Source organism: Streptomyces sp. NPDC104096 (genome assembly GCF_055584385.1).
In genome coordinates, this window is record NZ_JBVJMD010000026.1 from 1 (window position 1) to 57671 (window position 57671).

Sequence of the window (57671 nt, forward strand, 5' to 3'; positions counted from 1 at the left end):
CCTTCGGCCGGGAGGTGCCCCCACCGCGTCGACTCCCTCCTCCGCCTTGCAGCTGCACGCACCACACCCCGCTCGGCTCCGCCGAGCAGTCACGTCAGTCATGGCCGACCTGATCCAAACGACAGGCCCTAGTCCGTATGCCCCAAAGCGGGAGATTCAACGCGAAGGGGCCGGTTTCACCACCTTTCGATGGTGAAACCGGCCCGTCCGGCCGTGCCGGTGTTGCGCTCGGGCCGTCAGTCGCGGGCGGGCTCGACCTCGGCGGTCGGCCGGTCGAAGCGTCCGTCCAGCTTCGAGACCAGGCCGGTGACCTGGCGGGCGATGTCGGGCGCGGTGAGCCCGATCTCCGCCATGACCTCGGCGCGGGAGGCGTGGTCGAGGAAGCGCGGCGGGATGCCGAAGTCGCGCAGCGGCATGTCGACGCCCGCGTCGCGCAGGGCCTGCGCGACCGCGGAACCGACACCGCCGACGCGGGAGTTGTCCTCGACGGTGACGACCACGCTGTGCCGCTCGGCGAGCGGGGCCATGGCCTCGTCGACGGGCTTGACCCAGCGCGGGTCGACGACGGTGGTGGTGATGCCCTGCTTCTCGAGCAGCTCGGCGATCTCCAGGCACATCGGCGCCAGCGCGCCGACGGAGACCAGGAGCACGTCGGGGGTGCCGGTGCCCGGCTCGCGCAGCACGTCCATGCCCCCGATCCGGCCGACGGCCGGTACGGCGGGGCCGACGGCGCCCTTGGAGAAGCGGACCACGGTGGGCGCGTCCTCGACGGCGACGGCCTCGCGCAGCTGGGCGCGGACCTGGTCGGCGTCGCGCGGGGCGGCCAGCCTGAGGCCGGGGACGACCTGGAGGATCGACATGTCCCACATGCCGTTGTGGGAGGCGCCGTCGGTGCCGGTGACGCCGGCCCGGTCCAGGACGAAGGTGACCCCGCACTTGTGCAGTGCCACGTCCATCAGCACCTGGTCGAAGGCGCGGTTGAGGAAGGTGGCGTACACGGCGAAGACCGGGTGGACACCGCCGGCGGCCAGGCCCGCGGCCGAGACGGCGGCGTGCTGCTCGGCGATGCCGACGTCGTAGACGCGGTCGGGGAAGGTCTTGGCGAACTTGTCCAGGCCGACCGGCTGGAGCATGGCGGCCGTGATGGCGACGATGTCCTCGCGCTCCTTGCCGAGCTCGACCATCTCGTCGCCGAAGACGGAGGTCCAGTCGGCGCCGGAGGAGGCGATCGGCAGGCCCGTGTCGGGGTGGATCTTGCCGACGGCGTGGAAGCGGTCGGCCTCGTCCTGGAGGGCGGGCTGGTAGCCGCGGCCCTTCTCGGTGAGGCAGTGCACGATGACGGGGCCGCCGAAGCGCTTGGCGCGGGCCAGCGCGGACTCCAGGGCCTCGATGTCGTGGCCGTCGATCGGGCCCACGTACTTCAGGCCGAGGTCCTCGAACATGCCCTGCGGGGCGATGAAGTCCTTCAGGCCCTTCTTCGCGCCGTGCAGGGTCTCGTAGAGCGGCTTGCCCACGACGGGGGTGCGCTCCAGGAGGTCCTTGCCGCGGGCCAGGAAGCGCTCGTAGCCGTCGGTGGTGCGCAGCGTGGCGAGGTGGTTGGCGAGGCCGCCGATGGTCGGCGCGTACGAGCGCTCGTTGTCGTTGACGACGATGACCAGCGGGCGGTCCTTGGCGTCGGCGATGTTGTTGAGCGCCTCCCAGGCCATGCCGCCGGTCAGCGCGCCGTCACCGATCACGGCGACCACGTGGCTGTCGCGCTTGCGCAGTTCGTTGGCCTTGGCGAGGCCGTCGGCCCAGCCGAGCACCGTGGAGGCGTGGCTGTTCTCGATGACGTCGTGCTCGGACTCGGCCTGCGAGGGGTAGCCGGACAGGCCGCCCTTCATCTTCAGCCTCGAGAAGTCCTGGCGTCCGGTGAGCAGCTTGTGCACGTAGGACTGGTGGCCCGTGTCCCACAGGACCTTGTCCTTCGGGGACTCGAAGACGCGGTGCAGGGCGATGGTGAGCTCGACCACGCCGAGGTTGGGGCCGAGGTGGCCGCCTGTCTTGGACACGGCGTCGACGAGGAAGGTCCGGATCTCCCCTGCCAGCTGGTCCAGCTCCTCCAGGCTGAGCCGGTCCAGATCGCGCGGTCCCCTGATGCGGGTCAGCAGCGGCACCCGTGCCTCCTTGCACTTAAAAAGCTGATCGAGCTGTTGCCGGGCTCGTCGAGTCTAATGTTCCGCCCCGGCGCGTGACGCCCGGGCCCTTCGTCGTGGGTCACACGGACGGCCGTACCCACGACGGCCCGGCTTATGACATACCTGTGCCCGGCACCGCCGTTGGTGCCGGGCACAGGATCTTCCGCGGGGGCCGCCGCGGGATTGCGCGGCGGCCCCGGTACGGCGTTACGCGCGGCCCGCGGCCTTCTGGCTCTTGCGGGAGACGGAGTCGATGACGACCGCGCCCAGGAGCACCGCACCAGTGATCATGTACTGGATGGAGGTGTTCATGTTGAGCAGGTCCAGACCCGTCTGGATCGACTGGATGACCAGCATGCCCAGGAGGGCCGACCAGACGTTTCCGCGACCACCGAAGAGGCTCGTACCACCGATGACGGCCGCCGCGATGGCGAGCATCAGGGTGTTGCCGCCACCGGCGTTCAGCGTGGCGCTCGCGGTCTGGCCGGCGAAGAACATACCGCCGATGGCCGCGAAGGAACCGGAGATGGCGAAGACGGTGATGCGGACCATCGGGACGCTGATGCCGGCCCGGCGGGCCGCCTCGATGCCACCGCCGACCGCGAAGATCTTGCGGCCGTACGTGGTGCGGCGCAGCACGAAGTCGACGATCACCAGGGAGGCGAGGAAGATCACCAGGGCGTTGGAGACACCGGAGGCGTTGTTCAGCACGGCCGCGGCGGCGAAGGCGGCCACGGCGAGCGCGCCGACGCGCAGCAGGATCTCGCTGGTGGGGCGGAAGGGCACCTTGGCGGCCTTGCGGCGGCGCTGCTCCATGAACGAACCGACGAGCATCGACAGGACGGCGAGGCCGGCCAGCACGTAGGCGCCGATGATGGCCTGGTCCATGAAGAAGGAGCTCTGGCCGAGCAGGTGCACCGGGCCGTCCTCGGCCGGGATGTTGATGGTGCCGCTCGAACCGAGCAGCCACAGCATCAGACCGCTCCAGCCCAGGAAGCCGGCCAGCGTCACGACGAAGGCGGGCACGCCGATCCGGGCGAAGAACCAGCCCTGGAGCGCGCCGATGGCGGCACCGGTCGCGATGGTCAGGACCAGGGCCAGCCACGGGTTCATGCTGTGGTTGACCACGAACACGGCGAAGACCGTGGAGGCCAGGCCGCTGACCGAGCCGACGGAGAGGTCGATCTCACCGAGCAGCAGGACGAACACCAGGCCGATGGCGAGCATGCCGGTGGCCGAGAGGAAGTAGCTGATGTTCGACAGGTTGTCGGCGCTGAGGAACCGGTCGTTCTGCGTCTGGAAGATCGTCCAGATGACGATCAGACCGACGAAGACCGGCAGCGAGCCCAGCTCGCCACCCTTGATCTTGCGCTTGAACTCGGTGACGTAGCCCTTGAGGCCCTCTTCGCGGACCAGCAGACGCGGGTCGACGACGGCGACCGGGGCGGCGGTGGGGTCATCGGTGGGAGCGACCGTGCTCTGGTGCTCCACCTCGGCCTCCGCCTTGGAAACCTTGGACGTGTCGCTCACTTTGCGGCCTCCGCGCTGCGACGCCCCGCACGACGGGTCACGGCGTTGTCCGTGGCTCCGGTGATCGCGGCGATGATCTCTTCGTGGCTGGTGTCCTTCACGGAGAAGGAGCCGTTGTTCTTGCCCAGGCGCAGGACGGCGACGGTGTCCGCGACGGCCTTCACATCGGCCATGTTGTGGCTGATGAGGATGACGCCGAGGTTGCGCTCGCGCAGCCGCTCGACCAGGTCGAGGACCTGCGCGGTCTGCTCGACGCCGAGGGCGGCGGTCGGCTCGTCGAGGATGACGACCTTGGGGTCACCGATGAGGGCGCGGGCGATGGCCACGACCTGGCGCTGACCACCGGAAAGGCTCGCGATCGGGATGCGCACGCTCGGGATGCGGATGGAGAGCGTGCTCAGCAGCTCGCGCGCCTTCTGCTCCATGGTGACCTCGTCGATCGCACCACGGTGCTTCAGTTCGCGACCGAGGTAGAGGTTGCCCACCACATCGAGGTTGTCGCACAGGGCGAGGTCCTGGTAGACCGTCGCGACGCCGAGTCCCGAGGCGTCGTGCGGCTTGTTGATGCTGACCGCCTTGCCCTCCCACTCGATGACGCCCTCATCGATGGGGTGGACACCCGCGATCGTCTTGACCAGGGTGGACTTTCCGGCGCCGTTGTCGCCCACCAGGGCGACCACTTCTCCGGCGTGGACCTCCAGCTCTACGTCGGTGAGGGCCTGAACCGCACCGAACCGCTTGGAGACTCCGCGCAACGCCAGCACGGGCGTAGCGGACACGTGAACCATCTCCTTCGCCGCCTGACCGGCGGGGATGCCGCGCTCGATCAAACAGGCGCGGAGGGATGTGCGAGAAGCACAAGGTTTACAAGATGAACATGCGCGAATCCGTCGTACTTCGCAACGGTTCCATCCGACGCCCGCCCCGCAGCGGGGTGTGAAGGTGGGGCAGGCGTCGGACAGGTTCGCGGGACCGCCGGGCGGTCATGACTCGGGCGGCCACCCGGGGTGCGGGTGGTCGCCCGAGACGGACTGCTTACTGCAGGCCGGCGGTCTTGCAGGCCGCGGCGAAGTCCGCGGTGCAGATGTCGGCGACGGAGTACAGACCGTCCTTGACCACCGTGTCCTTGATGTTGGCCTTGGTGACCGAGACCGGGGTCAGCAGCTGCGAGGGCACCTTGTCGCCGGAGCCGCTGGTGAGCTCCTGGGTGGCCAGGGACTTGATGTCCTTGCCCTGGAGCAGGTTGACCGCGAGCTGGGCAGCGGCGTCCGCCTCCGGCTTGAAGGCCTTGTAGACCGTGGAGGACTGGGTGCCGGCGACGATGCGCTGGATGCCCGCGAGCTCGGCGTCCTGGCCCGTCAGCGGGATGCCGCTGATCTTCGCGCCCTTGAGGGTGTTGGCGATACCACCGGCCATGCCGTCGTTGGCGGAGTAGACGCCCGCGATGTTCTTGGCACCGAGCTGGGTGATGGCGGCGGACACCTTCTGAGCGGCGACCGTGTCCTTCCACAGACCGGACTGCTCGTACGCGATGTCGACCTTGCCGTCGAGGGCCTTGTGGGCACCCGCCTTGAACTGACCGGCGTTCGGGTCCGCGTCGTCGCCGTTGATCATGACGATCTTCGACTTCGGGGTGGCCTTGGAGCCGAGCGCGGCGAGGAGGGCCTCACCCTGGAGCTCGCCGACCTTCTGGTTGTCGAAGGACACGTAGGCCGAGACCGGGCCCTGGGCGAGACGGTCGTACGCGACGACCTTGATGCCCTTGTCCACCGCGGTCTGGATGGAGGACTTGATGGCGGCCGAGTCCTGCGCGCTGATCACGAGGACCTTGACGCCCTTGGTGATCATGCTGCTGACCTGCTGGGCCTGCTTGGCAGCGTCGCCGGCCGCGTTCGCGTACTCGACGTTGCAGTCCGAGCACAGCTCCTTGACCTTGGCCTCGAACAGCGGCTTGTCGAACTTCTCGTAGCGCGCGGTGACGCTGTCGGGGAGCAGGAGACCGATGGTCTTGCTGTCCGACGAGGAGGAGCTGCTGCTGTCGGAGTCCTTGTCGCCGGCCTTGCCGCAGGCGGCCACGGAAAGGGCCATGGAAACGGCAGCGGTACCGATGACGACTCTACGCATCGTGCTGTTCATTGGTGGTGCCTCCCTGACAGGGCCGCAACGCTGCGGCCGAGGTGGCTGGAAGTCAACTCGGCCACGCGTGCGACGTCAAGAAGTAAATACTTAACGGGTTGGCAACGGCGTGTTTCGTTCTCTAAGTGAAGGCAGGTGCGGCGGCGGCGAGGGACCCATCCAAAAGGGTTGAATCGCCCATCTCGTTGAGCGCGAGAGCCAGCGCTCCGAGCACCTCGGCGCGCCCCCCGAGCGCCCCCGGGAGCACCGAGAGCTGGCGGGCCGCACTGGGGATGGCATAGCGCCCCACGGACTCCCTGATGGGCCCCAGGACCAGCTCACCGGCCTCGGCGAGATCACCGCCCAGGACCACCCGGCTGGGGTTCAGCAGGTTGCAGAGATTCGCGACCCCGCTGCCGATGTGCCGGCCGACGTCGCCGATCACGCGGCGGCATCCCGGATCTCCGTCCCTGGCCAGCCTCACCACGCCCTCCATGGTCAGATCCATGCCGTGACTGGGCTGGAGCAGCGGCAGCACATAGCGCGCGGCCGTGAAGGTCTCCAGGCAGCCGCGGTTGCCGCAGCGGCAGACGGGACCTGATTCATCGAGTGTAATATGTCCGATTTCTCCAGCGGTTCCGCCGGGACCCCGGTAGATCTTCCCGTCGATCACCAGCCCCGCGCCGACCCCGCTGGACACCTTGATGTAAGCAAGATCACGCACGCCTCGGCCACTGCCCCAGACCAGCTCGCCGAGGGCGCCGAGGTTGGCGTCGTTGTCCACGTGGACGGGCACGCCGAGCCGCCCCCGCATCTCCTCGGCGGGTCTGCTTCCGGTCCAGCCCGGCAGGATCGCGGTCGAGCCCAGGGTGCCGGACTCCACGTCGATCGGCCCGGGCACGCCCAGGCCCACGCCCGCGATCTTCGAACGGTCCGTTCCGGTGGCCGAGATCAAGCGGTTGACCAGCTCTTCCGCCCGGTCGAAGCCCTGGGCGGAAGAGGCGTCGACGTCCAGCGGCTCGGACTCCTCGGCCAGGACCTGATGGGCCAGATTGCCCACCGCGACCCGTAGGTGCGTATGTCCGAAATCGACCCCGATGACGATGCCGGCGGCGCCGCTCAGCGAGACGCTGCGGGCCCGGCGGCCGCCCGCCGAGGTGGGCGTGACCTCGACGGTCCCACCGTCCTTGAGTTCACGGACGATATTGGAGACCGTCGCCGCCGACAGGCCCGTCGTCCTCGCGATCTCCGCCTGGGTGAGCGATCCCGCCAGCCGGACGGCACGGACGACCCGCTCCAGGTTGGCTCGGTGCAGCGACGACTGCGACCCTGGAGTCTCCACGACGACCTCCTGCGCACGGGACCGCCTCGATGAGGCCCCGTCTATGTCCAACTAGTGAACTCTAAGCTGAGCCGTTCGGGTTGCCTCCCGTCAAGAGGTTGAACAATTTCCGGGGTACTGCGCGCAGCGGCGCACACCGCTCCCGACCCCGGGAACGGTGTGCGCTCGGGCGCCTGCGGAGCGCTACTTCAGCGTGGCCGAGGTCAGTCCCGCCTGTACCTGGCGCTGGAAGGACAGATAGACCACCAGCATCGGGATCATCGCGATGGTCACGCCCGCGAAGAGGACCGGCAGGTCGGTCGCGTAGCCCATCTGCTGCTGAAGCTGGATCAGTCCCTGGGTGAGCACGTAGCGCTCGGGGTCGTCGCCGCTCTGCGGCTGCATCAGGACCGTCGGCAGGATGAACTGGTTCCACTGCCCCAGCGTGTTGAAGATCCCGACGCTGATCAGACCGGGCTTCGCCATCGGCAGCATCACCTGGAAGAACGTCCGGGTGTGCGAGGCCCCGTCGAGGATCGCCGCCTCGAAGACGGCCGTCGGCAGGGTCCGGAAGAAGGCGTGCATGAAGAACACCGTGAACGGCAGCGAGTAGGCGACGTAGACCAGGATCAGGCCCTGGTAGGTGTTCAGCATGTCCAGGCGTTTGACCATGAAGAACAGCGGCACCAGGGCCAGGAACACCGGGAACATCGCGCCGGCGACGAAGAAGTAGTAGAGGAACCGGTTGCCCGGGAACCGGTAGCGGGCCAGCACGTACGCGGCCATCGAGCCGAAGAGCATCGTCAGCGGCACCGAGAACACCAGCACGATGACGGTGTTGAGGAGGTAGTCGCCGATACCCGTCCTCCAGGCCCGGGAGAACACGTCCAGTGACCAGTGCTGCGGCCAGCCGAAGGCCGAGCCGCCGATCTGGGCGTCGGTCTTGAAGGAGCTGAGGACCAGCCACACCAGCGGCAGCACGATCAGCAGGGCCCACAGGGCGAGGAACCCGTGGGAGAAGGCGTTCAGCACGACGCCCTCGCGGGGCCGGCCGTCGGGGCGGACCGGGGTCCTGCCCGCGGACCGCTGGGCGGGGACCTGCGTGGTCTCCTTGATGGGGGTGCTCATCGTCGTCGTCTCTCCCGCTCAGAACTCGATGCGCTCACGGCGGGTGGCGCGCAGTGTGACCACGGACAGGACCAGGGTGAGCAGCAGCATGATCACGCCCATCGCGCAGGCGTAGCCGCTCTTTCCGAAGTAGAGGAAGTTGCGCATCATCACGGTCGACATGACGTCGCTCTCGTGGTTGGGCCCGCCGCCGTAGGCGCCCATGCTCGCGGTCATCGACGAGACCAGGACGAACATGTCCATGGCCACGATGCCCAGGTACACCCAGGCGGTCTGGACGGTGTCCCACAGCAGCGGCAGCGTGATGCGGAAGAAGGACTGGGCGCGGCCGGCTCCGTCGATGAGGGCGGCCTCGTAGACGTCCCTCGGGATCGACTGCATGGCGGCCGAGAACAGCACCAGGTAGAAGCCCACCCCGTGCCAGACGACGACGAGGATGAGCGCCCAGCGCACGATGCCGGGCTCGTTGAGCCATTCCACCGGGCTGTCGGGGTCGACCAGTCCCAGTTTGATGAGCAGTCCGTTGAGCATGCCGCCGCCGTCGCTGCGGTACACCGCGTTGAAGAGCACCGCGAGAATCGCGAGCGACAGCACCTGCGGGAAGAAGTAGACGATTTTGTAGAACGACGACCCGGCGACCCCGCTGACGCCGCCGGCACGACTGCGTCCGCCCACGTTCACCATGAAGGCGAAGAAGATCGACAGCAGAATGGTGATCACCGGGATGAACACCAGGAACTGGATGTTGTGCCAGATGGCCTTCAGGAAGACGTCGTCCTGGAAGAGGGTCTTGTAGTTGTCCAGGCCCACGAAGTCGAAGGTCTGCGACTGTCCCTTCCAGTTCGTCAGCGAATAGCCGAACGTCTGGATGTACGGCCAGATGACGAAGATCAGATAAAGCGCCACGGGAACGAGGAGAAATCCCGCGACGAACCTGTACTGCCCTTTGCGCATGGCGTTCCTGCCCCTGGTGTCCTTCCCCCGGGCCGGAGCGGTTTCCGGCCCGGGTTCCGCCTCGTCGAGCGCGGTCAGTCGCGGTGGTTCTTCTTGGACGCCGGGTCCTTGGCCGCCTTGTCGACCGCCGCCTGCGCCCGCTTCAGCCACTCCTTGGGCTGGATGCGCTTGGACATGAGCTCGTTGGAGGCCGCCTCGATGGACGCGCCCATCTCGCTGTACCACTCGGTGTACAGGAACCGGAAGGTGTTGTCACCGGCCGCCTTGGACGCCTCGACCGTGGACTGGGTGCCCGGCCGGAGCTGGACGGCGGAGTCGACGCCGTCCTTGAGGATGGTCAGCGAGTTGGCCTCCTTGGCGAACGAGGTCGACCACTCCTTGGACAGCATCCGCCGCATGAACTCCTTCGCGGCGGGCAGGTTCTTGGCCTTCTTGGGGATGATGAACGGCTCGCCGGAGCCGGCCCGGATCGCCTCGAACGGCATCGCGCTGCCGGGCAGCAGCGGCATCGGCATGAACTTCATGTCGAAGTCGTCCGGGGTCTGCTTCAGCTGCTCGTTCTCCAGCCAGGAACCGCAGGTGATGAAGGCGGCCTTGTACTGGTTCCAGCGGGTCTGCGACTCGGTGTGGGTCAGACCGTTCGTGCCGGGCATCAGATAGCCCTTCTCGACGATCTCGTAGATCGCCTCGACGCCGGCCTGTGCGGCGTCGGAGCCGACGAACGCCTTCGGGTCGAGGTTGTCGATCGCCTTCATGGCGTCCAGACCGCCCTTCTTGGCGATCATGTCCATGATGGCGACATTGATGTAGTACGGGTACTTGCCCTGGTGCGCGAGACCGCCGATGCCCTGGGACTTCGCGTCCTTGCAGATGGCGAGGAAGTCGTCCCAGGTCTTGGGCTCGGTCCAGCCCTTCTCCTTGAAGAGCTTGCCGGAGTACCACAGGCCCCACACCGTGTAGATGTAGTTGAGGGCGACGACCTTGCCCTCCTGCAGGCCCGGGTCGGTGGTGCCGGGGATCAGGGTGTCGCGGACCTTCTTGGAAGGGTCGTCGACCGACGGCGCGTCCAGGACCTCGGCGAGGTCGAGCAGTTGGTCGTTCTTGTACAGGACGTCGACCTTGATCTGCTGGGCGCCGGAGTCGTCGACGATGTCCGGCGGGTTGCCCGCGTTGAAGCGGGGCTGGAGCTTGCCGCTGATCTCCTGGGTGCCGGTGTGGGTCGAGGTGACGCCGGCCGTCTTCTGGAAGGTCGCCTCCCACGCCTTGGCGTAGTCGTCGCCGTAGCCGCCCTTGAAGATGACGACGTCGAGCTTGCTGCCCTTCTCCACGCCGAAGGGATTGTCCTTGCTGGTCTTCCCCTTGTTGGCGTCCTTCGTGGAGTCGTCACTCCCGCCACCGCTGGCGCAGGCGGACAGGAAGCTCATCGTCGGTACGGAGATCAGGCCGAGCGCGGCCGACCGCTGAATCAGGGCGCGACGGCCCACACCTTCGGAACCGTGGTTCTCTGCGGAAGTGGATCCCATGCTCAAGTCCTCGCCTTCTCACAGGACTCAGGCGGTGAACCGGATCCTCCCGGCACCGCGGTCAGGTCAAGCAGGGTCGTACAGGGCGTGCAGTTCCTCGAATCGCCGACAGGTATAGTCCACTTCCCGCCAACAGGGCAAGATCGAATGCAACGTTGGTCATCGGTCTTTTCCGAGTTGAGACCTCCCGGAAATATGAGCCGCCTGTGCGCGCCTTGCCGGAAAAATCCGCTACATAGGCCCCGAATGCCGCGGTCAACACCCTTGACACCAAGGGCCACTTGACCCACTACTGGTCCCTGCGCCTGATAGTTGACAACGTTGTCCAGTGCAGGGAGGACTCCCTCGGATGCGGCACAGAACTCGGCACGGATGGGGTACGGCGGTCGCCTTGACAGCCGCCTTGGTCATGACGGTGGGTGCACAGGGAGCCGCGGTCGCGCAGCCCGCGACCACGGCGGCGGACCGGGAGTTCAGCTCCTCGTTCGAAGCGGGCGACCCGGCCCCGGACTGGCTCAGCACCGTCGACACGGCCGCCGACGGCAGCGACCGGGCCTCGGGCGTCGACGGCGGCTACAGCACCGGCATCCCGGGCAACGCCACCGACCACGTCACCGACCTACGGGCGAGCGCCGAGAACACCGGCAGCGGCGAGGTGAAGGAGAACCTCGTCGACGGTGACCCGGGCACCAAGTGGCTGGCCTTCGAGCCGACCGGCTGGGTCGAGTTCGACCTCGACAAGCCGCTGGCCCTCGTGACGTACGCCCTCACCTCGGCCAACGACTACGCCGAACGCGACCCGCGGGACTGGACCCTGAAGGGGTCGGCCGACGGCACCCGGTGGACGACCCTCGACACCCGCTCCGGCGAGAGCTTCGCCGAACGGTTCCAGACCAAGTCCTACGACCTCGCCGAACCGGCCGCAGGTTACCGGCACTTCCGGCTGGAGGTCACCCGCAACAACGGCGCCTCCGGCATCGTCCAGCTCGCCGACGTGCAGTTCTCCACCGGCGGCGGCGACGGGCCCGTCCCGCCCGCGATGCTCTCGCTGGTGGACCGGGGCCCGAGCGGCTCGCCCACCGCCAAGGCGGCCGCCGGGTACACCGGCACCCGGGCCCTGCGCTACGCCGGGCGGCACACGGCGGCGGGACGCGCGTACTCGTACAACAAGCTCTTCGACGTGAACGTGGCCGTCGGCCGTGACACCGAGCTGGCCTACCGGATCTTCCCGTCCATGGCGGACGGCGACCGCGACTACGACGCCACCCACGTCGCCGTGGACCTGGCCTTCACCGACGGCACCTACCTCAGCGGGCTGGGCGCCACCGACCAGCACGGCTTCGCGCTCACCCCCCAGGGGCAGGGCGACGCCAAGGTGCTCTACGTCAACCAGTGGAACGACGTCGTCGCGCGGATCGGATCGGTCGCGGCAGGCAAGACCGTCGACCGGATCCTGGTGGCGTACGACTCCCCGGCCGGCCCGGCGAAGTTCCGCGGCTGGCTCGACGACGTGAAGATCCGCACCGCGGCACCGCAGAAGCCGAAGGCCCATCTGGCGGACTACGCGCTCACCACCCGCGGCACCAACTCCAGCGGCTCCTTCTCCCGCGGCAACACCTTCCCCGCGACGGCCGTGCCGCACGGCTTCAACTTCTGGACGCCGGTGACCAACGCGTCCTCGCTGAGCTGGCTGTACGACTACGCACGTGCGAACAACGCCGACAACCTCCCGACGATCCAGGCGTTCAGCGCGAGCCACGAGCCCAGCCCCTGGATGGGCGACCGGCAGACCTTCCAGGTGATGCCCTCGGCCGCCGCCGGCACCCCGGACACCGGCCGCACGGCCCGCCAACTGGCCTTCCGGCACGAGAACGAGACCGCGCGGCCGTACTACTACGGGGTGCGGTTCGAGAACGGGCTGAAGGCGGAGATGGCGCCGACCGACCACGCGGCGGTCCTGCGCTTCACCTACCCCGGCGACGACGCGAGCGTCCTCTTCGACAACGTCACCGAGCAGGCGGGGCTCACCCTCGACCCGGCCACCGGCACCTTCAGCGGCTACTCCGACGTGAAGTCCGGGCTGTCGACCGGCGCGACCCGGCTGTTCGTCTACGGCGTCTTCGACAAGCCGGTCGAGGACGGGTCCTCCAGCGGGGTCAAGGGCTATCTGCGGTTCGACGCGGGCGCCGACCGCACCGTCACCCTGCGCCTGGCCACCTCCCTCATCGGCCTCGACCAGGCCAAGGACAACCTGCGCCAGGAGATCCCCGACGGCACCTCCTTCGACACGGTGCGCAACCGGGCCCGCGGCCAGTGGGACAGGCTGCTCGGCAAGGTCGAGGTCGAGGGCGCCACGCCGGACCAGCTGACCACCCTCTACTCCAGCCTGTACCGGCTGTACCTGTACCCCAACTCCGGCTTCGAGAAGGTCGGTTCCACCTACCGGTACGCCTCGCCGTTCTCGCCGATGCCCTCCGCCGACACCCCCACGCATACCGGCGCGAAGATCGTCGACGGCAAGGTGTACATCAACAACGGCTTCTGGGACACCTATCGCACCACCTGGCCCGCCTACTCGCTGCTGACGCCGCGTCAGGCCGGAGAAATGGTGGACGGGTTCGTGCAGCAGTACAAGGACGGCGGCTGGACCTCGCGCTGGTCCTCGCCCGGCTACGCGGACCTGATGACCGGCACGTCCTCCGACGTCGCGTTCGCGGACGCGTACGTCAAGGGCGTCGGCTTCGACGCGAAGGCGGCGTACGAGGCCGCCGTGAAGAACGCGACGGTCGTACCGCCGGCCTCGGGCGTGGGCCGCAAGGGCATGGCCACCTCCCCCTTCCTCGGCTACACCAGCACCGACACCCACGAGGGCCTGTCCTGGGCACTGGAGGGCTACCTCAACGACTACGGCATCGCCGAGATGGGGCAGGCCCTGTACCGCAAGACCGGCGAGAAGCGCTACAAGGAGGAGTCGGCCTACTTCCTCAACCGCGCCCGGGACTACGTGAACCTCTTCGACCCGCAGGCCGGGTTCTTCCAGGGCCGGAACGCCAAGGGCGACTGGCGCGTGGCGTCGGCGCAGTACGACCCGCGGGTCTGGGGCTACGACTACACCGAGACCAACGGCTGGGGCTACGCCTTCACCGCCCCGCAGGACAGCCGGGGCCTGGCCAACCTCTACGGCGGCCGCTCCGGCCTCGCCGAGAAGCTCGACACCTACTTCGCCACCGCCGAGACCGCCTCGCCGGACATCGTGGGCTCCTACGGCGGCGTCATCCACGAGATGACCGAGGCCCGGGACGTGCGGATGGGCATGTACGGGCACTCCAACCAGGTGGCGCACCACGTCACCTACATGTACGACGCGGCGGGCCGGCCCTGGAAGACGCAGAAGAACGTCCGCGAGGTCCTGTCCCGCCTGTACACCGGCAGCTCGATCGGCCAGGGCTACCACGGCGACGAGGACAACGGCGAGCAGTCGGCCTGGTACCTGTTCTCCGCGCTCGGCTTCTACCCGCTGGTGATGGGCAGCGGCGAATACGCCGTCGGCTCACCGCTGTTCACCAAGGCGACCGTCCACCTGGAGAACGGCAAGGACCTGGTCGTCAGGGCGCCCCGGAACAGCAGCCGAAACGTCTACGTTCAAGGCTTGAAGGTGAACGGCCGCACCTGGCCGTCGACTTCGCTCCCCCACACGCTGCTCGCCAAGGGCGGGACGCTGGACTTCGCCATGGGACCGAAGCCGTCATCCTGGGGCAGCGGCAAGAACGCGGGGCCCGTGTCGATCACCCGGGACGACCGGGTGCCCACCCCGCGGGCGGACGTCCTGAAGGGCGGTGGCGCCCTGTTCGACAACACCTCGGCGACCGACGCGACGGTGACCTCGGTGGACCTGCCCGTCGACGCGGGCGCCAAGGGCGTCCAGTACACGCTCACCTCGTCCGCCGACCGCACGAAGGCCCCCACGGGCTGGACCCTTCAGGGCTCGAAGGACGGCACCACCTGGAAGACCCTGGACCGGCGCACCGGCGAGTCGTTCGCCTGGGACCGGCAGACCCGCGCCTTCTCGGTCGGGTCACCGGGCTCGTACGCGCACTACCGGCTGGTCCTGGACGGCGAGTCGACGCTGGCGGAGGTGGAACTGCTGGCGTGACGGTCTGACGCGGTACCGGTGAGGGGCGGGTCCGGTGACGGGCCCGCCCCTCTCGTGTACGCGGTCCAGGGCGCCGCTCAGGGCGCGACGGGCTGCCGGGGCAGTCTGGGCAGCAGTCTGCGCAGCGCGTCCGCGTGCTGTTGGACCCGTCGGACCACGGCTCTGCGGGTCGTCGCGAAGACCGGGACGTCCCGGGACGGGCCGCACTCGGCCGCCGCGTACAGGTCGTCCAGCCAGGCTCCGGTCCCTCTGGTGCCGTCCGGCGCCACCGGTATCAGCCTGGTCAGCACCTCGGACTCGGCGCCGCCCAGGAACCAGACGCGGACCATCAGGTCCGCGCGCCGGTAGCGCAAGCCCCCCTCGATGTCCTCCGCAGGACAGAAGCCCTCGCCGTCCACCAGGAACGCGAAGGCCGTACGCGCTTCGGCCCGGAACTCCTCGGGCAACAGCGGCCGTTTCCCCATTCGGGGATGCTTGCACGCGGCGATGTGCCCCCGCCAGCGGAACGGGCGAGGGCACATCTTTTCGGCTTTTCGGCGTCGTCAGCCGACGGCGACGGTGAAGACGTGCAGATCGGTGTCCTCCGGGAGCCGGACCGAGGCGACGGCCTTGCCGGCCGGGGCCGTGAACGGCTCGGTGGCGAAGACGTAGGTCACCACCGGATCCCGGTCCGCGCCCGCCACATTGCGGTAGGCGGTCCTGGCCACGACCGTGTTGCCGTACTGGACGGTGCCTCCGCCGCCGCCGGCCGTCCAGTCGGTGAAGGACAGGTCGACGGTGTCGGTGCCGCCGTCGGTGTACGTCACGGTCGCCCTGGTCCGCTGGTTGCCGTTGACGGCGCTGCCGATGAAGGACAACGCCCCCGCGGGCCGGTCCAGTTCGATGGTCTGTCCGGCCGCCGAGACGTTGTCCGGACGGGCGCTCGGCGAGTCGGGCCAGGTGAAGGCGAGTCCGTTCACCGTGCCCGGCGCGCCCGGGGTGAGACCGGCGGCGGCCAGGGCCTGGCGCGAGTAGCTCCAGCCGCCACCGTCGTAGTCCGCCTCGTCGTGGTCGCCGACGTCGTCCGAGACACCGGTGTTGTTGTACGCGGCGAGGAGCGTGCCGGGGGCGGCGACCGTCAGCGCCACCGGCTGGCGGTAGGAGGTGTCGCCCGAGGTCACGGTGACCCGCACGTCGTAGAAGCCCTGGTGCGCGGCGGCGTCGGCGGTGAGCGTGATGCCCTGGGAGCCGTCGGTCACCGTGCCCTCGGCAGGGGTCGCCGTGACCCCGGCGGGCGTCTCGACCCGGTAGCGCACCTGAGGACCGGTGCCGCCGTTCAGCGCCAGCGCCCGGATGCTCAACTCGGCGCTGCCGCCGGGCGTGAGCGTCGCCGTGGTGGGTCCGACCCCGATCTGGTAGGGCTGTTCGCCGGTCCGGAAGGAGGGCGGGGCGTCGGCCGGATCGCTGCCCCAGGTGCGGTCGGGGGTGGTGGAGAGCGTGTAGTCCAGACGGCCGCCGTCCCGCACCAGCGAGGCGGGCAGCCAGGGCCGTCGGGTGCTGCGGCCGTCGACCTTCAGGGATCTGATGTACGGCGCGTCCGCCGCCGCGCCCTTCGCCCGGATCGAGATGTCGCCGCCGTGCGGTCTGCTGATCTCGATGCGCTCGAACAGCGGTGAGGCGAGGACGAGTTCGGCCCGGGACGGGACCTGCGGGTACATGCCGAGGGCGGAGAAGACGTACCAGGACGACATGGCGCCGAGGTCGTCGTTGCCGGGGATGCCGCCGGGCTGGGTCGACCACAGCCGGTTCATCGCCGCGCGAACCGTCTCCTGGGCCTTGTAGGGGGCGCCCGCGTAGTCGTACAGGTAGGGCACGTTGGTCGACGGCTCGTTGTCCAGCTCGGACTTCTCGCCGCCGCTGCCGGTGAACGCCCAGCCGCCGTCGGCGTCGTGGAAGAAGGTGTCGAGCCGGGCGAGCGCCTTGTCGCGGCCGCCCATCGCGGCGAACAGCCCGGCCGGGTCGTGCTGGACCATCCAGGTGTACTGCGCCGCCGTGCCCTCGACGAAACCGTTGCCGGTGGCCGGGGTGAAGCCGGTGACCCAGCTCCCGTCGGCCTTGCGGTTGGCGATGTAGCCGCCGCCGGGGTCGGCGGCGAGGTTGAAGTTGTTCTGCCACCACTGGGCGCGGCGGGCGAAGGCGGTCCGGGTGTCCTTCTGGTGTGCGGCCGAGGCGAGTTGGGAGAGCGCGAAGTCGGCGCCGGACATCTCCAGGGTCTCGGCCGCGCCGCCCCAGGCGTTGGAGACCGACGGCATGTAGTGCAGGTCCAGGTACTTGTCGAGGGACGGGCGCTGCCCGGCCGACAGCACCGGCTTGCCGGCCGCCGACAGGTCCTGCTCGGTCGGGACCGTGGCCGCCTTCACCAGCGAGGCCAGCGCGCCGCGCAGATCGAAGTCCGTGCCGCCGAAGGCCCGGATCCCGGCCAGCGCGATGGGCGACGGGTCGCCGTTCATGACATGGGTGCCGCTCGCGCCGTGCAGCCAGCGGTCCCAGACTCCCCCGTTCTGCCGGGCCAGTTCGTACAGCGACTGCGCGACGTCCGATCCGGTGCGCGGATCGAGCAGGGTGAGGAGCTGGACCTGGGAGCGGTAGACGTCCCAGCCGGAGAAGGTGCCGTACTGCGCCCGGTGGCCGCCGCCGACCCGGTGCACCTTGTCGTCTGCGCCCCGGTAGCGGCGGTCGGCGTCACTGATCACGTTCGGGTGCAGCAGCGCGTGGTAGAGCGCGGTGTAGAAGGTGGTGCGCTCCGCGTCCGTGCCGCCGCCCACCCGGATCGCGGACAGACGGTCCCGCCAGGCCCGTTCGGCCGCCCCGCGCACCGCGTCGAAGGAGCGGCCCGGCGGGTTCTCGGCCCTGAGGTTGGCCTCGGCGCCCGCGCGGCTGACGTAGGAGATGCCGACCTTGACGTTCACCGGGCCGGTGCCGGGCGCGAACTCGACATAACCGCCGGCTCCCTTGCCGGCGACCGGCCGTCCGTTGGCGGAGAAGCCGCCGGTGCCTCCGCTCGCCGAGGTGGATCCCGGGCTGAGCCGGTCGTCCTGCCAGGTGCCGGTCGCCTTGAACGCGCGGTCGAAGTGGGCGGTGAAGTAGAGGGTGTAGTAGGCCCGTCGGCCCTCCGGGTCGAGGTAGCCGCAGAAGTTCCCCGAGGTCACCGAGCCGGAGACGGTACGGGCCGCTGGGTCGATCACGACCGTCGAATCGGTGGAGCCCACCTCGGAGTTGGCGGTGCGCACCAGCAGCGAGGCCGGCTTGTCGGCGGGGAAGTCGAAGCGGGCCGAGCCGGTACGGGCGGTCGCGGTGAGGTCGGCGGTGACGCCGGAGGCGAGGCCCACCCGGTAGTGGCCGGGTCCGGCCGTCTCGTCGGCGTGACCGAAGTCGGCCGCGTACACCGCGTCCTTGGTGTCGCTCGCCGGGGACGAGGTGACCTCGCCCGCGTACGGGAAGAACGGGATGTCGCCGCTGCCGCCCGCGCAGCCGGTGCCCGACATGTGGGTGAGGCTGAAGCCGCGGATGCGGGTGGCGTCGTACTGGTAGCCGCCGGGCGCCGCGGTCCGGGTGGCGTCGCCCCGCGTGTTCTCGGGGCTGAAGGAGAACATGCCGAACGGCGTGACGGCGCCGGGGAAGACGTCGCCTCCGTTCTTGGTGCCGATGAGCGGATCGACGTACGGGGTCGGGTCGTCGACCAGGACGGGCGGTGGCACGGCACTCGCGGCGGTCGCCGCGAGAGCGGGGGTGCTGCCGCCGACCGCGAGCGCGGCGGCCAGTAACAGCGACAGTGACACGGGACGGAAACGCATGACGCGGCCCCTCCTCCTCCGGACGGGTCGCGCACCACGGGTCGCACAAGCCGCAGGGACAGTAGCGTGCGCCGGCGGTACCGCGGAAGGGCGCGTCCCCGTACGGGCTCGCCGCGTGCTCACCCGGGCGGAGCACGGCCGCCCGGAATGATGTCGCCGCCTCTTGACATCGTTGTCCACTGTGGCGGTAGAGTCATACGCAGATCACAAGACAACGTTGTCGCACCATGGATCCCCCAAGCCATGTTCCGCCCGGTCGCACCGCCCCCCTTCGGACCGACCGGCCCGCGGACCCGGAGGGCACCGGCTCGGCCCCACGGGTCCGCCCAGAGCGGCGGCTCAGCCCACCTGACAGGGCAGAGCCGCCGCGCTGTCCCCGCCGGAGCCGGAGACGACGTATCCGAACGTCGTGCTCCGGCCCGGACTCAGTGAGCCGTTCCAGTCGGCGTTGTGCACCATCACGTCCTGCCCGCTGTAGGTGGCGTTGCCGTTCCAGAGGCTGGCCACCGACTGGCCGCTCGGCAGGGTCCAGTCGACCATCCAGCCCAGCATCGGGACGTCGCCCGAGTTGGTGACGGTCACCTCGGACTGGTAGCCGCCGTTCCAGCTGTTGGTGGTCCGACGGGTGGCGGTGCAGGTGCCCGGGACCGGGTCGGTCGGGTTGCCCGGGTCGTGGATGCCGGTCACCTCGCCGTTGCCGCCGTCGAAGACGACGTCGGAGCAGGAGTAGAAGGTCTCCGCGCTGTCCGAGCGCTGCCAGACCATGTAGACGATGTGCCGTCCCGACTTGCCCGCGGGAAGCTTGCCCGACCAGGAGTAGTTGGCCTCGACCGTGCCGGGGGTGCCGTTGAGCGGCGGGTGGTCGACGGTGAGGAAGGGCTGGGCCTCCATGTCGTTCCAGGTGAGGGTCTTGGTCGGGTCGAAGCCGTCCTTGGTGATGTAGACGTAGAACCAACCGGGGTGCGCGGCCCAGGCGTTGTACGAGAAGTCGACGGTCGCGCCCGAGGTGAGGTGGGTCAGCGGCCAGTCGCCGCGCGGCAGGTCGAAGCCCGTGAAGTTGGGGTTGCCGCCGCTGCACAGCGAGCCGTCGGGCACGAAGCCGCGGGTGCGGCCCGCGCCGTCCGAGCGCAGCACGGAGAACCAGTTGTAGAACGGGGTGGTGCCGCTGACCTGCTGAGCGGCCTTGCAGGCCGGGTTGACCGGCTTGATCTCCCCGGTGTCGGTGAGCCCGTCCTGCCAGCACAGGAAGGTGCGGCTGCCGGGCTTCATCGGGGTGCCGTGGGCTTCCGCCGGGCTGCCGGCCGTGAGGATCAGGCCGAGGGCGGGGACGGTGGTGAGCAAGGCCAGGAGGACGAGGAACAGGGCGCCGCGGGAGGCCGGGCGGGGCCGCGACCGTCGCGGGGGCGCGGGCGATGACTCGTTCGCTAATGTCATAGACATGTCAGCCGACATGACGGGGGAACGTCCCTTCGCTCGACGGTCGTGAGGAACGTGCGTACGGACGTGCGTACGTACCGAAGGTGCCGGTACGCGGGCGGCAGGGGGCGGGAGCGCTTCCGGGCGGGTTCCGGTCCACCGGATGGGAGCGCTCCCACCCCTCTGGTGCGGAAGGTAGCGCCGGACGCCGGAGTTGTAAACGGGCGGCGCCGGGATTGTCAGTGGGCCGCCGTACCGTGCAGGCATGAACGAGGTCTTCGACATGCACGAGGGGCTGACCGGGGCTCTGCGGGACCGGAGCCTGGCCCGGGAGTTCCTGCGGGGGTTCGCCGCCTACTGGGGACGGCCCCTCCAGCCCGGCGACGGGTACACGGCGGAGGAACTGGCGGCGGCGGAACAGCGGCTGGGGACACCGCTGCCCACGGCGCTGCGCGAGGCGTATCTGCTGTTCGGGCGGCGGACCGACCTGACGAGCAATCACGACACGCTGCTCGGCCCCGACGCCCTGTACGTGCACGACGGGGCGCTGGTGTACCAGGCGGAGAACCAGGGGGCAGCCTTCTGGGGAGTGCTCCTGACGGACCTGGAGCGGGACGACCCCGCGACCGTGATGCGGTTGGACCTCGCCGACAAGTCCCAGGAGCGCTGGGAGCCGTGGGAGCCGAGCCTGTCCTCGGCGTGCGTCTCGATGGTCATGTCCGAACTGGTGCAACTGGACGACGGGCTCACCGACCACGCCGAACTGGACGCCGAGGATCTCGGCCAGGTGGACCGCTTCCGGGAACTGCCCCGCGTGGGAAGGGAACTGCGCTGGTTCAGCGGTCCCGATGTCCTGTTGCGCGAGGTGGACGGCTGCTTCGTCGACGTCCGGGCCCGGACGGTGGAGACCCTGGACGCGGTGCGCGAGGCGATACCGATGGACTGGCTGAACGGCTGAAGCGGTCGGCCGGTGAGCGGACCGGGTCTCATGGCGACGCGGTCATCCGTCGGTCCGTACCACCTGGCCGGCGCGGTGGTCGACCCGGCGGCCACCGTCCGGTCGTACGACGTCCTCGGCGTCACCGCCCGCAATGCCGGTCACGGCGTCGGCCGCGAGCGGCAGTTCGACGGTGAACTCCGTGCGGCCCGGCTCGCTGTGCGCGTCGATGCAGCCCCCGTGCGCGGTCGTGATCGCCGCGGCGACGGCGAGGCCGAGACCGGAGCCGCCCGCCGTGCCGGCCGCCCGGCTGCGGGAGGCGTCGCCCCGGGTGAACCGCTCGAAGACCGTGGGGAGCAGCTCGGACGGGATACCGGGCCCGTCGTCGCGGACCCGGACGACGCAGTTCGCGCCGTGGTCCCCCGCGGTGGCCTCCACGGTGACGACGACCGTCGTACCCGCCGGGGTGTGGGTCCGCGCGTTGGCCAGCAGGTTGGACACCACCTGGCGCAGCCGCGCCTCGTCGCCGGCCACCACGGACGGTGTGCCGAGGCGCAGGTCCAGCCGCCAGTCGTGGCCGTCGCCCGCGGCCCGCGCGTCCCACACCGCCTCGGCGACCAGCGAGGCCAGGTCCACCTCGGCGGACTGGAGCGGACGGCCCTCGTCGAGCCGGGCGAGCAGCAGCAGGTTCTCGACCAGGCCCGTCATCCGGGCCGACTCGGCGGAGACCCGGCGCCAGGCCAGCAGCGGCTCGCCCTGGCCGGTACCGCGGTTCATCAGCTCCGCGTATCCGGCGATGGAGGCGAGCGGGGTGCGCAGTTCATGGCTGACGTCGGCGAGGAAGCGGCGCATCCGCTCCTCGCTGTGGCGTACCCGCTCCTCGCTGTGGCGTACCCGCTCCTCGCTGCGCCGGCGTTCGGCGAGCGAGGACTCCACGTGGTCGATCATGCGGTTGAGGGCGGCCCCGACCTGGCCGGCCTCGCTGCCCGGGTCGGTGTCCCGCTCCGGCACCCGGGTGAGGGCGGTGCCCCCACCCCGGCCCAGCGGGGCGTGGGAGACGGCGACGGCGGTGGCGGCGACCCGGCCGAGGGGGCGCAGTTGGCGTCGTACGACCACGGCGCAGACGCAGCCCGCGGCGGTGAGTCCGGCCACGGCGACGCCGCCCTCCACCCGCACCAGCCGGCTGATCAGGTCCTGGACGTCGTCCATCGGCAGTCCGGCGAGGACCCGGACGCCGTCCGCCTCCAGTGCGGTGACCCGGTAGGTGCCGAGGCCGGGCACGCTGCGGGTGTGCGGCGAGCCGTCGGCCGCGAGGTGCGCCAGGGCCGCGCTCTGGGCGTCGGTGAGGTTCCGTGGCGGCGCGTCCTCGTCCACCAGCGCGGCGGCCAGCACGCGGCCGTGGTCGTCGAGCCGGGCGGCGAGCATCCCGGCCGGGTGCCCGCGCTCGCCGAGGAACGTCAGGTCCCGGTCGAGGTCCGGGTGGAGCGCGGCCCCGCCCAGGCTGTGCTCGGCGGCGTCGGTGACCCGGTCGTCGAGGTCCCCCAGCAGATAGGCGCGTTGGACCAGGACGGTGGTGAGTGCCATCGCGGCGCACACGGCGGCGAGCGTGACGCCGACGAGGAGGAGCAGCCGCGTCCGGAGGGAGCGGCGGCCGGACGGCCTGCCGGACAGACGGCCCGGCAGCCGGCCGGGTGAACGGCATGGCCGGCGCCCGGACATGGGGCCGGGCAGGTCGAACGGGGGCTCGTCGGCGACGGTCCGCGCACGGACGCGGCCGCTTCGGAGCCCAGAGGTGCCAGTCATGTACCGATCCTGTCCCGGTCCGCTGGGGGAACCCTGTGTTCACCCTGAGGACCGGCGATGACCCGGCCGGGCGGCCGAGGGCCGGATGCGAAGGCCGGACACGGCGAAGGGCCGCATCCCCGGTGCGGGGGATGCGGCCCTTCGCCGTTCGGCGGGTGCCTAGTTGCGGATCAGGTTGCGCAGCACGTACTGCATGATGCCGCCGTTGCGGTAGTAGTCCGCCTCACCGGGGGTGTCGATGCGGACGACCGCGTCGAACTCCACACCGGTGTCGGTGCTGACCTTGACCGTGCGCGGCGTGGTGCCGTTGTTCAGCTCCTCGACGCCGGTGAAGGAGAAGGTCTCCTCGCCGGTCAGGCCGAGGGACTCGGCGTTCTGGCCCTCCGGGAACTGGAGCGGCAGGACGCCCATGCCGATGAGGTTCGAGCGGTGGATGCGCTCGTACGACTCGGCGACGACGGCCTTGACGCCGAGCAGCGCGGTGCCCTTGGCGGCCCAGTCGCGGGACGAGCCGGAGCCGTACTCCTTGCCGGCCAGGATGGCCAGCGGGGTGCCCTGCTCGATGTAGTTGCGGGAGGCGTCGTAGATGAACGACACCGGCGCGTCGGCCTGGGTGAAGTCGCGGGTGTAGCCGCCCTCGGTGCCCGGCGCGATCTGGTTGCGCAGGCGGATGTTGGCGAACGTACCGCGGATCATGACCTCGTGGTTGCCTCGGCGGGAGCCGTAGGAGTTGAAGTCACGACGCTCGACGCCGTGCTCGGTGAGGTACTGGCCGGCCGGGGTGTCGGCCTTGATGGCACCGGCCGGGGAGATGTGGTCGGTGGTGACCGAGTCGCCGAGCTTGGCGAGGACGCGGGCGCCGGTGATGTCGGAGACCGGGGTGGTCTCCATCGTCATGCCCTCGAAGTACGGGGGCTTGCGCACGTAGGTCGACTCGGCGTCCCACTCGAAGGTGTTGCCGGTCGGGATCGGCAGCGCCTGCCACTGGGCGTCGCCCGCGAAGACGTCCTGGTAGGACTTGTTGAACATGTCCTCGCCGATGGCGTTCGCCACGACGTCGTTGACCTCGGCCTCGGAGGGCCAGATGTCCGTCAGGTAGACCGGGTTGCCGTCCTGGTCGGCGCCCAGGGCGTCCTTGGTGATGTCCACCTTCATGGAGCCCGCGATGGCGTACGCGACGACCAGCGGCGGGGACGCCAGGTAGTTCATCTTGACGTCGGGGTTGATCCGGCCCTCGAAGTTCCGGTTGCCGGAGAGGACCGAGGTGACCGCGAGGTCGTGGTCGTTGACGGCCTTGGAGACCTCCTCCGGCAGCGGGCCGGAGTTGCCGATGCAGGTGGTGCAGCCGTAGCCGACCAGGTTGAAGCCGACCTTGTCGAGGTAGGGGGTCAGGCCCGCCTTGTCGAAGTAGTCGGTGACGACCTTGGAGCCCGGGGCGAGGGTGGTCTTGACCCACGGCTTGCGGGTCAGGCCCTTCTCCACGGCCTTCTTCGCGACGAGCGCGGCGGCGACCATGACGTACGGGTTCGAGGTGTTGGTGCAGGAGGTGATGGCCGCGACGGTGACCGCGCCGTGGTCGATCTCGTAGGTCGTGCCGTCGGGGGCGGTGACGGTGACCGGGTTGGACGGGGCGCCGTTCGGGGCGACGGCCGGGGCGTCGGAGGCCGGGAAGGACTCCTGGCCCGCCTCGTCCACGGAGTCCACGTAGTTGCGGACGTCCGTCTTGAACTGCTCGGCGGCGTCGGCGAGGACGATACGGTCCTGCGGGCGCTTCGGGCCGGCGATCGACGGGACGACCGTCGACAGGTCCAGCTCCAGCTTCTCGGAGAAGTCGGGCTCGGCCTTCGGGTCCAGCCAGAGGCCCTGCTCCTTGGCGTACGCCTCGACGAGCGCGACCTGCTGCTCGGAGCGGCCGGTGAGCTTGAGGTAGTTCAGGGTCTCGTCGTCGATCGGGAAGATCGCGGCGGTGGAGCCGAACTCCGGCGACATGTTGCCGATGGTGGCGCGGTTGGCCAGCGACGTGGCGGCCACGCCCTCGCCGTAGAACTCGACGAACTTGCCGACGACACCGTGCTTGCGGAGCATCTCGGTGATGGTCAGCACGAGGTCGGTGGCGGTCGTGCCCGGGGTGAGCTCACCGGTCAGCTTGAAGCCGACGACGCGCGGGATGAGCATGGAGACCGGCTGGCCGAGCATCGCGGCCTCGGCCTCGATGCCGCCGACGCCCCAGCCGAGCACGCCGAGGCCGTTGACCATGGTGGTGTGCGAGTCGGTGCCGACGAGGGTGTCGGGGTACGCCTGGCCGCCTCGGACCATGACGGTACGGGCCAGGTGCTCGATGTTCACCTGGTGGACGATGCCGGTGCCCGGCGGGACGACCTTGAAGTCGTCGAAGGCGGTCTGGCCCCAGCGCAGGAACTGGTAGCGCTCCTTGTTGCGGCCGTACTCCAGCTCGACGTTCTGGCCGAAGGCGTCCTTCGTGCCGAACTTGTCGGCGATGACGGAGTGGTCGATGACCAGCTCGGCCGGGGAGAGCGGGTTGACCTTGGCCGGGTCGCCGCCCAGCTCCTTGACGGCCTCGCGCATGGTGGCGAGGTCCACGACGCAGGGCACGCCGGTGAAGTCCTGCATGATCACGCGGGCCGGCGTGAACTGGATCTCCTGCGACGGCTGCGCCTGGGAGTCCCAGTCGCCGAGCGCGCGGATGTGGTCGGCGGTGATGTTCGCGCCGTCCTCGGTGCGGAGCAGGTTCTCCAGCAGCACCTTCAGGCTGTACGGAAGGCGAGCCGAGCCTTCCACCTTGTCCAGCCGGAAGATCTCGTACGACTCGTCGCCCACCTGCAGCGTGCTGCGGGCGTCGAAGCTGTTCGCCGACACGACAGTCTCCTTCATTGATGTGCGCGTACCACCGTCGATCCTGCCGCCACACCAACTTGGCCGATCCGCTAAGGTGAGGCTAAGTTAGGTAACCCTTACTAGTGGGGCGGCAGCGGGGCGCCTCGGCAGATATCTCGATGTCGAGATAACTCTAGTACATGGGGGCTGGATGGTCATGCCCGGCCCGGCTCCGCCATGCCGACAATCGCGCCGCCACGGAGCGGCGGCACGGGAGTACGGCCATCAGTGGGCCGAACCGGGGTAGGCGCAGTACGGACGGACGTTCCCCCGACCCGAACGGAGGGCCCCCGATGCCCCTCACCTTCCGCAAGAGCTTCCGGATCCTGCCCGGAGTCCGCCTGAACATCAACCGCCACTCCTGGTCGATCACGACCGGCGGGAAGCACGGGCCGCACCACACCCACAGCAGCACCGGACGTCGTACGACATCGGTCGATTTGCCCGGACCCTTCGGATGGCGGCGCACCCGTACCGCCAAGCGCCGGTGACGGCGCATCACCCGAATGGCCCCCCTCAGAAGGTGCCATCTCATATCTGAGATAGCCTCAACCTCATGGCAGACGACTACCTCGTACGCATCGGCAAGCTCATCCGTGACGCCAGGCAGCACCGTGGCTGGTCACAGGCACAGCTCGCCGAGGCGCTCAGTACCAGTCAGAGCGCCGTCAATCGCATCGAACGCGGCAACCAGAACATCAGCCTTGAGATGATTGCCCGGATCGGCGAAGCACTGGACAGCGAAATCGTCTCTCTGGGCTACGCGGGTCCGATGCATCTGCGGGTGGTCGGCGGCCGCCGGCTGTCCGGTGCCATCGACGTCAAGACGAGCAAGAACGCGTGTGTGGCGCTGCTGTGCGCCACCCTGCTCAACCGGGGCCGCACGGTGCTGCGCCGGGTCGCCCGCATCGAGGAGGTCTACCGCCTGCTGGAGGTGCTCGGCTCGATCGGCGTGCGCACCCGCTGGATCAACGGCGGCGTCGACCTGGAGATCGTGCCGCCGGCCCGGCTGGAGATGGCGTCGATCGACGCCGAGGCCGCCGTCCGCACCCGCTCGATCATCATGTTCCTCGGTCCGCTGCTGCACGTCATGGACCGCTTCAAGCTGCCCTACGCCGGCGGCTGCGACCTCGGCACCCGGACCATCGAGCCGCACATGATCGCGTTGCGCCGGTTCGGCCTGGACATCGCGGCGACCGAGGGCCAGTACCACGCGCAGGTCGACCGCACGGTCCGGCCCGACCGGCCGATCGTGCTGACCGAGCGCGGTGACACCGTGACCGAGAACGCGCTGCTGGCCGCGGCCCGGCACGACGGCGTCACGGTCATCCGCAACGCCTCCTCCAACTACATGGTCCAGGACCTGTGCTTCTTCCTGGAGGCGCTGGGCGTCAAGGTCGAGGGCATCGGCACCACCACGCTCACCGTGCACGGCGTACCGGACATCGACGTCGACGTCGACTACTCCCCCTCCGAGGACCCGGTCGAGGCGATGAGCCTGCTGGCCGCCGCGGTGGTGACGGAGTCGGAGCTGACCGTGCGCCGCGTCCCCATCGAGTTCCTGGAGATCGAGCTGGCGGTCCTGGAGGAGATGGGCCTCGACCACGACCGCACCCCGGAGTACTTCGCGGACAACGGCCGTACCCGCCTGGTGGACCTGACAGTCCGGCCCTCCAAGCTGGAGGCGCCGATCGACAAGATCCACCCGATGCCGTTCCCCGGCCTGAACATCGACAACGTGCCGTTCTTCGCGGCCATCGCGGCCGTCGCGCAGGGCCAGACCCTGATCCACGACTGGGTCTACGACAACCGCGCCATCTACCTGACGGACCTGAACCGGCTGGGCGGCCGCCTCCAGCTCCTCGACCCGCACCGGGTCCTGGTCGAGGGCCCGACCCGCTGGCGTGCCGCCGAGATGATGTGCCCGCCCGCGCTGCGGCCCGCGGTGGTCGTCCTGCTGGCCATGATGGCGGCCGACGGCACGTCCGTGCTGCGCAACGTGTACGTCATCAACCGCGGCTACGAGGACCTCGCCGAGCGCCTCAACTCCATCGGGGCGCAGATCGAGATCTTCCGGGACATCTGACGCGACGGTGCCGCCGCACTCCGTCCGACCGGCCGGAACGCCGGTCGGACGGAGTGCGGCGGCACCTGTGGGACTTCTCTGGGACTTTGAGGCCGTGCCGACCGCCCCGGGACGTACCGGCCGCTCCGGCCGCCGGGATCTGCGCCGGTGCTACGGCGCTACGAGAAGACCGCGTCGATGGCGGCGCTGCCGCGCGCACCCGCGCGAGGCAGGAAATGCGCGTACTTCCCGAGGGTGAACCCCGAGTCCGAGTGACCGCGCCACCGGGCGAGGGACACGACGGACCCGCCGGCCTCCAACTGCTCGGAGGCGTAGAGGTGACGCAGGGCGTGGAAGCCGTGCTCCCGAGAGGGCTCCCGGACACGTGATCCGTCCGGAGCCTTCTCCTCCAGAGGCGCGATGATGCCGGCCCCGGCGAGAGCGGGCTTCCGGACCTAGGAATTGAAGTAGTCCCGGTTGACCGCCTTCCGCTCGCGTCCGGTTACCAGGAGGTCGTACGTCCTCGGCCGACGGTGCTTGCAGGACCTGAACCATCTGGAGGTCCCCTCCGTTGGGGAAGTGCCAGACAGCAGGCGGAGCGTGCGGGCAGCGGCGGCGTACCGGGGAGAACAGCGCTGGTCACCGTTGCCGGCCTTCGTGGCGACTCCATTGATGACGAGGTGGTGGCACACATGCCAGATGAAGGTCGGCGAAACTTCGCGTCGAACAATCCGTATTCGTACTACGTGAGTGGGCAGGGACAGGCAGGACGGACTTCTGGGGCCGGGGGCCCGATCACCGCTGACGAGGCCCAGCGACGAATGGCCGAGGAGGCCGGCCAGTACATGATGCGGACGGGGCAGCAGGTGGACCAGGCCTGGCTGTCGCAGTCGCCTCCCACCGCATCGGTGTCGACACTGCCTCCCTACAGCACGCAGGCCGCCACCTGGCAGCAGCCCTCGACAGCCGACTGGGCCGCGGTCGACGCGGCAGGAATGGCCCGGTTGCAGGGGCCGAATCAACAACGCGGCGAGGGGACGCCCGCACAGGAAAACCCCGACCAGTGGGACAACGCAACCTTGGCCCCCGATGCCGCGGCTCACGCAGTGGGGTGGCAACAACCCCACCATGAGGCAGGACGGACTTCTGGGGCCGGGGGCCCGATCTCCGCTGACGAGGCCCAGCGACGAATGGCCGAGGAGGCCGGCCAGTACATGATGCGGACGGGGCAGCAGGTGGACCAGGCCTGGCTGTCGCAGTCGCCTCCCACCGCATCGGTGTCGACACTGCCTCCCTACAGCACGCAGGCCGCCACCTGGCAGCAGCCCTCGACAGCCGACTGGGCCGCGGTCGACGCGGCAGGAATGGCCCGGTTGCAGGGGCCGAATCAACAACGCGGCGAGGGGACGCCCGCACAGGAAAACCCCGACCAGTGGGACAACGCAACCTTGGCTCCCGATGCCGCGGCTCACGCAGTGGGGTGGCAACAGGAATGGCCCCAGGCCCCGGTGAACCCGGTGGCCGGCCCAGCCAATGGCAGTTTGCCGCAGCTCACCACAGACGCGACCAGAAGAACCGCGTCATCGGGGAACACCGATAGGCAAGGTCTGCGTCGACAGGGTGCGGTGAGGGACCGCAGGGGGCAGGGAAGAGGCGCAAGAGGAAGCCGCTGACCTGCGGCAGTCATCGACCCGACACTCCGATCAGGAACCTTGTCCCACCGGAGCGCCCCCGTGGGCGACAACCATCCGATGGGACCTTCGGGTCCCGCGGTCGGTGCGGCGCACCTCATGCATCAGGCCGCACCACTCCCAGGATCTCCATCGATCCCGCTGGTGACACGTACACCCAACGCCCCGGCCGCGGCGCCTGGATGATCTTCCCTTCGCCGATGTAGATGGCGACATGGCTGGCGTCGGAGAAGTAGATGATGAGGTCGCCGGGGCGCATCCGGGTGATCGGTACGTGCTTCAGCCGGGCCCACTGTTCTTCGGAGGTGCGGGGGATGGGGATACCCGCGTGCAGCCAGGCCTGGGAGGTCAGACCGGAGCAGTCGAAGGAATCGGGACCCTCGGCGCCCCAGACGTAGGGCTTGCCGAGTTGCTCGGTGGCGTACTCGATGGCCTTCCGGCCGGCGTCGCCGGCCTTGGTGCCGACCTCGTTCAGGACACCCGTGCCGACCCATTCGGCCTGCTCCTCGGCCTGGTCCTGCCGCTCCAGTTCGGCCAGCCGGCGCAGTTGTGCTTGCTGCAGCCGTGACTCCAGGGCTCGGGCGGCGGCGATGCGCGCCTTGATCTCGTCGCGGCTCCTGGCCATGGCACGGCGGCTCGCCTTCAGGCCCGTCAGTTCTTCGGTGGCCTCGTCCGTACGGGCGCGCAGGTCCTTGCGGGCGGCCTGCAACGCGGTCAGCTTCTGCTGCGTGCCCTGCTGCGCCCGCTGGGCCAGTCCCGCGTCCTCCAAGGCGTGCTCGGGATCGGAGGCGAGCGCGAACTGCACCTCGACGGGGAGCGCGCCACCGCGGTACTGGGCGCGGGCCGCCGCGCCGACCAGTGACTCCAGGCGCGCTGCCTTCAGTTCGGCCGCTCTGACCCGGCCGTTCAACACCGTGACCTTCTTCTGCTGCTCGGTGGCCTTCTCGTCGGCGGCGTTGTACTGCTCGGTCGTCACCTCGGACTGGTGGTACAGGTCGTCCAGTTGGCGACGCACCTCGTCGAGGGTGGCCGTATGCGGATCGGGGGCCGCGTGGGCGGTGGACACCTGTGTCGTCATCGTCAGAGCACACAGCAGGGTGACGGCCACCGCTGTGCGGTGGCCGTGCGAGCGCGAGATCCGTGTCATGCGGTCCAAAAATCCCTTCGCAGCCGACGTTTTGAGGGCTTCGCCCACACAACGGGCCTGCGAGGCAGCCTGGTTCAAGAGGTCCGTGGACGACCTGAACCGCGTTGAATCACCCGCCGTTGTGGTCTGCCGTGGGCCCGAGCCGGTGCCGGGCGGTGAAGACGGCGCTTCGAGGGACAAGTTCGTCAGGTTCGTCGAAGGAACGAGGAGAACGGACGGATATGGAGTTGGTACTGCCGGCGCTGGGGACGGGATTCGGTTTCGGATGCCTGCTGCTCGCCACTCGTGCCCTGCTGACGGCCGTACGGCTGTGGACGCGCGGCCTGCGGGTGACGGGAGTCGTCACCGCGCGCGACCCGGCGGACCGGCGACGCGGTGGGCTTGTCTTCTACCACGACCATTTCGGGCGGGATCTCATCCTCGATCCCGGTGCGTACGCGCCGCTGTGCGGGCTGCCTCCGATCGGCCGTTCCGTATCCGTGGTCTATGTACGAGAGCACCCCACGGCGGCACGGCTGTGGACGCTTCGGCATCTGATCGCCCCGTCCTTCGGGTGGTTCCTGTCCTCGACCGTCGCCTTCGGCACCGCGGCGGTGGCCACGTCGTGACGCGCCCGGCCGGCGGGCGGGCCCCCGGCCCGGCGTCCCGCGCGGCTTCGACCGGTCGAGACCTGCTCACCGACGCCGTGCCGAGGGCCCGCGGCGTCAGGCGGGTGACCGCGCGCCCGTGTGCTCCAGCCGGCGGTCACCCCGAGCGGACGGCGTCGTACGATCCCGGACCGCTGTTCCCGGCGCGCGGGGCATCCCGCCCGACCGCCGCCGATCGAGGTCACGTCGGCATGGCGTCCCGTTCCCAGCGCCTGCTCCTCGCCGGCGCCGCACCCCCGGTCGGACGGGCTGCCGCCCGTGCGGTGATCGCGTTCGACTCCGCCTTCGCCTGCGCCGAGATGAGGGCCGCGCCAGGCTCCTTGTACCAGGGGCGCAGCCGGATCAGCGCCGGCCGGATGCCGGTGGCGAGCAGCAGGGCGGTGCCCTTGGGCAGGGCACGGATCTTGTCGGGCGGCAGAATCGACTCCTGTCGGTAGGAGTACGAGCGCTGCGACCCGTCCCTGCTGCGGGAGACGCTCGGCGTCTTCACGTCGTGCTGCCCGACCAGGGTGGAGATCTTCTGCACGAAGTCCGCGTCGTCCAGGCCCGCACCGAGCAGTTTGACGGTCGCCGCGCTCCACAGCGCGTCCATCCCGACCTCGCCCCATACCCGGGCTCCCTGCCGGTAGCTCTGCAACAGAGTCACGACGTTGATGCCGCGGGACCCGAAGTGCGAGTACAGGTCGGGCAGATCGGAAATGCGGCAGACGTTGGCGGCCTCGTCGAGGACCGCGGTCAGCGGTGGGTCCAGGCGACCGCCCATGCGTTCGGCGGCCACCACGCCCGCTCGCATCGTCGCGTCCGCGAGGCCCGCGATGACACCGGCCGCGGAGCCGCCGCCGTCCTTGGACAACAGGTAAAGGGTGTCGGTGCCGACGACGTGCCGGTCGGGGCGGAACTCGGGGAGAAGCGGGTCAGGCGTGACCCAGGCGAGGATCTCCGGGTCGAGCAGGCAGGACACGGTCTGCCTCGCGGTCTCGTAGATGCCGTCCCTGGTCTCCACGGCGCCGCGCACCGTGCCCTGCAACTGCTCCGCCATCGCCACCAGGTCGGCGTCGCGCAGCAGGTCGATCGGGGTGCGGTCGGCGGGATCGGCCAGCCAGCCCAACAGATCCGTGACCGGGGCCCCACCGCGCGCCGCGGCCAGGAAGAGCGCCGTGAGGGTGTTCTGCGCGGCCGATATCCAGAAGTCCTTCTTCGCGGTGTCGTCGTTGACGGATGCGACGAAGTGCCCGGCCAGTCGGCGGGCGCCCTCGATGGTGCGGCAGTCACCGAGCAGGTTCCACCACATGGCACGTTCGGTGTGGGCGATGCCCTGCGGGTCGAACGTCCAGACCCGGCCGGACCTCGCCCGTTCGGCGCGGGTGACGGCGTAGACGTCGGACTTGTTGGAGGTGAGCAGGACGGCGCCCTGGGCGCGCAGCACCCGGGGGACGGCGATGCCCGTGGACTTGCCGGCTCGCGGAGCCATCAGGTCGAGTTCGACGTCCTCGAAGCTGCTGCGCAACTCGGGGCCGCCGGGGTCGAGGTCGCCGAGGAGGTTGCCGGTCTCGTCCGGGTGGACGTTCTCCCGGCCCTTGAGGCTGGGGCGCAGTTCGCGGGCCCGGGCCTCGATGCCCTTGGGGCACATACTCGCCAGCTCGCGCCTGCCGGCCAGGCCCTTGGTGCGGCTCGCCCGGTCCAGCAGGAGCCGTACGAGGAACGCCGTGGGCAGCGCGATCAGGACCAGGAGGCCGAGCATGCCACCGTAGACCGCTGTCGGCGAGGCGCCCGGCCACAGGTCGTCCGCACCGCCGGAGGCGAGGCGCGCCGCGGAGGACAGGGCGAACGGCGGGGCGTCCCAGCCATGGCCGGTGACACCGGCTCCGAGGGTGCCGCCGGCCCAGCCGACGGTGAACACGGTGAGGAAGGTCCCGGCGGCGGCCGGGATCGCCCAGGGGGCGAGCTCGTGCATACCACCGGTCGAGGGTGGTCTGCCGGTCACGCGGTCCACCTTCCCGGCAGGGGCGGTTCCTCCTGGGCGGCTCGCGCCACCTGCTCGGCGGCGTGTGCCACGGACTGCTCGATGGCCTCCTCATTGGGCGTCCAGCGGGTGTTGGTGTTGTGCAGGCGTCGTTCGGCGTCGGTGATGGCCACCTTGATGGGGATGCCGGGCCGGCCGCCGACCTTGATGAGGAAACGGCCGCGGCCGGGCGGCTCCTCGTGTTCGCCGGAGACGCCCCAGCCGGGGGGCGAGGACCAGGACGACACGAGTTCGATCTCACGCCGGGACAGGCCCACCACCTTGCCGAGATCCTCCATCTCCGCCTTGGGCAGTCCGGCGCACACCACCATCCCGGCCCGCTCCACGAAGCCGCGGGCCTTGGCACGGTCGGCGTCGGTGCCGAGCGCCTCGGCGTCCTTGAGGGTGTGAGTGATCTTGGCGTCTCCGAGGCCCAGGGACCGGTTGAGACGGGTCAGCGCGTCGATGCGGTCGACGATGCCGGAAGCGGCCCGCAACGGGCGCCATAGCTCGTCCAGGACCGTGAAGAACCAGCGTCTCGGCGCGAGTCCGGCGTCGGCCAGCGCGTGTGAGGCGGCCACCGTGCCCAGCCCGTCGGACCAGGCGGCGAGCATCGCGGCGGCGGTCAACTGGGTGTCGGCTTCACCGATGCCGGAGATGTCGATGCACACGGCGGGTGCGTCCGGGTGGATGCGGGTGGACGTCTCCGAGGCGAAGGTGTCGCCGAGCGGACCGTCGAGGATGCCCAGCAGTGAGCGGTGCAGCGGGTCCACGGCGTCGCGGTAACGGGCGTCGTCACCTCGGTCCAGGGTGACCGCGCGCACCCGTTCGGGACCCTCGGTCAGGACCCGCAGGAGGTCGGGGAGCAGCACCGCACGGCCTTCGGGGGTGCGTTCACGCAGGTGGTGCAGGACCGCGGAGAGCACCGACTGCTCGTGGTCGTCCATGGGACGGCCACGCACGATGGTGATCAACGCGGCGACCATGTTCAGCACCCGGCCGTGCGTCTCGGCCTTCAGGACCTCGCCCGCCTGGCCGCCGATCCGCGCGGCCGCAGCGCCCATGGCGCCCGGGTCGAGCACGTTGATGCCGCCCCGGCCACGGCCGATGGAGATCACCTGGCCGCCCAGAGCCCGCACGGTGTCGGCGTAGTCGGGCTTGAGGTCGCCGAGCACCAGGGGTACGACGCCGGTCGCACTCAGTCCGATCAGCATCCGGTTGATGAGGGTGGACTTGCCCAGGCCCGGCATGCCGAGCATGAACAGGGACGGATTGGAGATGTAGCGGGCACGCGTGAACCAGTTCAGCGGGTCGCCGCAGACGGTCGCGCCGGTGAAGAGGTGCTGCCCGAGCGGCACACCGGTCATCGGAGATCCGGAACCGGCGGCAAAAGGCCACATGCCGCAAGCCTGCACGGTGGTGGCACGCCACATGGTCGGCGGATCCATGTAGCCGACACGTCCGCCGCCGGGGCCGTACCAGCCGCGCGGTGGGACGTAGAGCTCTCTGGGGCGGGCCGGCTTCTGGCCGCCGGACCGGCCCTTCTTCCCGGACGTCTCCCGCGTCGCGGCCGACAGGCTCGGCGGTGCCGCGCCGTGACCCGCCCGCCACACCCTCTCCTCGGCGATCCGGTCATCCCGCTCGGCCTTCTTCTCCTCGCTCCGGCGGCTCACAGCGCCTCCTGCAACTCGTGCGGTACCAGGGTCTGTTCCCACGGGAGGATGCCGACGGGCAGCGTGCAGCCGAACGCCGCCGCCTGCATGCGGTCGGCCGGGCGCATCAGCACCCGGGACGCCGCGGTCAGATTGCGGACGGCGACCGTCGCGTCGGCCAGTTGGTCGATGTCGTCCACGGTGACGGTCAGCATCAGCGAGAACTCCACGAGCCCGGCACCCGCGGCCTCCTCCGACGCGGTCTGCTCGGCCGCCCGCACCTCGGAGGCGGCGCGTGCCTGCACCATGCCCCGGCCCGACGTGGCCATGAACTGGGCGGCGCGTCGGTCCGCCTCGACGATCCGCGCCGAGGTGGCGGGATCGAGAGGCCGGTAGACCAGCGCGACCCGCTTGCGGCGGGTGCCGGGACTCGCCTCCAGCAGGCCCCTGAGCACCGACGAGCGGACGGTGCCGCGCGGTGCCAGCGTCAGCAGCCATGTTCGTGACACCCCGGAGTCGTGCTGGTAACTGTTCACGGTCTCCACGGCGGCAGCCGGTCCGGCGTCCTCCCACTCCAGGCCCGTACCGCCCTGCTGCGCCCGGGCCTGGAGCACGTCGGCGGCCACCGCCGGGTCGTAGGCGACCCGCACGACCTCGGCGATGCGCTCTGCCGACAGGGGGTACGCGGATCCGCCACCGGCCGCGACGAGCCCGCTGAGCAGGCCCGGGACGCGGACGGCGAGGTCGGTGACCACGTCGTCCTTCCTGCGCCGCTGGCCGCCGGGCGCGCCGTAGGTGAGGGTGACGTAGGTGTGCATCTCGGAGGACGCGGTCGGGTAGCGTTCGACGACCTCTTCCATCACCGCACGGGCGGCAGCGGGGGCGTCGGGCCGGATGCGGGGCAGCACCTCGTTGGCGAGGGCGGTGCCGGGGTCGGGCGCGGTCTCCACGATCAGGGAGGCACCGCGCAGCCCGGGTTCGTGGGCCAGCCGTGCCAGCCACTCGCCCCAGAGAGCCACCCAGACGTCGATCTGGTCCGGGTCGACCAGGGAGCCGCCGTCGGGATCACAGCCCAGCACGATGGTGTACAGGTCGCGGCCCGGGTGGTGCAGGATCCCGAAGGGGCGGTCGTACGCGTCCCGGCCTTCCGTGGCGGTGACCTTGTTCAGCAGGCCGGGCGGGCGGAAGCGTCCGCCCGGCCGCACGGACAGCGGGCCGGACACATACAGATGCGCGCCCCTGGCCCTGCGGCGGCGCCAGCCGACGCGCAGGGCGAGCAACTGGTAGACGTTGCGCCCGTCCTGGGTGCGGATGGCCAGCGGCGTCAGCAACAGCACGACCGGGACGAAGACGACCAGCGCCGCGTACAGCGATATCAACGACGCGAGCAACGTGACGACGAGGCCGCCGAAGACACCGAAGGTACCGACGAGCCCGAGCGGCCCGAGCCCCGGCCGCCGTGGCCTGCGCCAGTTCCCGTAGGTCGGATGGGTGGCGACTTCCGTGGACATGGGTGTCCGTTTCCCTTCGTGGAGCGAGAGGCGTGGCGTGACGGCGCCACACCGGTGGGGGCCGCAGGGGCCGGGAAGTGGGGAGGGCCGCCGGGCTCCACAGGGGGAGCGGGAGCCCGGCGGCCCGTTCAGGGGGCGACGGCGCACTCCGGACACGCCGGCGAGCCGTCACCGGATCAACGGTGGGGGCTGGGGTTGTGGCCCTGGTCGCCGTCGGCGCCGTCCAGGGCACCGGAGGCGGTTCGGCCGAGGACCTGCGCCGCGCTCACCGCCGCCGCGACCGCCGCACCGGCGGCCGGTCGTCCGCCTGCCGCTGCCGCGCCGCGGCCCGCACCCGCCGCCGTGCCCCCGCCCCCGTCGGCGCCTCCGGCACCACCGGGGCCCGTCCTTCCGCCGCCCGATGCTCCCGCGGCGCCGCTCGAACCACCCGCACTGCTCGAACCACCCGCACCGGTCGAACCGGTGCCGCCCGAGCTCCCCGACGCGCCGCTCGGGCCCGGTCGGCCGTGGCTGCCGCCGGCGCTGCCGCCGAGGCCGCCGCCGAGCGACCGGGCGCCGGTGGCCAGGGCGCCACCCGCCGACTGCATGGCTCCGGAGTACGCGGACGCCCCGCCGAGCGCCGCGGTGGCGGGCACCACGAGCTTCAGCAGCGCGGGCAGTGCGACCGCGGCCAACAGCATCACTCCGATTCCGGCGATGCGTTCGTCCACCCCGCTGCTTCCCTCGGCGGTCGACGTGAGCATCTGCATACCCGCGTACAGCACGAGTCCGGCCGCCGGCTTGTACAGCAGCCAGGCGATCAACCAGCCGATGTGCTTGCGCCACCAGCCGCCGCCCCAGTCGGTCATCGACGCGGCGGCGGCCAGCGGCAGAGTGCCGAGCAGCAGGATCAGGACGCCGAGCCGGATGTACATCAGGACCGTGTGGATGATCCCGCCGATCAGCAGCAGGAACGCCAGGATCAGCATCAGGAAGGCCGGGACGCTGTTGTCCCACGAGCAGGCGCCGACCGTTTTCAACATGTCCTGTGCGCCCGCTTTGTACAGATAGGTGGAATAGTCGTCCGCGACACCGACAGCGGCCATCACGATGGTGGTGGCGGCACCCGAGACCAGGATCACCCGCAGTATGCCCTTCAGGGCGGTCGTTCCCGCGGTGCTGCGCCGCTCCACCGCCATGCGGGCGGCCGAGAAGAGCAGCGATCCCACCGCGAGGTAGACCACGAGCCACTGGGTCTGGCCGCTGACGTTCTTCGCCGTGGTGGTGTCCTTCAGTGTGGGCGCAGCCGTGCTGAACACCGATACCGCGCCCACGAGAATCAACTTCGCGATCATTTGGATGATCGTTCCGATGGGATCGGCGAGGAACGAGAAGAAACCCACTATCAGGTCACCGAGCGCATTGCCGGTCGAGCCGCAGGTCATTTCACACCCCCCACAGGATGTAGCCGCTCGAGCTGCCCTGGAGCGTGGTCACCGGTGTGTGCAGGGAACCGTCGCCGCCGGGCACGACTTTCCAGTCCCCGCCGTTCCAACGCAGTCGGATGCTGGTCGTCGCATAGCCCTGACCGGTACTGATCAGCAGACTGACGTTCGCCGCCCGGCTCGTGTACGAGGTGACCGAGAAGCCGCTGTGCGAGCCGAAGGACGCGCCGCCGGCCTGGTCGGCACTGTCGATGCTCTGGATCATCGAGCGCTGGAACTCGAACAGATCACGTCCCTTCCCGGCCACCACCTGCTGTCGGCTGACCGTCTTCCAACCGGATCCGCTCATCTGGGTCGAGATGACGGTGGCGGCCAGGGCGGCACCGATGGGCGTGTGCGCGTAGCACCAGTGCACCGGCCCGGCCGTCCGGGTGGGCCCGGCCGAGACGGAGACGGGCACGCGGGAGATGCCGAGGGTGCGCCAGCTGACGTCCTTCGGCGCCTTCGTCGGCAGCGCGTCTCCCGCGGTGTCGTCGGTGCGGCAGCCTTCGGGGCGTCCGTCCGGCGCCACGGAGCCGCTGGACAGCGGGCCCCGGGACGCCACCGGACTCGCGCTGTGGCCGGGGGATGTCAGCGCGACGACCCCTCCGACCAGCACGACGAGACCTAGGAATCCTGCCGACAACTGCCAGTTGCGCTGCTTCCAGTACGGCCCGGGTTCCTCCGCCTGCCGTTGTCTGCGTCGCATCATGATCGCCGCCGGCTCAGTTGAAGACGAAGGAGACCAGCGGGCCGGCGGTGGAGACCAGCACGCAGCCGCCGAGCACCATGCCGAGGCGGCTGGTGTGCTCCGAGCTCTCGCCGCGCTTGAGAGAGACGGCCATCATCGCGCCCGTGACCAGCACACCGAGCACACCGGCCGCGGTACCCGCCCAGGCGACGATGCCGAGGACCGTGTTGACCTTGGTCTCCAGCTCGGCGGGTGCGTCGCTCTGCGGCTGGGGTACGCCGCCGCCGGTGCCCGGCGAAGGCCCTACGGCGAGGAAATGAGTGGCTTCGAGGAGAAGCGAGGACATGGGAGATCTCCGGAGAATCAGGTGCCCGCACGAGCGGTGGGCAGAAGGCTGGATCTATGTGAAGGAAAGGGTGTGACGGGCCTACGGCCCGCCGAGAAGGGAGAGGTCGCCGAGGACTGTGACCAGCGGGCCGGCGGTCGAGGCGACCAGGCAGGCGAGCGCGACGATGAAGGCTCCGCGGAAGTGGGTGCCGCCCTCTCCCGGCTCCCCTCGGTTGAGCTGGACGGCCATGTTGATACCGACGACCATCAGGCCGAAGACGCCCGCGGCCGACGCGCACCAGGCGAGGAGGTCGATGATCGTGTGCGCGCTTTGGGGCGGGGTGTAGGTAGTGGTGGCGGCCAGGAACCGAGCGCCGGACAGGGCAGGGGTCATGGCGTGGCTCCCTCGGCGTGCAGCTCGCCGCCCACCAGTTCGGCGAGCCGGTCGAGCTGCCTGGGCAGGACCTTCGGGGTGTGGCCGGTGCGCCACGCCGGGATCCACGGCACCCGCAGGACCCGCGCGGCGGAGCGCAGCACGCGGATACGGCGCAGCAGGACGAGCGGCAGGCGGCCGGGGGCGTCGGCGACGAGGACCACGGCGATCAGCTCGATCTCCTGCGGAGCGCGTCCTTCGTGCAGCGCGCGCAACGCCTGGGACAGGGACGTGAGGCCGCGTGCGCTCGTCCGCGCGACGAGCAGAACCCGTCGTGGTTCGCCCCGGGAGGGGTCGGGCCAGCGCGCTCCCACGTCCGTCCCGCCCAGCACCTCGGCCAGAGAAGTCACTCCGGCACCGCCGTGCGCCTTGACCCAGCCGACCGCTTCGCGTGAACCGCCGCGTGCCGGTCCGGGCCGGCGGGGTTCGCCCCAGGCCGGTTCGGACGACGGGGCGCCGGCACGGCGGCGGGACGGGTGCGGGGACGACGGAGCCGCCGTGCGTGAAGCGGTCCGGCCGGCGGGGTGTGCCGGCGCGGTGGTGCGGGCCGGGACGCGAGGTCCGGTGGTCCGCACCGAGGTGGTGCCGGCGGGTGGCGAGACGGTCGTCCCTGTGGCCGGTCCCGCCGCCGTACCGGTTGCGTCGTCCTCGGGGGCCGGGTGCGACGGCGCAGTGGCCATCGGTCCCCGCACCCAGCCTCCCCGGCCCGACGGTGCCGCCGAAGATCCGCCCATGCTTGCCCCGCCCCCCTGGCTCGTACGTCCACTGTTCTGGATCATCTGGTTTCCACCGGTTTGAACTTATTCGCTCCAGGGCCCGTTTCGATCTGCCGAGCCCGTTGGACAGCACAACGGTTCGATGCGGCACAGCGGTTCAAGGCAAGGGGAAGAAGGCGTACACCCATGGGCGAGGAAGAAGGCGGATCGAAGGCCGTCCGGAACACGGCGATCGCCGTCGGCGGCGCGGGCTGCCTGCTGTTCCCGGCGACTCTGGCCGGCGGGGCCGTCGTCGTCATCATCTTCTGCGGGTTGGGTGTCCTCCTGGCCCCGCTGATCGCCATCTACCTGCTGTTCCACCTCATCTTCGGCGGCGGGGGCGACAACCACGTTCCCGGTCCGGGCGACGCCAGCGCGGTGATCGCCGTCTTCCAGGGCGACGGTCGGGGCGACCTGGACACTTCGACGGTCCCCAAGGACCTGGTGGACCCCATCCAGGAAGCCGGCAAACTCTGCTCCGACATCGGTCCGATCGTCATCGCGTCACAGATCGAGAAGGCGTCCGGCTTCAACGCGTCCCTCGTCGGACCGGACGGCAGACAGGGCATCTCGCAGTTGCCGCCCGACATCTTCACCAAGTACGGCAAGGACGACGACGACAACGGCAAGACCTCCGCGTCGGACGCCAAGGACTCGATCATGGCGCAGGGCCGTTACATGTGCGATCTGGCCGACCAGGCGCGGAAGATGATCGCCGCCAACGAGGCCACGGGCAGTGTCCTGGATCTCGCCCTGGCCGGCTACGACGTGGGCGTGGACGCCGTCCGTGCCGCCAAGGGCGTGCCGCAGACCAATGAGGCTCAAGGTTATGTCGCGGCCGTGCGCGCCCAGTTCGCCAAGTACTCGGGGCTGGCGGCCATTCCCTCGGGCATGGCCACCCCCACCGGCATCCAGACGTCCCTCCCCACTGCCGTTCCCACCGAAGCCCTCGCGCCCGCACCGACCCCATGAGGAGGACAGTCATGGCACGCCACGAGGTGTACATCTCCCACGAGGGGCTCGCCGAGATCGACGGGGAACCCCTCGTCCCCGCACCGGGCCGGTCCGTGCACGAAGTCGTACTGGACCATCTGCACCGGCACGCCGTCGAACGGGGCGGCCCCGTCGAGGCGACGGTGACCGAGCGGCCCGACGAGGGCCACTTCGTCCTGGAGGTCGCGCCGGACGGCTCCAGCCGCCTCCTCGAGCCGCCGCCGACCGCCGGATCCGAGCCCGGGCCCGACCCCTCGCCCGAACCCGCTCAGGTGTCCGGGGCAGGCCTTGGTCCCGAGCCCGAGTCCGAGTCCGGGCCCGGTCGCGAGTCCGAAGCGGAACACGAGCCCGCGGGAGAGTGCGGGACCGACCCTGAGCCCCGCCCGGTCGCCGAGCCCGCCCCCGGTCCCGCCCCGGTGGGCGGCGCCGTCATCGCCGCCGCCGTGGCCCGCGCCGCCGCTGCCGCCCAGGCGGCCGACCCCGTACTCGACCGAGCCGCTGTTCCTGTCCCGGTACCCGTTGTCGCTCTTCCCGCTGGACTTGGTGAACAGATCCGCCATATCGGCGCTCTCGCACGGACCGGCCGACTGGACGAGGCGTACGGCCTCGCGTCCGAACTGCGCCAGAGGCTCACCGACGAGGCGGGCGCCGACGATCCGTACGCCGTGGAGGCGCGGGCTCTGGAGGCCTACGTCGCGCACCTGTGCGGCGAACACCGCGAAGCTGTCGTACTGGCCCTGGCCGTCGCCCGGATCCGGTGCCGGGTCGGGGACCGGCCGGCGCACGGGGACGTGGTGCGGGCGACGGCCGCCTGGCAGTGGCTCGACGACGAGCGGGCGATCGAGGTGCACGGACGCGAACTGCTCGACATGTGGACGCAGTTGAGCCGTCAGGGCTCGTTGGCTCCGTCCCACGCCGCACTCGCCGGACGGATCCGCGGACGCCTGGACGAGCTGGAGGTGTTCGCCTGAGCCTTTCCGTGGGCAGCAGCCGAAACACGGCGCACGACCTGGGCGTATATCGCCGTCGTCCATCGCGTGGACCGACTGTCAATCGAACATGCACGGCACGTCGCAAGACTCCGGCTCCACGAGGCCCGGTCATCCGATCTGCGGATCGGGACGGGTCACCGCGAGCACCAGGAGCACACCTTGAACGTGACGGTCATCGGATCGGCGAGCGCGACCTCTTCCGACGAGCGGGCTCTGCGCGCTCTCTACCTGGAACACGGCCCGGCGCTCTACTCGTACGTGCTGCGCATGCTGGGCGGGGACACCTACCGTACGGAGGACATCCTCCAGGAGACGCTGCTGCGCTGCTGGAACAGCAGAGCCCTTGCCGACAGCGAGGGGATGGCAGTACGGCCCTGGATGTTCCGGGTCGCCCGCAACCTCGTCATCGATGCGCATCGGACGCGGATGGCGCGACCGCCGGAGGTCAACGGCGAGTCCTGGCTGGCCGACATGTCCGCCGAGGTGGACGTCATCGAAAGGATGCTGTCGTCGATCGTGGTACGGGACGCCATGAGGTCGCTGACCTCGGCGCACCGTGAGGCGCTCCAGGCGACGGTCTTCGCGGACCGCACCACCCAGCAGGCGGCTCAGGCTCTGGGCGTCCCGCAGGGCACGGTGAAGTCCCGGGTCTATTACGCTCTGCGCAGCCTCAAAGAGGCTCTGACGGACGACGGGGCGTGATGAGCGTCCTGCTTCAGGCAGGCGGCACACCCGTTTCCGGTTCGTCCAGTTCGTACAGTTCTCGCCGCACCTGGTCGGCCGCCGCATGGTCGCCTTCCTCCAGCAGGGCGAGTGCCGCCGTCAGGGCGGCGCGCGCGGCGTCACGCTCGTCGGCGGCGAGGTGGGCGGCGGCCAGGTGACGCAGGACGTCGGATTCGAGATAGCGGTCGCCGATCTCGTGGAACAACCGCTGCGACCGCTGGAAGCACGCGATGGCCTCCGGGTGTCGGGCGAGGTGGTACAGGGCGTAGCCGAGGGTGTCCTGTGTCGAGGCCTCGCCGTAGCGGTCGCCCAACTCCTTGCAGTGCACGATGGCCTCCTCGCAGCATTGAACAGCCGTCTCGGCTTCGCCGATCAGGATGTACGTCCACGCGACCTGGTTGAGCACGCCGGCCTCGCCGCTGACGTTGTCCTCGGACCGGTACAGTTCGATGGCCTGCGCGTAGTGGTCGAGCGCCGCCTGAGGGCGATCCGTCCGATTGCTCAGATAGGCGAGGCCGCGACGGGTCAGGGCCTGGCCCATCGCGTGGCCCACCGACCGGAACAGCTCCAGCGCCTCTTCGAAGTGCCGCAGCGCCTGATCCGGATGGTTGAGCTGGGAGTGCGCGCCCCCCAGTCCGCACAGGGCGTAGGCCTGACCGGTCACCGAGCCGGCTGCCCGGGCCGACTCCAGTGCCGTGGTTTCGATTTCGAGCAGGTCGTGCCAGTAGCCGAGCCGGTTGAAATAGACGTCCAGTGCCGCGGCCATGAGCCAGGCGTGGGTGTGGAAGCCGTGCGCGGCGGCCTGCCCGACGATCGCGCGCAGGACGTGCCGTTCCGTGCGCAGCCAGGCGGCCGCCTGGGCGCGGTCACTGAATTCCAGCGGGGCGGCGTCCGCGGGAATCGGCGGCAGCGGCATGGCTTCACGGAAGCGGTCGAGAACCGCGGCGGCGTTGTGCACAGTGAAAAGGAAGTGACCGTACAACCTGAGCAGCGCCGCACTGCGCACCGGCTTGCCGCTCTCGGCCCGCATGCGCTCCGTGGCGTAGGTGCGCAGCAGGTCGTGGAAGACGAACCGTCCGGGGGCACGCTCGGTGAGCAGGCTCGCTCCGGTCAGCTCCGTCAGTAGAGCGTGCGCCTGGCGTAGGGGTGTGCCGACCAGCGCGGCGGCCGCGGCGCGAGTGATGTCGGGGCCGGGGTGCAGCGCGAGTCGGCGGAAGAGGCGGGCCGCCTGAGGGGAGAGGGCCTGGTACGACCAGGAGAAGACAGCACGGACGTCGGTGCCCAGGTCGCCACCGGAGAACGCGTCCAGGCTGCCGTGGTCTTTCCGTAGCTCCGTGGCGATGTCGGCGAGCCGAAAACCGGGGTGCAGGGCAGCACGCGCCGCGACGATCGACAGTGCCAGTGGCAGCCGGGCACACAGGTCGACGATGTCCCGAGCGGCCTCCGGTTCGGCGTCGATGCGTGCCGCGCCCAGCCGCCGGGCCAGCAGTTCGAGTGATTCCCCGGCGGACAGCACGCCCAGGGGGAGTGGACGGGCGCCGTGCCGGGCTATCAGGCCGCTGAGCCGGTTGCGGCTGCTGACGACGACCAGGCAGCCGGGGACGGCCGGCAGCAGAGGCTCCACCTGCTCCGTGTCGGCGGCGTTGTCCAGCACGATCAGCAGACGCCGGCCGGCGAGCACACTGCGGTAGAGGGCTGCTCGTGCGTCGAGCCCCTCGGGGACCGCCTGCGGGGCGACCCCGACCGCCACCAGGAACCCCTCCAGCGCCTCACGGGGATCCATCCGGGAACCGGTCGGGTCGTGGCCGCGGAGGTTGACGTAGAGACTGCCGTCGGGGAAGCGGTGGGCAACCCGGTGCGCCCAGTGCACGACGAGGGTGGTCTTACCCGCGCCGGCCATTCCACTGACCAGGACCGACAACGCAGTCGTGGGAGGCTCCCGGTCGGGCAGCAGCGCCTCGGCACGGTCGAGTTCGGCGCGGCGTCCGGCGAACGTGACCAGATCCGCGGGCAATTGGGATGGCCGTACGGTGCTGGTGTGAGCCTGGTCGTGGTCGTGAGCCTGGTCGTGGTCGTGAGCCTGGTCGTGGTGGTGGGTTCGTGCATCGTGATCGGTGTCCGCCGACATCTCCTGGGAGCCGGGCCGGGCAGGCCCGGGATCGCTCGCGAGGAGACCGTCGTACAGGGCGCGCAGTGACGGGCCGGGCTCGATGCCGAGTTCCTCGACGAGGATGCGGCGCGTGTGGGCGTAGACGTCGAAGGCCTCGGCCCGGCGCCCGCTGCGGTACAGGGCGACGACGTGGAGCTCGCACAGTGCCTCGCGTAACGGGTGCGCCTCGGACAGGGCGGTCAGCTCGGGCAGCACCCGGGCGTGCTGTCCGAGCTGCAGTTCCAGGCGCAGCCGCGCTTCCAGGGCGGACAGCCGTCGTTCCCTCAGACGACTGCGTTCGACCTCGATCCACTCCCCCGGCAGCCCGGCGAGCGGAACACCCACCCACAACTCGTCAGCGCTGCGCAGGAGGTGCACGGCGGTCCGGTCGTCGCCCTCGGCACGATGTGCCGAGGCCTGCGTCACGAGGTCGTCGAACCGGTCGAGATCACTCAGGAAGCCGTCGGAACGCAGCGCGTACCCGTCACCCAAGGACACCAGGATCCGAGGTGGCTCGGCTGCGGGACGGCCGGGCTCGAGGACCTTGCGCAGCCGGGAGACGTAGGTCCGCAACACGGACACCGCGGCGGTCGGCGGGTCGGCGCCCCAGATCCCGTCCACCAACTCGTCGACCGCGACGACCTGGCCACGCCGCAGCAGCAACAGCGCGAGGACAGCGCGCTGCTGGGGCGGTCCGAGTGGAAGTTCGCTCTCTCGCCGCCGGAGCCGCAGCGGACCCAGCAGGGACACCTGGAACAACGTCTGCGCGCGTACGTCCACGCACAAGACAGTACTTCAGCGCTGGGCCGCTTTTCCCGTGGTGGGAGCGTCTGCCTTGCCGAGGTGGGAGGAGGTGTCCACCCCGGTACGGGGGGTGCCTGTTGTCGTCCCCGGATTGGCAGGGGGCAGCACGGTGTTGGCGAAATGGGCGATGACGTCGTTCTCCGGCGGTCTCAGGGTCTTGATCTGTTGGAACTGCACGGTAACTCCCGGGAGGTGCTCGCTGAACAGCCGGCGCACCGCCTCCCCCCACGCCGCGACTTCTCGGGGATCGACTTCACCACGAGCCTTCACGCTCATATAGCGACCGGACTTGTCGTTCAGTACGACGAGGTTTTTCGACGGATAAGCGTGCAGCTCACCACTCATCATGGCCTCCTGTACTCGCGTCTTGCCGTCAGGGGTGAATGCTGCCGTGATCGTCGGGTGCCCCAGCTTGTCGATGGCCTTCTTGAGATCCTCCTTCGTGAATACTTCAGCCCTTCCATCGGGATGCGCCTCCACCTGCCCTCGTTGCGCTTCCTGTATTCCGCTCAACAGATCGTCCAGTTCCTGATCGTGAAAAAGGGTGGAGACCTTCTCGCTGCCCAGCATGATGACGGGCTCCATCCTTTTTTCGCCGGCGATCTCGCGCTCCATTTCGACAACCGAATAGATCCAGACCGCCCCCTCCGGTCCCTTCGTGAAGGCATCGGCTGAAATGAGCTCAAGTGGCACCCAGGCCGGATTCAGGCGGACCTGCCCCAGATCGTCCATCTCCTGCGGCCTGTCATCGGTTTTCTTCGGCGCCACCGGCGGACCAAACGGATAATCCTGGTTCGGCATGACACCCTCCGGCATTCTCGGTCAGTACGCACCCGTCATCCGGAACACATCGTGTGCCAGGTGAATCGGGAGAACATCTGAATGAACAGGCAGATTCTTGCCAGTGAATGGTTCTGTCTCATGTCCAGTGGGGACGGGAGGTCGCCCGGGCCTCGATCCCATCCGGGCGGGGATATCGGCGGGGGGCAAGTCGCCAGACGGACGGTCGGACCGTTGAACCCCTCCTGTTGCCACCCCGTTGTGCTCGATGACCGGCAGGGAAGCCGTGCAGGCAGGAGGAGGATCATGGGCACGACATCGCTGGAGAGTCTCGAGGACACCCGATCCGAGCAGGAAACCGCCGCATCGGCGGAGCGGCCTGCGCCCGAGCCCGCGGACGAGGCGCCACGGGAGCACCCCCCGGCAGCACAGTTCATCCTCTACCTGCAGGGTCCCGCCTACCTCAACGCGCTGCGTCAGTTGACCCTGTGGACGCATCACGTGCTGCTGCCCGTCTACGGCAGGGAGGTCACGTCCGCGTCTCCCTGGTGCTCCCGCTGGTGGGAACACCCCGAAGCGGTCGCCCAGCTCCACGGCCTCTGGCTCGCCTGGGGAGAACTGACCGGTCCTGAATCCGACATGTCCGGCCCCGCCCGCTGGCATCGCGACTTCCTGCCTCCGGTCATGGACTCCCTCCGGGACCCGCGGGGCCCCTTCGCCGGCTGCAAACCCGGCGCCCACCGTCCGAAGGAGAAGCCGGTGGTCGACGTGCTCGACCCGTTCGCGCCGCCGCCGTCGGCCCGATGACTCCGAGCTCGAACGGCGCCGGTATTGAACCGACGCCCCGGAAGCGCCGTTGTGCCTGTCGAGCAGAGCAACCGTTCACCCAAGGAGAGGGGGAACATGGCGGGCTCAGTACATTCGGAGCATTCGGCGGGCCATCAATCGGAGGGAAGTGACTCCTCCACCATCACGACCGTACAGTTCGTGGAGGTGGGCGGGCAGGTGCTGGCCAGCCAGGTCGACGGTGAGATCCCCCTGGATGCGCCTCCAATCGATCCGGGAAATACGGGCTACTACGTCGAGAACCCAAACGGAGGGCTTGGGAATTTTTACCAGGTCGACCATTCGACGGGAGGGGTGTGGCGTTTTGCGGCGGAAACAAGAACTTGGATCTCCGAGCGTAGCGAGCAAATCAAAGAGGCCCTGATCCATTCCGCTGTGCGAGGAGCGGGCGGCCCGTCCACTCGCATGGGAGCCTGGATCTCGGAGCACGGGAGAAGCGTCCTAAATTGCGTAGGGGACGCAGCTCCCACCATGATCCAGGGCGCGGCAGCCTTCGTGCCCGGTACAGGCGGCAAGGCCTTGACTGCGGTCGGCATCGGCGCTCAGATCGTCAAGGCCGGAGCGGAGGGTTGGGACCTGTACTGGGACAAGCAGGAAAATGGTTCCATCGATGGAACCCAACTGGCCGCTACTGCAGGTCGCGTCATTTCAACCGGCATGAACTTGGCGGCCGCTGCAGCCGCTGCCGCGGGCACGGACGAAGCGGTGACCGGGCGGATCAGCGGGGCGGCGAACTGGGTGGCCGGAGGCGCAACGATAGCCGACATGATGCATCACAGACATCTTGACCAGCAGGAGGCGTGGCAACAAGCCCAGCTGGAGGAGCTGCAGCAATACGGGCTTTACAGAGGAGCGCAATACAACCCGGCAGTCGGGAACGGACCGGGTCAGTGGGCCCCTATACCTGAGCCGGCCGAGGCGCATGACTCCTTTGCGTCGTCCGCCCCGGGGATCCACCACACCGCGTCAGGTCTGTCCGGTATGTCGGCGGTGACTGTGTCCGATCTGCAGAGTCCCGCCCCCTCGTTGCGTCCCTCCTACACGTCGGCGGCATCCTTCGCCCCGCCTTCCGGCGTCGCCGGGCCCAGCAACTGGGCGGAGACGCCGCAGTCGCCAGGGACCTACCAGGAGCACAGGCGTTCCGCCGCACAGGACCCGAGCACGACGAGGAGTCGTGCGAGTGTGAAGGGGAAGAAGGGCAAGCGCCGCTGATGCCACGCCGTTTCGGTTCACACGGCCGTGCCGTGGAGGCGCGGCCGTGTGAGCCGCTGATGTGGACGATGCGGTGGCGGCAGGGCTCGGCCCTCGCGCCGTCGTTCGCCCCTGACCCCGTCGTGTCTCGCGTCAAGGCCCGTACTCCGTAGGTCTCGTAGCGAAAAGAGCGAGAGCAGACATGTCCTTCGACACTCCCGGCTCCCGGCCGGAACCGCGTGAGTCCAGGTGGATCAGGCCTTCGACCCCGCCCCCGCCGCCCGCGGAGCAACTGGCGCGGGAGCTGATCGAGGAAGACCTGAGGGCGAGTGCACGGCGGTCGCGTTCCACGCACCCGGGACGCCTTGCCCAACTACTGGCGTGGCTACGGGAGAAGCTCTCCTCGAAGACATCAGGCACGCGAGTGACCGCCCAGGGCCTGCCGCCGATGCAAGCGAGTCACCCCGTCCACGTCGACGGCGGCGCCCGCCGTGCGCCAGGCAGCAATGCTGTCCGCCCAGCCCGGACCTCCGAGGGGTCGGCACGGGAGAAGGTGGCCGAATTCTCGATCCCGGAACTCCAGCAAGTGCTGCACGCCACCCTGGAGCACATAGCGAATGACCCCGGGCTCCGCGCGGCATACGAGGCGAGGAGGCTGCCGGTGGTCGAGGACCTGCTCCAGAGGACGGACCCTGCGAACGCCTTTCCCGGCACCAGGAATTCGGCGTCGCGTACGAGAGCGGCTTCCGCGACGGCTGAGGGGGGTGCGTCGGCGGAGCCCTCGTCCGACCGGACGCGCGCCGACAGCCGCTCGGAAGGCAGCGAGGAAGAGATGAACGACGACGCGGTCACGCTGGTCGACGTAGCAGCGGTGAGCGCGCCCGCATGGCCCGGCAAGGCTCTGGATGCCGGTGGTGACCTCCACCCCTCGAACCCCTGGTACTCCGGCAACCTGCGGAGTCCGTTGCCGTCGGAACACTACTCGGAGACCACCGCCCGTCCTGCCGCACGGCCGCACACGACGTCGCCTGCCCGGGGCCGGGCAGGCCGGTGATCGGTCCCGGAGGGCGAAACGGGTTCGCCCTGGCGAGGCCATTGAACTTTGTTCCCGCGCCTCCCGTTGTTGCTGGCAGGCACAACGCAGGGAAGGAACAGGGATGAGCCGGGACGAAGGAACGGACGACCTCACCGCGTCGGGCCGGCGCGCCGAGCCCGGAGAGCCTGTGGACATGAGCAGCCGGGAGTCTGCCGGGGGAGCCGCCGGGCGGGCGCCCGGGTTCACTGTGTTCATCGACGCCGACGGCTCCGCCTCCGTCGACGGGGTGCCCGTGCGGGCGGCGAGTGGGCAGTCTCTCGACGAGGCGGTCCTCGACACGCTGCACCGGCACGCGCGCGGGCGCAACTCGCCCGTCACCGCGGCTATTTCCGACCCTGCCACCGAGCATGTGACATTCGTGGAAGTGGCACCCGACGGCTCCAGCAGGCTGGTGGAGGAGCCGGTCGAGCTCCGGCAGGCCGCACCGGCGCCGCCGTCACCGGTGATGACGAAAGCCGGGCCGCCAGAGTCCCACGAGGCGCACAGCCGGACCGGCGGGGCCGCGTCTTCCGGTGACGTCGCCCCGTTCGAGGCCGCCCTCGACAGCACGGACGACGACTTCGTCGACTCCGACGGCCTGGAGGACCTCGACGACGGCCCGGACGACGACCTCGTCCAGTCGCTGCCCTCACCACCGCCACCCGAGCCCTCACGATCTCCGCTGCCCTCGCTCTCCTCCCGGGTCGCCTCCCTGTCGGGGCCGCGCCGCTCCGGGGACGCCGGTGCGGGCGCGGCGCCGCGGCAGTCGGACGACGAGTACCGGGCTCCCGGCCTGCTGCAACGGCCCCTGCTCGTCGGTCCGGTGGCACTTGGGGTGGCCGCTGCCGTCGTCCTGCCGCTGGTGCTGCTGGGCAGCGGATCGGGCGGTGACCGAGGACACAACGAGGCCGCCGGTGCCGGCGACAAGCTGAGCGGACCCCCGGCACACCACGGTCCGCCGGCGTCACCCACTGTCTCCGTGTCGCCGAGCCTGTCGCCGTCGCCGAGCCTGTCGCCGTCGCCCAGCGCCTCGGACACGGAGAAGGAGCCGAAGCCCGAAAAGGCCCATGCCGGCGGCGCCGAGGCGGCCGGCACCGTGACCGTGCGCCCACCGAACGCCACGGTGACGGTGAGGCCGCCGAAGGCCACGGCGACCGTGACCGCCAAGCCCTCCGTGCACGCCTCCGCCACCGCCGTGAACCGACCCGCCGGCAAGGTCTACCTCTTTGACGGCCACGACAACACCGGGGACGTGCTGGCGGTCGACCCGGTGGACATCCCCTACATCGACTGGGCGTGGAACGATCGGGCCAGCTCGGTGTGGAACCGCAGCCACAGTCGAGTCTGCATCTGGACCGATGCCGACCACCACGGCTACTCCTTCAGCATCCCGGCGGGCGCGAAGCAGGAACTGCTGTACCTCTACGACAACGCGGTGTCCTCCCTCTCGGTCGGCGGCTGCTGAGGCCGAGCCGGCCGGTCGACCTGTCCCGCCGGCCACGGCGTTCCGCCGTGCACCAGTCGTCTCGTGTAACACGATGTCACTGAACGGATGCAGTTCAGCACCCCGGCACCAGTGTCACGTCGAGTGTCACTAGCATCACGAGGGTGACCGAAGAGACCTCGACCGCCGTACGTTTCTCCTTACTGGGACCGGTCCGGGCCTGGCGCGGAGGTCTTGAACTGGATCTTGGTTCGCCGCAGCAACGGGCCGTCCTGGCCGCACTGCTGTTGCGCCGGGGACGGACCGTCACGCCCGCCGAACTGATCGACGCCATATGGGGTACTGAGCCACCGATGGCCGCTGTGTCTGTTCTGCGCACTTATGTCTCGCGCCTTCGCAAAGTCCTGGAACGCGACCGTGACTCCGTCGGAACGCCGCGGACGATCGTCTCTGTCGGAAGCGGGTACCGGGCCCGGATACCGGAAGAGACGCTGGATCTGGCCGTGTTCGAACGGCAGATCGCGGACGCTGTGCGCGCGTCCGCCGCCGGTGACGAATCCGCCGCCGCGCAGCTGCTGCACGAGGCTCTCGGCAAGTGGCGGGGTGTGCCACTGGCCGGTCTGCCCGGCCCGCTGGCCGAGGCCGAGCGCTCCCGCTTGGCAGAGGAACGGCTGACCGCGCTGGAGAAGCGCCTGGACCTCGATGTCCGCCTCGGCCGTCACGGCGAGGTCATCGGGGAGCTGATGCTGCTGAGCCGTGAGCACCCCTTGCGTGAAGAGCTGTGCCGGCTGCTCATGCTGGCTTTCTACCGGTCCGGAAGGCAGGCAGAGGCCCTGGAGGCCTATCGAAGGACGCGCGCCACCCTGGTGACCGAGTTGGGCGTGGAACCCGGCCCGTCCCTGCGAGATGTGCACGCGCGAATCCTCGCGTCGGACGCGTCCTTGACTCCTGCCACTTCCTCCGACGCCCGACTGTTCCACCGCGAGACCGGACAGGGCCCCATGGCCGGTGCGTCGCCCACGCAGGATGCAAGGGACCGGACACCGTCCACGTGGGGCGCCTCGGTGGAGGCCGAGCCCTCGGAAGACGCGACTGCCGTGGCAGCGGCCGGGAGCGCCGTTTCCGCCGACGCCCCGGACCGGTCACAGGACAGTGCGTCCAGGATCCCCCCTCAGGAGCCTCTTCAGGTCCCCGTCGTCGGGCGTCCTGCCGCCAGGTCCGCCGGTCCCCCCCGCCCCGCGCAACTCCCCGCCGACCTGGCCGCCTTCACCGGCAGGAGTGCCGAACTGGAGCACGCTCTCGCCCTGCTGCCGTTCGACGAGAACACGCCGACCACGCTGACGATCAGTGCGATCGGTGGCATGGCCGGTGTCGGCAAGACCACCCTGGCGGTCCACCTCGCCCACCAGGTCGCCGACCGTTTTCCCGACGGACAACTCTGCGTCAACCTGCGGGGCTTCGATCCGACCGGCTCGGTGGTGCCTCCGCAGGAGGCCATCCGTATCCTTCTCGACGCTCTCGGTGTCCCCCCGCAGCAGTTGCCCGCCGGTCTCGAGGCCCAGGCCGCGTTGTACCGCAGTCTGCTGGCCGAACGGCGGGTGCTGATCCTCCTCGACAACGCCCGCGACAGCGAGCAGGTCCGCCCGCTGCTGCCCGGTTCCCCCGGCTGCCTCGTCATCGTCACCAGCCGCAGCCAGCTCACCGGTCTGGTCGTCGGTGAGGGAGCACATCCGCTGACGCTGACTCAGTTGACGCCCGTCGAGGCACGGGAGTTCCTGACGCGCCGGCTCGGCGCCGAGCGGCTGACCGAGGAGCCGGCCGCGGTGGACGAAATCGTGACCCGGTGCGGCGCGCTGCCCCTGGCTCTCGCCGTTGTCGCCGCGCGCGCCGCCACCCATCCCGACTTTCCGCTCAGCGCCATCGCCGCGGAACTGCGGGACAGCCACGACAGCCTCGACGTCTTCGCCGGGGACGACATCACCACCGACGTACGGGCCGTCTTCTCCACCTCCTACAAGGCTCTGTCCGCGCCGGCCGCGCGGATGTTCCGACTGCTGGGACTGCACGGCGGCCCGGACGTCTCCGCGCCCGCAGCGGCCGCTCTCGCCGGGATCGCCCCACGGGAGGTCCGCGCCCCGCTTCTCGAACTGACCCGTGCCCACCTGCTCACCGAGCACTTCCCCGGCCGTTACACCCTGCACGACCTGCTGCGCGTCTACGCCACCGAACGAGTCGCAGCAGAGGAGACGTCTCAAGAGCGTGAGCCGGCAGTCCATCGGCTGCTGTCCTGGTATCTGTACACGGCCGATGCCGCCTACCCGCTGCTCACCCCGGGCCGCCGCCGGGTCCCCCTCGAACCGCCGCCGGCCTTCTGCCGGCCGCTGTCGTTCACGACCCATGGCGAGGCCCTGAACTGGTGTGAGACCGAGCGGTCCAACCTGGTCGGCGCGGTCCACCAGGCGGCCGTGTTCGACCATGCGGACATTGCCTGGCGACTGCCCGCTGTCCTGTGGGGGTTCTTCTACTTGCGCAGCCACCTGGAGGACTGGCTCGACACCTGCCTCACAGGCCTGTCCGCCGCGCGCGATGCTCACGACCGTCAGGGCGAGGCGCAGGCCCTCATCGACAGGGCCGCGGCGCTGCGCTGCGCGGGCCGCCACGACGAAGCCGTCGACCATCTGCACCGAGCGATGACCGCCTGCCGGGAAATCGGGGACACGGACGGCAGGCGGAAGGTGGTGGGCAACCTCGGCGACGCTTACCTTCAGACAGGGCGGCTCGACAAGGCCGTCGAGTACATCCGCCGGTCGCTCGCGCTCAACCGGGCCACCGACAACATCTGGAGCGAGGGCATCGCCTTGAGCAACCTCGGGGATGCCTACCAGCGGCTCGGCCGTTTCGAAGAGGCCGCCCGCTGTCTCGAACGGGCTCTTGTCGTCCTGCGCGACAGCGGCAACCGCTGGGTCGAGGGTGTCACTCTCGACGTGCTCGGCACGGTCCACTACAGGCTGGGTGCCCACGACCACGCGGTCCGGTACTACCTGCAGGCGCTCGCGGTCCACCGGGAACTGGGCAACCGGTGGGGGGAGGGACACACCCTGGGCCACCTCGGCGACGTCCAACTGGCTGTCGGTACGCCCGAGGTGGCAGGGGCGACATGGCGGCAGGCCCTGGCGATCTTCGCCGAGTTCAATCATCCGGACGCCGTGAACATCGAGAAGAGGCTGCTGTCCCTTCAGTGAGCCCGGCGGTAGGCCTGGCCCGCGGTGTTCGCGGTCGTGCCGTCGTACAGGCCGGTCGGGCCGGTCCGCGTGGACAGCGTGAACCAGGCGTAACGCTCCAGGTAGTCGAGGTCGTCCAGCATCTGCGTCGAAGCCTCGATGAAGTCGGCCTCCTGCTGAGGGCTGGGGTAACGGGGGGTGCCCTGCGAGAAGTCGATCAGACCGTACTCGGTCAGCCAGACCGGCTTGTGGTATCGGTCATGCACTCGCTTGATGTAGTCGTGCAACTGGCCGGCCGCGTCCGGACCGAAATCAGCGCCGTACCAGTGCAGCGGGACGAAGTCGACGCGCAAGCCGCGCTGAGCGGCCCCCTGCATGAAGCGGTCCAGCCAACCGCCGGGGACATCGGCGCCGTAAGAGACCGCCGGGGCACCCAGACGCAGACCCGTGTCCTGCAGTCTGGGCCACAGGTCCAGCGCCTGTTCCGGTGTCATGTTCGCCTGGGTGGCGCTGTCGGGCTCGTTGAAGCCGAGAAGTGCGGTGCCCTCCTCCTTGGCGTCGGCGAGTTGTCCGTCGGTGACCGACCCGGGGCCCCAGAGCATCGGAACGTACTCGACACCCGTCGGCGGGGTGACGCCGTCTGTCGACGAGGTCCAGTTGAAGTACCAGGAGACGCCCGAGTCGGCCAGCGCCTGAGAGGCGCCGTCGAACGGGTTGAGGCTGACGCCCTTGCGACCGGGGACGTAGGTGGTGCCGGTGCCGACGGACGAGGCCGGGGCAGGGGAAGGGGCGACGCCGGTCCCGTGGAAGGTGACGGTCAGGCCGCTGCACCTGGTGCACTGGTACACGGTCCGGTTGCCGGGCTCCGCGTCCTGCTTCGACCAGGCGTACGCGGTGGGGCACTTCTGGTTGATCGCGTCACTGTAGGGGGTCTTGGCGTCCCGGTTCGGGTTGACGCAGACCAGCGGTCCACCCGAGGCCGGGTCCTTCGTCAGGTCCTCGGGCGGACAGGACGCCAGCAGGTCCACCGCGCAGCCCGCCGCCGCGCACTCCCCGGACGCGGGCGGTGTCATGGCGTCGGGGGTGATGGTGACGGCGGTCGACACGGCGTCGACGTAGCTCACGTCGTACCAGGGTGCGAGCGCGTCGGCGGAGTCGAAGTTGAACTCGGCCAGACTCGTGGGCTGCTGTCCTGTGGAGCAGTGGTCGGCGTAGGGGCCGCAATCCCCTACCGCGCAGTGGAAGGTGCTGCCGTCCTCACCGGAACAACCCTGCCGGGCGAAGAACGTGCCGCGCCAGTGCCCGGCGCCCTGGTGCTCGGGCATCGTGATCGTGGCGGACTGGCCCGGGTCGAGGACCGGAAGCCCGGTCAGCGCGGCAGAGCCGTCCGCGTTGACGTTGCTGCCGATCCAGATTCGGCTGTCGGTGCTGTTTCGCAGGGTGAGAGTGTGGCTGGTGCCCTCCACGGCGGCGGCCGGTGCACCGTCGATGCGTGCGGTGTCGTGCCGGTTGAGGACGATGGTGGTGGTCGTCGCGCCGACGAGGACCATCATCAGAATGAGCAGAAGCGAGCGTCTGCGCATGAAGCGTGCCCTTCGGATCGCGCTTGCGCCGGATCGGTGGACCAGGTGCTGCCTACGCAGGCACGACGGATGCGACCGGGGCGCGGTTCAGCCCGACCCGCCGGCAGTGCGAGCAGGGTGCGGGGCGGGCCGAGGGCCGGCTGCCTGCCGGTCCGCAATCACGGAATCTCCACGTTTGCCTTGAACCCTCAAGGGGTGGTTGCCGTCGTGCTTGTGTACGTCGCACAGAGCCGGCGGCCGGTTCGGTCCGGCTCAGTCTGTAAGGAGTTATGCATGAAGTCATGGCGTTCCCGTGTCGCTGCCGTGGTCGCTGCCGCGGCAGTCACCATTCCGCTGACCGTGGTCTCCGCGTCCGCGTCGGTCCCCACCGACCCTGATGGCTTCCACCTGGCTGGTGGTTTCCCCCAGTACCAGTCGTGCATGGATGAGGGTCAGTCCGGCCTCGGGCAGGGGTACACGGAGTACCAGTGCCGCTGGAACCCGAGCAGCAGCACCTGGGAGGTGTGGGTCCGCTCAACCAACCCCAAAGACGGCTACATAGGCGGCAAGGTCTACCTTTTCGACGGCCATGACAACACCGGGGACGTGCTGGCGGTCGATCCGGTGGACATCCCCTACATCGACTGGGCGTGGAACGATCGGGCCAGCTCGGTGTGGAACCTCAGCAACAGCCGAGTCTGCATCTGGACCGATGCCGACCACCACGGCTACTCCTACAGCATCCCGGCGGGCGCGAAGCAGGAACTGCTGTACCTCTACGACAACGCGGTGTCCTCCCTCTCGGTCGGCGGCTGCTGAGGCTGAGCCGACCGGTCGACCGATCCCGCCGTCCCCCCGCGCTTCGAGGGGGACGGCGGGATCGGGCCTGCGCCACCGCGCCTGCGCCAAGGAGAAGGAGACCCGCCGGCCACGGCGTTCCGTCGTGCCCCGGCAGGTCGACCGTCGAGATGTGCGAGGTGACGGCTCCGGGTGACCGTCAGGTACGGGACCAGCAAATCTGAAAACGCTTACTGATGCCCCGATTCCCCGTCATCGGGCGTCAAGCGCACTTACCTTCTTCCTCGTCGGCCTGCGGGCCTGCCCTGAGACGAGGAGCCGTGGTGTGAAGGCCCGGCAGACCTGGAGGAGTCGGGTGTACGGCTGCCTGGGCCGCCTGCGGCTGGAGGCTGCAGCCCCTGGACCTGCGCACCGTAGGACTCCGGCGCAGCAGCGAAGCCTTCTGTGAAAGAGGGAAGGGTCGTGTGTGTCTGGGGCTGCTGGACCGGCGCACCGTAGGACTGCGGCACACCAGCACCGTCCTGGGAGCCGAGTTCGGCTATCTTGAATGACAGGTACGTCTGGTATTCAGTTGCAGAACGCAGATAACTGTCATATAAGTCCAAGTGCAGGCGGGAAGCCTCAAGGATTGCGCGACTGTGCTGGGCGTACCAATCCATGGGTCTGCCGTTGACCCTGTCCTGCTGTGCCGACGGGATCATCTGGTCGCTCACACTCAATGCAGCTTCATACTGCGGGTAATTCAGTCTGTACTGCTGCAGTGCGGTCTGCGCCTGACCGAACAGGTGTTGACTCACAGAGTCCCACGGGGCGGCTGTGTCAAAGCCGGCGCTTCTGTTCCGGTTTGTCAGTTCGTCGAGCGCCCGGCTTCTCTCTTCGAGCCCTGCATGTCGGGACGCCAACGAGGGATCAGTCACCAGCTCG

General features: G+C 69.8%; 40 protein-coding genes. 15 read left to right on the forward strand and 25 right to left on the reverse strand.

Annotated features, from left to right (window positions below; translation table 11 throughout):
* Nucleotides 1-236 precede the first annotated feature (236 nt).
* From dxs to ngcE, 8 genes are all read right to left on the reverse strand, one after another.
* A complete protein-coding gene (gene dxs, locus ACZ60B_RS24690) occupies nucleotides 237-2156 on the reverse strand; it encodes a 1-deoxy-D-xylulose-5-phosphate synthase (protein WP_469390407.1) in 1920 nt (639 codons plus the stop codon).
* A 228-nt stretch (nucleotides 2157-2384) separates the two neighbouring features.
* Nucleotides 2385-3707 carry a sugar ABC transporter permease gene (locus ACZ60B_RS24695; RefSeq protein ID WP_469390409.1) on the reverse strand — a complete coding sequence of 441 codons (1323 nt, stop codon included), beginning with the start codon at nucleotides 3705-3707 and terminating at the stop codon, nucleotides 2385-2387.
* A complete protein-coding gene (locus ACZ60B_RS24700) occupies nucleotides 3704-4495 on the reverse strand; it encodes an ATP-binding cassette domain-containing protein (RefSeq protein ID WP_152886235.1) in 792 nt (263 codons plus the stop codon). The genes ACZ60B_RS24695 and ACZ60B_RS24700 overlap by 4 nt, the downstream gene beginning before the upstream one ends.
* A 247-nt stretch (nucleotides 4496-4742) precedes the next feature.
* Nucleotides 4743-5831, reverse strand: a complete 1089-nt coding sequence (locus ACZ60B_RS24705; RefSeq protein ID WP_469390412.1) for a sugar ABC transporter substrate-binding protein — start codon at nucleotides 5829-5831, stop codon at nucleotides 4743-4745.
* A 133-nt stretch (nucleotides 5832-5964) separates the two neighbouring features.
* Entirely contained in the window at nucleotides 5965-7164 is a 1200-nt protein-coding gene (locus ACZ60B_RS24710) for an ROK family transcriptional regulator (protein WP_469390414.1), read from the reverse strand.
* 183 nt (nucleotides 7165-7347) lie between these two features.
* Nucleotides 7348-8271: a carbohydrate ABC transporter permease gene (locus tag ACZ60B_RS24715; RefSeq protein WP_469390416.1), complete on the reverse strand. Its 924-nt coding sequence runs from the start codon at nucleotides 8269-8271 to the stop codon at nucleotides 7348-7350.
* A gap of 18 nt (nucleotides 8272-8289) precedes the next feature.
* Nucleotides 8290-9225: a carbohydrate ABC transporter permease gene (locus ACZ60B_RS24720; RefSeq protein ID WP_469390418.1), complete on the reverse strand. Its 936-nt coding sequence runs from the start codon at nucleotides 9223-9225 to the stop codon at nucleotides 8290-8292.
* 74 nt (nucleotides 9226-9299) lie between these two features.
* A complete protein-coding gene (gene ngcE / locus ACZ60B_RS24725) occupies nucleotides 9300-10748 on the reverse strand; it encodes an N-acetylglucosamine/diacetylchitobiose ABC transporter substrate-binding protein (RefSeq protein WP_469390420.1) in 1449 nt (482 codons plus the stop codon).
* A gap of 409 nt (nucleotides 10749-11157) precedes the next feature.
* On the opposite strand from ngcE, the gene ACZ60B_RS24730 reads away from it, so the two are divergent.
* Entirely contained in the window at nucleotides 11158-14901 is a 3744-nt protein-coding gene (locus ACZ60B_RS24730) for a GH92 family glycosyl hydrolase (protein ID WP_469390563.1), read from the forward strand.
* Between the two features lie 77 nt (nucleotides 14902-14978).
* Here the strand turns inward: ACZ60B_RS24730 and ACZ60B_RS24735 are convergent, their stop codons facing one another.
* From ACZ60B_RS24735 to ACZ60B_RS24745, 3 genes are all read right to left on the reverse strand, one after another.
* Nucleotides 14979-15365 carry a hypothetical protein gene (locus ACZ60B_RS24735; RefSeq protein ID WP_469390422.1) on the reverse strand — a complete coding sequence of 129 codons (387 nt, stop codon included), beginning with the start codon at nucleotides 15363-15365 and terminating at the stop codon, nucleotides 14979-14981.
* A 78-nt stretch (nucleotides 15366-15443) separates the two neighbouring features.
* Nucleotides 15444-18734 carry a GH92 family glycosyl hydrolase gene (locus ACZ60B_RS24740; protein ID WP_469390424.1) on the reverse strand — a complete coding sequence of 1097 codons (3291 nt, stop codon included), beginning with the start codon at nucleotides 18732-18734 and terminating at the stop codon, nucleotides 15444-15446.
* A gap of 339 nt (nucleotides 18735-19073) precedes the next feature.
* The gene (locus ACZ60B_RS24745; RefSeq protein ID WP_469390426.1) at nucleotides 19074-20174 is read right to left on the reverse strand and encodes a lytic polysaccharide monooxygenase auxiliary activity family 9 protein; all 1101 of its coding nucleotides are present in this window, start codon (nucleotides 20172-20174) and stop codon (nucleotides 19074-19076) included.
* 241 nt (nucleotides 20175-20415) lie between these two features.
* On the opposite strand from ACZ60B_RS24745, the gene ACZ60B_RS24750 reads away from it, so the two are divergent.
* Nucleotides 20416-21108 carry an SMI1/KNR4 family protein gene (locus ACZ60B_RS24750; protein ID WP_469390428.1) on the forward strand — a complete coding sequence of 231 codons (693 nt, stop codon included), beginning with the start codon at nucleotides 20416-20418 and terminating at the stop codon, nucleotides 21106-21108.
* Nucleotides 21109-21150: 42 nt separating this feature from the next.
* Here ACZ60B_RS24750 and ACZ60B_RS24755 read toward each other — a convergent pair whose 3' ends face one another.
* Together ACZ60B_RS24755 and acnA are read right to left on the reverse strand one after the other, a co-directional pair.
* The gene (locus ACZ60B_RS24755) at nucleotides 21151-22806 is read right to left on the reverse strand and encodes a HAMP domain-containing sensor histidine kinase (protein WP_469390565.1); all 1656 of its coding nucleotides are present in this window, start codon (nucleotides 22804-22806) and stop codon (nucleotides 21151-21153) included.
* Between the two features lie 243 nt (nucleotides 22807-23049).
* The gene (gene acnA, locus ACZ60B_RS24760) at nucleotides 23050-25767 is read right to left on the reverse strand and encodes an aconitate hydratase AcnA (protein ID WP_469390430.1); all 2718 of its coding nucleotides are present in this window, start codon (nucleotides 25765-25767) and stop codon (nucleotides 23050-23052) included.
* Nucleotides 25768-26078: 311 nt separating this feature from the next.
* Between acnA and ACZ60B_RS24765 the strand changes: the two genes are divergently transcribed.
* The 3 genes from ACZ60B_RS24765 (at nucleotide 26079) to ACZ60B_RS24775 (ending at nucleotide 29523) form a co-directional block, all read left to right on the forward strand.
* Nucleotides 26079-26276, forward strand: a complete 198-nt coding sequence (locus ACZ60B_RS24765; RefSeq protein ID WP_469390432.1) for a DUF4236 domain-containing protein — start codon at nucleotides 26079-26081, stop codon at nucleotides 26274-26276.
* Nucleotides 26277-26341: 65 nt separating this feature from the next.
* Nucleotides 26342-27871, forward strand: a complete 1530-nt coding sequence (locus ACZ60B_RS24770) for a UDP-N-acetylglucosamine 1-carboxyvinyltransferase (RefSeq protein WP_469390434.1) — start codon at nucleotides 26342-26344, stop codon at nucleotides 27869-27871.
* A 659-nt stretch (nucleotides 27872-28530) separates the two neighbouring features.
* Complete coding sequence (locus ACZ60B_RS24775; protein WP_469390438.1) at nucleotides 28531-29523, forward strand: hypothetical protein; 993 nt, start codon at nucleotides 28531-28533, stop codon at nucleotides 29521-29523.
* A 115-nt stretch (nucleotides 29524-29638) separates the two neighbouring features.
* Here ACZ60B_RS24775 and ACZ60B_RS24780 read toward each other — a convergent pair whose 3' ends face one another.
* A complete protein-coding gene (locus ACZ60B_RS24780; RefSeq protein ID WP_469390440.1) occupies nucleotides 29639-30688 on the reverse strand; it encodes a C40 family peptidase in 1050 nt (349 codons plus the stop codon).
* Between the two features lie 221 nt (nucleotides 30689-30909).
* Between ACZ60B_RS24780 and ACZ60B_RS24785 the strand changes: the two genes are divergently transcribed.
* Nucleotides 30910-31296 carry a hypothetical protein gene (locus tag ACZ60B_RS24785; protein WP_469390442.1) on the forward strand — a complete coding sequence of 129 codons (387 nt, stop codon included), beginning with the start codon at nucleotides 30910-30912 and terminating at the stop codon, nucleotides 31294-31296.
* A gap of 220 nt (nucleotides 31297-31516) precedes the next feature.
* Here ACZ60B_RS24785 and ACZ60B_RS24790 read toward each other — a convergent pair whose 3' ends face one another.
* From ACZ60B_RS24790 to ACZ60B_RS24825, 8 genes are all read right to left on the reverse strand, one after another.
* On the reverse strand, nucleotides 31517-33289 hold the full coding sequence (locus ACZ60B_RS24790) for a type IV secretory system conjugative DNA transfer family protein (protein ID WP_469390567.1): 1773 nt from the start codon (nucleotides 33287-33289) through the stop codon (nucleotides 31517-31519).
* A gap of 26 nt (nucleotides 33290-33315) precedes the next feature.
* Nucleotides 33316-34785 carry an ATP/GTP-binding protein gene (locus ACZ60B_RS24795; RefSeq protein ID WP_469390569.1) on the reverse strand — a complete coding sequence of 490 codons (1470 nt, stop codon included), beginning with the start codon at nucleotides 34783-34785 and terminating at the stop codon, nucleotides 33316-33318.
* Nucleotides 34786-35006: 221 nt separating this feature from the next.
* A complete protein-coding gene (locus tag ACZ60B_RS24800; protein WP_469390444.1) occupies nucleotides 35007-36500 on the reverse strand; it encodes an SCO6880 family protein in 1494 nt (497 codons plus the stop codon).
* A 176-nt stretch (nucleotides 36501-36676) separates the two neighbouring features.
* Complete coding sequence (locus ACZ60B_RS24805; protein ID WP_469390446.1) at nucleotides 36677-37834, reverse strand: hypothetical protein; 1158 nt, start codon at nucleotides 37832-37834, stop codon at nucleotides 36677-36679.
* A gap of 91 nt (nucleotides 37835-37925) precedes the next feature.
* Complete coding sequence (locus tag ACZ60B_RS24810; RefSeq protein ID WP_469390448.1) at nucleotides 37926-38675, reverse strand: DUF8175 domain-containg protein; 750 nt, start codon at nucleotides 38673-38675, stop codon at nucleotides 37926-37928.
* 13 nt (nucleotides 38676-38688) lie between these two features.
* Nucleotides 38689-39000: a hypothetical protein gene (locus ACZ60B_RS24815; protein WP_469390450.1), complete on the reverse strand. Its 312-nt coding sequence runs from the start codon at nucleotides 38998-39000 to the stop codon at nucleotides 38689-38691.
* A gap of 81 nt (nucleotides 39001-39081) precedes the next feature.
* Complete coding sequence (locus ACZ60B_RS24820; RefSeq protein WP_469390451.1) at nucleotides 39082-39375, reverse strand: hypothetical protein; 294 nt, start codon at nucleotides 39373-39375, stop codon at nucleotides 39082-39084.
* The gene (locus tag ACZ60B_RS24825) at nucleotides 39372-39764 is read right to left on the reverse strand and encodes a hypothetical protein (RefSeq protein ID WP_469390453.1); all 393 of its coding nucleotides are present in this window, start codon (nucleotides 39762-39764) and stop codon (nucleotides 39372-39374) included. Before ACZ60B_RS24825 ends, ACZ60B_RS24820 begins: the two co-directional genes overlap by 4 nt.
* Before the next feature lie 552 nt (nucleotides 39765-40316).
* Between ACZ60B_RS24825 and ACZ60B_RS24830 the strand changes: the two genes are divergently transcribed.
* The 3 genes from ACZ60B_RS24830 to ACZ60B_RS24840 all read left to right on the forward strand — a co-directional run bounded on the left by ACZ60B_RS24830 (nucleotide 40317) and on the right by ACZ60B_RS24840 (nucleotide 42856).
* The gene (locus ACZ60B_RS24830) at nucleotides 40317-41141 is read left to right on the forward strand and encodes a lysozyme family protein (RefSeq protein WP_469390455.1); all 825 of its coding nucleotides are present in this window, start codon (nucleotides 40317-40319) and stop codon (nucleotides 41139-41141) included.
* A gap of 11 nt (nucleotides 41142-41152) precedes the next feature.
* Complete coding sequence (locus ACZ60B_RS24835; RefSeq protein WP_469390457.1) at nucleotides 41153-42133, forward strand: hypothetical protein; 981 nt, start codon at nucleotides 41153-41155, stop codon at nucleotides 42131-42133.
* Nucleotides 42134-42319: 186 nt separating this feature from the next.
* Entirely contained in the window at nucleotides 42320-42856 is a 537-nt protein-coding gene (locus ACZ60B_RS24840; RefSeq protein ID WP_469390572.1) for a sigma-70 family RNA polymerase sigma factor, read from the forward strand.
* 13 nt (nucleotides 42857-42869) lie between these two features.
* Here the strand turns inward: ACZ60B_RS24840 and ACZ60B_RS24845 are convergent, their stop codons facing one another.
* Together ACZ60B_RS24845 and ACZ60B_RS24850 are read right to left on the reverse strand one after the other, a co-directional pair.
* Nucleotides 42870-45806, reverse strand: a complete 2937-nt coding sequence (locus tag ACZ60B_RS24845; protein WP_469390459.1) for an AfsR/SARP family transcriptional regulator — start codon at nucleotides 45804-45806, stop codon at nucleotides 42870-42872.
* Between the two features lie 15 nt (nucleotides 45807-45821).
* The gene (locus ACZ60B_RS24850; RefSeq protein WP_469390461.1) at nucleotides 45822-46631 is read right to left on the reverse strand and encodes a hypothetical protein; all 810 of its coding nucleotides are present in this window, start codon (nucleotides 46629-46631) and stop codon (nucleotides 45822-45824) included.
* Nucleotides 46632-46916: 285 nt separating this feature from the next.
* Here ACZ60B_RS24850 and ACZ60B_RS24855 point away from each other — a divergent pair, with 285 nt between their 5' ends.
* From ACZ60B_RS24855 to ACZ60B_RS24875, 5 genes are all read left to right on the forward strand, one after another.
* Complete coding sequence (locus tag ACZ60B_RS24855; RefSeq protein WP_469390463.1) at nucleotides 46917-47417, forward strand: DUF4913 domain-containing protein; 501 nt, start codon at nucleotides 46917-46919, stop codon at nucleotides 47415-47417.
* 96 nt (nucleotides 47418-47513) lie between these two features.
* A complete protein-coding gene (locus tag ACZ60B_RS24860; protein ID WP_469390465.1) occupies nucleotides 47514-48668 on the forward strand; it encodes a hypothetical protein in 1155 nt (384 codons plus the stop codon).
* Between the two features lie 532 nt (nucleotides 48669-49200).
* On the forward strand, nucleotides 49201-49701 hold the full coding sequence (locus ACZ60B_RS24865) for a hypothetical protein (RefSeq protein WP_469390467.1): 501 nt from the start codon (nucleotides 49201-49203) through the stop codon (nucleotides 49699-49701).
* A 103-nt stretch (nucleotides 49702-49804) separates the two neighbouring features.
* Nucleotides 49805-51187, forward strand: coding sequence for a peptidase inhibitor family I36 protein (locus ACZ60B_RS24870; protein ID WP_469390468.1), 1383 nt, complete (start codon nucleotides 49805-49807; stop codon nucleotides 51185-51187).
* Nucleotides 51188-51330: 143 nt separating this feature from the next.
* Nucleotides 51331-54408, forward strand: a complete 3078-nt coding sequence (locus ACZ60B_RS24875) for an AfsR/SARP family transcriptional regulator (RefSeq protein ID WP_469390470.1) — start codon at nucleotides 51331-51333, stop codon at nucleotides 54406-54408.
* On the opposite strand, the gene ACZ60B_RS24880 is transcribed toward ACZ60B_RS24875, so the two are convergent.
* On the reverse strand, nucleotides 54402-55970 hold the full coding sequence (locus tag ACZ60B_RS24880) for a glycosyl hydrolase (RefSeq protein ID WP_469390472.1): 1569 nt from the start codon (nucleotides 55968-55970) through the stop codon (nucleotides 54402-54404). The genes ACZ60B_RS24875 and ACZ60B_RS24880 overlap by 7 nt on opposite strands.
* A 273-nt stretch (nucleotides 55971-56243) precedes the next feature.
* Between ACZ60B_RS24880 and ACZ60B_RS24885 the strand changes: the two genes are divergently transcribed.
* On the forward strand, nucleotides 56244-56768 hold the full coding sequence (locus ACZ60B_RS24885) for a peptidase inhibitor family I36 protein (protein WP_469390474.1): 525 nt from the start codon (nucleotides 56244-56246) through the stop codon (nucleotides 56766-56768).
* The last annotated feature ends 903 nt before the right edge of the window (nucleotides 56769-57671 follow it).

Bases quoted from the DNA above. Each gene is read 5' to 3' on its own strand.
- ACZ60B_RS24700 (WP_152886235.1), bottom strand. From the start codon at position 4,495: ATGGTTCACGTGTCCGCTACGCCCGTGCTGGCGTTGCGCGGAGTCTCC.
- ACZ60B_RS24705 (WP_469390412.1), bottom strand. From the start codon at position 5,831: ATGCGTAGAGTCGTCATCGGTACCGCTGCCGTTTCCATGGCCCTTTCC.
- ACZ60B_RS24715 (WP_469390416.1), bottom strand. From the start codon at position 8,271: ATGAGCACCCCCATCAAGGAGACCACGCAGGTCCCCGCCCAGCGGTCC.
- ACZ60B_RS24720 (WP_469390418.1), bottom strand. From the start codon at position 9,225: ATGCGCAAAGGGCAGTACAGGTTCGTCGCGGGATTTCTCCTCGTTCCC.
- ngcE (WP_469390420.1), bottom strand. From the start codon at position 10,748: ATGGGATCCACTTCCGCAGAGAACCACGGTTCCGAAGGTGTGGGCCGT.
- ACZ60B_RS24730 (WP_469390563.1), top strand. From the start codon at position 11,158: ATGACGGTGGGTGCACAGGGAGCCGCGGTCGCGCAGCCCGCGACCACG.
- ACZ60B_RS24735 (WP_469390422.1), bottom strand. From the start codon at position 15,365: ATGGGGAAACGGCCGCTGTTGCCCGAGGAGTTCCGGGCCGAAGCGCGT.
- ACZ60B_RS24740 (WP_469390424.1), bottom strand. From the start codon at position 18,734: ATGCGTTTCCGTCCCGTGTCACTGTCGCTGTTACTGGCCGCCGCGCTC.
- ACZ60B_RS24745 (WP_469390426.1), bottom strand. From the start codon at position 20,174: ATGTCTATGACATTAGCGAACGAGTCATCGCCCGCGCCCCCGCGACGG.
- ACZ60B_RS24750 (WP_469390428.1), top strand. From the start codon at position 20,416: ATGAACGAGGTCTTCGACATGCACGAGGGGCTGACCGGGGCTCTGCGG.
- ACZ60B_RS24755 (WP_469390565.1), bottom strand. From the start codon at position 22,806: ATGTCCGGGCGCCGGCCATGCCGTTCACCCGGCCGGCTGCCGGGCCGT.
- ACZ60B_RS24765 (WP_469390432.1), top strand. From the start codon at position 26,079: ATGCCCCTCACCTTCCGCAAGAGCTTCCGGATCCTGCCCGGAGTCCGC.
- ACZ60B_RS24770 (WP_469390434.1), top strand. From the start codon at position 26,342: ATGGCAGACGACTACCTCGTACGCATCGGCAAGCTCATCCGTGACGCC.
- ACZ60B_RS24780 (WP_469390440.1), bottom strand. From the start codon at position 30,688: ATGACACGGATCTCGCGCTCGCACGGCCACCGCACAGCGGTGGCCGTC.
- ACZ60B_RS24785 (WP_469390442.1), top strand. From the start codon at position 30,910: ATGGAGTTGGTACTGCCGGCGCTGGGGACGGGATTCGGTTTCGGATGC.
- ACZ60B_RS24790 (WP_469390567.1), bottom strand. From the start codon at position 33,289: ATGCACGAGCTCGCCCCCTGGGCGATCCCGGCCGCCGCCGGGACCTTC.
- ACZ60B_RS24795 (WP_469390569.1), bottom strand. From the start codon at position 34,785: ATGGATCCGCCGACCATGTGGCGTGCCACCACCGTGCAGGCTTGCGGC.
- ACZ60B_RS24800 (WP_469390444.1), bottom strand. From the start codon at position 36,500: ATGTCCACGGAAGTCGCCACCCATCCGACCTACGGGAACTGGCGCAGG.
- ACZ60B_RS24805 (WP_469390446.1), bottom strand. From the start codon at position 37,834: ATGATCGCGAAGTTGATTCTCGTGGGCGCGGTATCGGTGTTCAGCACG.
- ACZ60B_RS24810 (WP_469390448.1), bottom strand. From the start codon at position 38,675: ATGATGCGACGCAGACAACGGCAGGCGGAGGAACCCGGGCCGTACTGG.
- ACZ60B_RS24815 (WP_469390450.1), bottom strand. From the start codon at position 39,000: ATGTCCTCGCTTCTCCTCGAAGCCACTCATTTCCTCGCCGTAGGGCCT.
- ACZ60B_RS24820 (WP_469390451.1), bottom strand. From the start codon at position 39,375: ATGACCCCTGCCCTGTCCGGCGCTCGGTTCCTGGCCGCCACCACTACC.
- ACZ60B_RS24830 (WP_469390455.1), top strand. From the start codon at position 40,317: ATGGGCGAGGAAGAAGGCGGATCGAAGGCCGTCCGGAACACGGCGATC.
- ACZ60B_RS24835 (WP_469390457.1), top strand. From the start codon at position 41,153: ATGGCACGCCACGAGGTGTACATCTCCCACGAGGGGCTCGCCGAGATC.
- ACZ60B_RS24850 (WP_469390461.1), bottom strand. From the start codon at position 46,631: ATGCCGAACCAGGATTATCCGTTTGGTCCGCCGGTGGCGCCGAAGAAA.
- ACZ60B_RS24855 (WP_469390463.1), top strand. From the start codon at position 46,917: ATGGGCACGACATCGCTGGAGAGTCTCGAGGACACCCGATCCGAGCAG.
- ACZ60B_RS24860 (WP_469390465.1), top strand. From the start codon at position 47,514: ATGGCGGGCTCAGTACATTCGGAGCATTCGGCGGGCCATCAATCGGAG.
- ACZ60B_RS24870 (WP_469390468.1), top strand. From the start codon at position 49,805: ATGAGCCGGGACGAAGGAACGGACGACCTCACCGCGTCGGGCCGGCGC.
- ACZ60B_RS24880 (WP_469390472.1), bottom strand. From the start codon at position 55,970: ATGCGCAGACGCTCGCTTCTGCTCATTCTGATGATGGTCCTCGTCGGC.
- ACZ60B_RS24885 (WP_469390474.1), top strand. From the start codon at position 56,244: ATGAAGTCATGGCGTTCCCGTGTCGCTGCCGTGGTCGCTGCCGCGGCA.